We start from the raw sequence: 57,671 nt of genomic DNA on the forward strand, positions 1-57,671 counted from the left end.
GGTGTGATCGTCAATATGGGATCAAAAGTAAAGGGTTTTGATGTTGGAGATACAATTGGTGTTGGTTACGATTGGTGTGGTGAATGCGACTTTTGCAAAGAAGGAAAAACAAGTCAGTGTCCACATCGAGGCATCATGAATATTGCTTCGGACGATGGCTATTATGGGAATTTTGGTTGTGGAGAATATGTAGTTAAAACTTATCGCGCGCTTTGTAAGATGGATCCTTCGGTAGACCCATCAGAAGCTGCTTTTGTCGAACCGGCAGGCACAGTTGTAGAAGGTTTGCGCAAATTAAGAGTAGTAAAAGGTGAAACAATAGTAGTTATTGGTGCAGGCACAATGGGAATTCTAAATGCCTTAATTGCACGCGAAATGGGGTGTCGTGTGATTTTAACCGAAATGATGCCTAAAAAAATTCAAACGGCAAGAGAGTATGGTTTCGATGTTGTTGACGTATCAAAAACGGACCCAGTTAAAGCTGTAAAGACGTTAACTAAGGAAAAAGGAGCAGATGCTGTAGTCGTTGCGGTTGGTGCTACGTCAGCCAATAATCAAGCCTTAGAGATGATTAAACAGATTGATGGACGAATTCTTTTATTTGCTGCTGGGTATCCTGCACCAGAAATGAATATTGATTCAAATACAATTCATTACAGAAAGATGGAGCTACTAGGAACATTCAGTGCAGATATAGATGATTTCCAATATGCAGCTGATCTGATTAGTGAGAAGAAGATTGATGTTTCCAAGTTGGTTGAAAAGAAATTCTCTCTGAAAGATGTTCAATCCGCATTTGAGGCAGCAACAGTCCCAGGTGCTTATCGAGTTAGTATCGTTTTTTAGTAAAGTAAAGGAGGAGAAACCATGTTACAAGCAGTTCTCGCAGGGTTAGTATTAGGTATTTGTAAAATGGATATGTTCTTTGGGTACTGTTATCTTTCACGACCACTAGTTGCTTCGACATTAATGGGATTAGCGTTGGGAGATGTGACCCAAGGGATCATTATCGGGGGTGTTCTTGAAGTTATTTTTATTGGTTCATTTCCAGTAGGTGCAGCAGTCAGTCCCGATGGCGCTGCAGCTGGGGTAATTGGAACAGCATTTGCGATTATGACCAATTCGGGTGCTGAACTTGCAACCGCTTTGGCAGTTCCTATTGGACTTTTAGGCGGCTTTCTATTTATTGTAGTAAAACTATTTAATTCTGTTTTTTCTACAGCTATGGGTAAACAATTGGAAAAGAGGAAAATGAAGGCGGCTTCACGGATTTATGTTATTGGATGTTGGATTTCTACATTTGGTATTTATTTTGTATTTGGTTTATTAGCTGTTTATTCAGGAAGCGGAGCCGTTCAAACCTTTGTTAAATCAATTCCAGTTGATGTGATTAACGGTTTATCTGCTGCAGCAAATTTGTTACCAGCTATTGGATTTGCCATGCTATTAAAAATGATAATTAGTAAGAAAATGTCTCCCTTTTTCTTTATTGGTTTTATGCTCGCTGCATATTTAAAGTTACCAACGATTGCAATTACTCTTTTGGCTGTAATGTTTGTAATTATCATGCTAACACCTCACAATTTGAATACTTCACCCGCTGTAGGACAGGAGGATATTGACGATGACTTCTAAATTATCAAAAAGAGATTTGAATCGAGTTTTTGTAAGATATATTGCACTGAACTGTATGAACGATTATCCAGGACAGATGCACAGTGGTTTCACGTTTTCAATGCTTCCGTCATTAGAAAAAATTTACGCAGAACATCCTGAAAAATTAAATGAGTCCGTGATGAGACACCATGCTGAGTACTTCAATATTACACCATCATTGGCGGGCTTTCCATTGGGAATAACGTTAGCGATGGAAGAAGAAAATGCTAAATCGGAAGATTTTGATGTTACTACAATAAGTGGTATGAAAACTGCATTAATGGGACCACTATCAGCTATCGGGGATACGATTTTCCCTGCAACACTTAGAATTATTGCCACAGCAATGGTAACTGAAATGGCGGCGAAAGGTAGTATTTTGGCTCCTATCATTTTCTTACTGGTGTATAACATCCCAAACTTTTTAGCAAGATTTTATTCTTTAAAATTAGGCTATAACTTGGGTAGTGACTTCATTATCCAATCAGAAAAGTCTAATATCATGCAAAAAGTTTCGTATGCTTGCTCTGTTGTGGGCTTAATGGCTATTGGTGCTATGTGTGCTTTTAATATCAAAATTTCTACACCGATTGTAATTGGTGGGTCAGTGAAAGATGGGGCAATGAAATTACAAGAAACCTTAGATAGTATTTTACCAGGAATGCTCTCGTTGATTCTCGTGGGTATTATTTACTGGCTTTTAGATAGAGGAGTGAAAGTGGTCCCTTTACTATTAGGTACAATGGTTGTTGGTGTCGCTCTGTTCATGTTGGGAATTATAGCTTAAGGAGAAATGGATATGAAGAAAGCATTAATCATTGGAGCGGGCAACATAGGGCGCGGCGTCGTAGGCTATTTATTAAATCGTGATGGTTATAAACTTTCATTTTATGATGTTCATCCAGAGCATTTGATAGAAATGAAGAATTTGGGCGGTTACTCAGTGTTTGTTGACGATAATAATAGACAGACAGAGTTTCATGTATCTGATTTTTTGATCATAGATTCAGATAAATTATCCAAAGCGTTGGAAGAACATGATTTTATCTTCTGCTGTGTTTATGAAGGAGCTTTTAAAAGTATTGCAGAAAATCTAGCAAGGGCTATACAAGATTGTGAGAAAAACAATTTTAAAAATGTCATGCTATGCGTTAATTCACTGGGAGCTCCTCAAAAATTTGTTCAATATATCAGCGAGTATTTGAAAAATGACCCTTTATCATTGGATTACTTTAATGAAAAAGTTGGAATAAATCAAGTTATGGTCCTTTCAGCAGCATTACCGCTTCCAAAAGAGTTAAGTGAAAATTATCCATATGCAGTTATGATTACTGCTAATCCTCATCTAGAAATTGATGGAATAACATTCACAGGAAAAAAACCAGAAATTCTAGATGTTGAATTTGTCGATAATACTGAAGGAAGAATTTACAGGAAGGTATATGTAGGCAATATGCGTCATACTATGGCCGCTTTTATTGGAGTAATAGAAGGCTTAACATATATTTATGAATCACAACAAGATCCACGAATTAGACCTTGGCTGGAAAAGGCGTTTGATGAGGCACATCAAGCAATTAAGGCTACGTATGATTTTGATATGTCAGAAGACAAATATTGGGTTGATTATATGCAAGAAAAATTAAATCAAGACATTAAAGATCCTATTGAAAGAGTCATCGCAAATCCAGAATTGAAACTTGGCCCATCTGAACGGTTTATCGGTCCTGCTAAATTGTGTTTAAAGAAAAATATTTTGCCAATGTATATCGCAAAAGGAACAGCTTACGGACTAAAATATCTACAGAAAAAGGACCAACGTTCGATTGATGAGCTATTAGCAGAAGTTTGTGGTTTAAACAAGGAGAACGATTTTGTACTTTACCAATTAATAAAAAAACAAACTGAGTTGATTTAGTAGAAGGAGAGCAAAAATGAGATATAAAAAATTTGGTAGTAGCAATTTAGAGATTTCTTCTGTTGCAGTTGGAACTTGGGCAATGGGGGGAGAAAATTCTGCAGGAGGTAGCTTTGGAGAAGTAGATAGAAATGAATCCATCGCAGCAATTAAGACTATGCTGGATGGGGGAGTAAATATCATTGATACTGCACCAATATACGGAGAAGGAACTGCTGAAGAAATTGTAGGAGAAGCAATTAAAGGGTATGATCGCAGCAAAATTTTTATTGCTACAAAATTCGGTTCTTACATTAGTCATTTTGATGGGAAGCCAGTCCGTAACAATAAATATGACGCAATTTTGAAAGAAGTAGAAGAATCTCTTGAAAGATTAGGCACCGATTACATTGATTTCTATTTGATGCATTGGCCAGATGTGAATACACCTATTGAAGAAACAATGGCTGCATTAAATTATTTGAAAAAAAATGGAAAAATTCGTTATATTGGTTTGTGTAATTCATCAAAGGAACTTATCGAAGAAGCGTTAAAATTTGGAGAAGTAAATGTTATTCAACCCCCTTTTTCTATGGTTAATCATTCACAAAAAGAACTGATGGAATGGGCAGAAGCTAATGGAATAGCAACTATGACTTCAGGTTCGTTGGGAGCAGGAATTTTGACTGGAACGATTCGTGAGTTACCAAAGTTTGATGAAAAAGACTTCCGATTAACCTTTTATCCATTCTTTAAGGAACCCGAATTTTCAAAGATTATGGAGTTATTATTGACGTTAGATAAAGTTGCAAAAAAATACGATAAACCAGTTGCACAAGTAGCAATTAATTGGTCAACTCAAAAGAGTTTTGTAAATACAGCTCTTTTAGGGGTTAGAAATCCAGATGAAGCTAAAATCAATTGTGAGACATTTGAATGGCAATTGGCTGAAGATGATATTAAGTGGATTGATGATGAAATACTTCGCTTGGAAATTGGTAATTAAATGATTACACTTTTTCAATTCTCTCGTATGCTTGATGCAACTCTTTCTCATGCCGGGGCTACGATGGATGAAACATTAGAACTAATTGAGTTAGCGAAGCACTATCATTTTTACTCTATTATTGGACCTCGTTGTTATGTTCCGTTGATGGAAGAAAGTTTAAAAGGTACTGATACTATCGTCGGTGCTGGCTGTAGTTTTCCAGCCGGACATGATCCAACGGTGATAAAAGCTGCTTATGCTAAATTATTAGTTGAGCAAGGAGCAAAAGAAATCGATATGGTGTTAAATATTGGTTTTCTCAAGTCCAAAATGTATCAAGAAGCTGAAGCTGATATACTTGCCGTTAAAGGAGCTATTGGAGAATCGATTCCCCTAAAATGTATCATTGAGACACCAGTTCTTATCGATCATGAAATTAGGGAAGCCAGCCATATAGTATTAGATTCGGGTATAGAATATATAAAAACGGCTACTGGATTTCAAGGGAAAACGACGATACAGCATGTCAAGATTCTATCTGAAGAGATACGTGGAAAAATCAAGATAAAAGCTTCTGGTGGAATTAAAAATAGTGAAGCAATATCTCAAATGTTGGATTTGGGAGTCTCAAGATTTGGTATTAGCCTGACGAATGTGATGAAGATAATTGAGGAATTGCAAAATGAATAATATCTTGAAACCTTGATACAGGGCTCAATAAAAGTTGTACTCATAAAAAATTAATCTTCGAAAGGGGATTAGAATCATAGTGACGAGGATATCAGAAATCTAAAGTGATTTCTGATATCCTCGTTTCATTTTCTTGTTTAAGAAGTGAACTTATAGCGCAGATTTGTCTTGATATTATTCTGTTCCATTATTGTTTTCTACTTGAAAAGTAAATCTATTTCCAATGAAAACCAAGTCGAGAAACATGAACAAGAAAAATGTATTATTTTTCATAGCGCCGATTGTAAAATTAAGCTAGACAACTAAAAAAGCCATTTGTGCTACACTCAAAATAGTTCTGACCAAAGAATTATAAGGAGTGAGTACAAATGACCTATACCCATCTTACAACGGATGAACTTGTAATGATAGAGTCTTATTTCAAAATAAATCAATCTGTTGCGAAAACTGCGCATTGCTTGAATCGTTCAAGACAAACGATCCATAAAGTATACCTATTCTTCAAGCAAGGAAAATCAGCCTTAGAATACTATCAACAGTATAAGAAAAACAAATCAAACTGTGGTAGACGCCCGCTTGTTTTACCCGAGGAACAATCAGAATATATTCAAAGAAAGGTTGTTCAAGGATGGACACCCGATGTGATTGTTGGTCGTGCAGCGTTTCCTATTCGTTGTTCTGCTCGTACCATTTATCGTATGTTCAAAAAGGGGCTATTTAATCCTTCTGACTTACCGATGAAAGGCAAGCGTAAACCGAATGGACATCAAGAAAGGCGTGGAAAACAAGCTTTCCGCCGCTCTATTCATGAACGTGAAAAAGATTATAGCCAATTCTCAAATGAGTTTGGTCACCTTGAAGGTGACACTATCGTAGGTCTGAAACATAAAAGTGCTGTAATTACCTTAGTTGAACGATTATCAAAAGTTATCATCACATTGAAACCGTGTGGTAGACAAGCGATTGATATTGAAAAAAAATTAAATCATTGGTTTGAATCTGTACCGAAAAATCTATTCAAATCCATCACTTTTGATTGTGGAAAGGAATTTTCAAATTGGAAACAAATCAGTAATGCCAATGATATTGCCATTTATTTCGCTGATCCAGGAACGCCGTCTCAAAGAGGCCTAAACGAGAATTCTAACGGATTGTTACGTAGAGATGGTTTATTGAAATCTATGGATTTCAATTCAGTAGATGAATCTTTTATTCAATCTGTCACATCTAAACGAAATAATATTCCTAGAAAATCACTGGATTATCGAACACCTTTGGAAGTATTTTTGAGTTACGTAAGTATTGATGATTTGTCTAACTTAATTTGACAATTAAGAATATAAAAAATTTGTATATGCGTTGTGAAAATAATTACTCTATTCCGAATCCTTTGACTTCCAGCATTCAAAATAGTTATCCACTAATATTTGATTGTGCAATCAGTATTGCTCATAGATTTCAAAAAAACACAAATTTCTTAGTTTCAGAAGATGAGATTTCGTATCTTGCATTACATATAGGTAATATGATTGAAGTTCAAAAAAATAAGAAAAATACAATATCGTGTGTTATTGTATCGCCAGACTATTACGAAATGAATACTAAATTGACTGACGTATTATTATCAGTTTTCAAAGAAGAGCTCATCTTGAATACTATTGTAACCTCCGAAGATGATTTACATGAAATTGAGACAGACTTAATTATATCCACAGTTCCTTTAAATGAGTTTTATTCTATCCCTTACATTAAAATAAGCCCCTTTTTCTCGGATAATGACAAAAATAATGTCATGACGATGGTTGATTCAGTAAAAAGAGAAAAAAAGCACATGAAATTTAAAGCAAACTTGCAATTGATTTCAAAACCAGCTTTTTTTATCCATAATAGTAATATCTCAAATAGGGATGAAGCAATACATTACATGTGCGATGTTTTGAGACAAAATAACTATGTAAAAGATGAATTTGAAAAAGAAGTATTCGAAAGAGAAAATATGGCAAGTACGGCTTATGGAAATATCGCATTCCCACATTCGATGAAAATGAATGCAAATAAGACAATCATGTATGTTTTATTATCAAAGAAAGGAATTGAATGGGAAAACCAGAAAGTAAATATTGTTTTATTAATAACCTCAAATTACGAAGAAAGACAACTCTTTTTAGAAGTATTTGATATTTTGTCAGCTATTATTCAAAGTGAAGAAAACAAGATAAAACTCATGAGATGTGAAACTTATGAGGATTTTATTGAGGCCGTTGCTAGTTGTTGTTGAAAAGCAAGTCAATTTGCAGGGGACGTTCATACAAACCATATAACGCGATTTGCCTAACTTAGCAAATCGCGTTTTTGAGAGCCGCTAAAAGCGACAGAAAGAGGAGTCAGAAGAATCTATCAAATAGTTTTGGAATATTTGAGATAGATGAATACTATGAAAAACCTAACTTGAGTATTATTCTCATCAATTTTCTTACAAATATGTGTTCTTACTTGGGAATATGCGGAATTTCAAAGAACATCTTATAATCGTACAAAAATAGAGGTAAAGATTTAAGAAGAAAATTTCTGGTATATCTTTAAACAGCTATTGACAGATAAAAAAAAATGCTATTATATATATAAATACTTATCTGAAAAGGGAATGAGAAAGTCAAGGTTCTTGGAATGTCGAATAGTCGAGTAGGTAGTTTTTCTATCTACAGCCTTGTTGTTTAAAAATGAAAAAAATTGGTATTAGAGAAGTTGCGAAAGAGGCAAATGTTTCTCCTACGACTGTGTCGAGAGTTTTGAATGATCGTGGATATTTGAGTGAGGAAACGAAAAAAAGAGTTTTTGATGCCATGAAAAAATTGGAATACTATCCTAATGAACTGGCAAGAGCACTTTTCAAAAACGAAACATATACAGTTGGTTTGATTTTCCCTACGATTACTAATCCATTTCATGCTGAGCTAATTCAAGATATCGAGTTTGAGCTTTCCAGCAGGGGGTATAAAGTGTTGTTATGCAATAGCTTAAACAATCCAACGAAAGAAAAAGAGTACTTGACGATGTTGAGAAAGAATCAGGTTGATGGAATTATAGTTGGAACACACAATAAAAACATTGCAGATTATGATATTCCGGGGTTACCTATTGTAGCGATTGATAGAAGTCTTGGAGAAAATACAGTTACAGTGTCTTGTGACAATTATAAAGGTGGAGAAATAGCTACTCAACAACTTGTAAATCATGGTTGCCAGAATATATTGTGTATTCGAGGTGATAGTAAAATAAAATTACCTGCAAATAGTAGAACTTTAGCATATAGAAGTGTTCTAAAGAAATTTAAGCTGGAACCTTTAGTCCTAGAAGTGCCGTTTGTAAAAGAAATCAATGAAAAAAATGAAATAATTAAGGAATTTTTAGAAACTCATCCAAATATTGACGGGATTTTTGCAGGAGATGATTTATTGGCTTCTTTAGCGATTAACAACTTAACAAATTTAGGGAAAAGGGTTCCTAAAGAAGTTAAAGTGATTGGTTTTGATGGAGCTCAACAAACATTGATTTATAATCCAGAATTATCAACTATTCAACAACCCATTGATCAGATCTCTAAACTGTCAGTAAAAAAATTATTGAATATGATTAAGGGCGAAAAGGAAACGGATGAACTTTTTCTTCCAGTAAAGCTTATAAAAAAAAATACAGCATAAGTTAAATCGGCGAAAATTCTTTCGTCGATTTAAAATTATTTTGTATGAAACGGGTTGACATATGAAACGGGTTGACATATATTAGTTGTGAAAATAAAAACCTTTTCAATGGAGGAAGAAAATGGAGAAATTATCAATTAAAAGCAATAATCACCAACTTTACTATCAACCCAAGGATGTTTGGGTAGGAGATGTCATGCCTTACGGGAAAGAAGGCAAATTCTTTATTTATCATCAACGTGATACTAGAAATCCTGTTCCTTTTGGTGAACCGTTTGGATGGGCCTTAGCAACTACGAAAGACTTTGTTCATTTTGAAGACTTTGGCGAATCTCTTTTGAGAGGTAACGATAATGAGAGAGATCAGTTTATCTATGCTGGTTCAGTATTTGAGGCAAATGGAAAGGTACACGCGTTTTATACAGGTTATAATCGAGAATTCTTAGCGCAGGGGAAGACATCTCAAGTGTTGCTTCATGCTGAAAGTGACGATTTTGTTCATTGGGAAAAATCGGAAACGGCTTTGGAGTTAGAACCACAAAAAGGGTATGATATTCGAAACTGGAGAGATCCATTTGTCGTTTGGGATGATGAAAAAGAAGAATATTTACTAATTTTAGGGGCGCGCAAGGGTCAGGATAAACATCTACAAACCGGACGTTTAGTGAAGTTTACATCAAAAGATTTAACTAATTGGGAATTCAAAGGTGATTTTTGGGCTCCGGGATTGTATACCATGTTTGAAATGCCAGAACTTTTCAAGATTGGTGGCTGGTGGTATCTTATCTATTCAGAATACTCAGATGGAAATAAAATACTGTATCGAATGAGTCAAAGTTTGGAAGGTCCTTGGATTAAGCCTAAAGATGAAGCTTTTGATGGACGGGCTTATTATGCTGGTAGAACAGCTTATGATGGAAAACGTCGAGTCCTATTTGGATGGGTACCAACAAAAGATCAAGAAAATGATAAAAACAATTATTTATGGGGAGGTACTTTTGTTCCTCATGAAATCTATCAAAAAGAGGATTTTTCACTTGGGGTAAAACCCATAGACGAAGTGTGGAATACATTCATAAATTTACATGATATCGTAGATGTAGTGATAGAAACAGTAGACACAAGAGAAGAAGTAACGCTTGTTAAAAATAGTGGAACTTTGTTTAATTTAGAAACCACAATTTCATTTGATGAAAATCTTAGTGACTTTTCATTGAGATTATTCAAAAACCTTGAGACAGATGAATCTTACGAATATCGATTTAATCTAGATGAGGGACGCCTTACTTTTGATAAAAATCCTTGTTATCCTTGGTTTCAATATATGGATAAAGGACTTATTAGACCCATATCTTTAAAACCTAATCATTCTTATAAAATTAAATTAATTGTTGATGATAATATAATGACACTTTATATTGATGGAATTGCTCTTAATGCTCGAGTGCATGATCATTTTGGTGATGCAATTACTATTACAGCAACTAATGGATCAATGACTGCAATAAATACAAAGTTTTCAAATGAAATAAAGAAATAGTAAACGTCAATCATGTGGCAGGTCTGAAAATCAAACATGACCTGTCACATTTAAAAGGGAGGATAAATGAATGGACTACAAAAAAATTGCCGAAGAAGTATTGGAAAACGTTGGAGGAAAAGAGAATATCTCAAGCGCCACTCACTGCATTACACGCCTACGTTTAATTCTTAAAGACAAAAGCAAAGCGAACATGGAAATACTTGAGGAAATAGAAGGTGCAAAAGGAGCGCTTTTCAATAGCGGACAGTTGCAAGTAATTTTCGGAACAGGCACGGTTGAAAAGGTTTACAAAGAGTTCGTTGAATTGACAGGAGCTAAGGAAGTATCCGTTTCTGAAATGAAAGACGAAGGAGTCAATAATTCAGGAAATAGACTTCAACGAGCTTTTAAAGTTTTCTCGGATATCTTTATTCCGATTATACCTGCTTTTATTGGGGCAGCGATGGTGTTAGGAATTCGTTCGTTGATTACCACTCCTGGAATGTTTGGAATGGATGGCTCATTCGCTGATCACAATGTGTTTCTAAATGATTTATCCAAATTTCTGGGTATTATTGCAACTACATTTGATTATTTACCAGTTTTAGTTATGTATTCTGCAACAAAACGTTTTGGCGGAAACCCAATTTTAGGATTACTTGTAGGATTTGTTATGATTCATCCAGGCCTAGCCAATCGGAATGATTTCGTCATGGGAACTATAAAGCCCGATTATTGGCATTTATTTGGATTAAGCATTCCAGCAGTTGCGTTTCAAGGGGGTGTTTTTCCAGCAATTTTGACTTCTTGGTTTTTAGCAAAAGTTGAAAAAATTACAAATAAATATTCTCCGCAAGTACTTGCTTACATTTTAGTCCCAACTGTGACAATTGTTCTTGCCAACTTTGCACTATTTTTAGTGTTTGGTCCATTGGGGAATTTTATCGGTAATGTTTTAGGTGGAATCATTGATTTCCTATATATGAAGATGGGTGCCTTTGGTGCTTTTGTTTTTGCAGGCGCGTTACAACCATTGGTTGTAACAGGAACACAACATGCTATTCAAGGTATTGAGGCAAACTTAGTCGCAACAACTGGATTCAATTATATCCAACCTATTTGGTCAGTTTCAATTATTGCCCAAGGTGGCGGTTGTATTGGTATGTATTTACTCTTTAAGAAAAAATCTAAAGATAGAGATATTGCGATTTCAAGTTTTATTCCAACACTAGTAGGTATTACTGAACCAGCTATCTTTGCTGTTAATTTGAAGTATTCAATCGTTCCTTTTGTTTGCTCGTTTATTGGTGCTGGTTTTGGTGGAGCATTTATGAAAATTTTTGATGTAAAAGCCATTGGACAAGGATTGACTGTATTGCCAGGTCTGACTATTGCTAATCCAGTTCTTCCTTATATATTTGGTAATCTCATAGCATTTATTTTACCAATCGTTTTTATTCTCGCTTATGATAAATATAAAGTGTTTATCCCTGAAGCTAAACACCGTAAATTTGCAGAAAAAACTGACTCAAAAAAATTGCCAGTTCAAGTAAAGTGAGATGAGAGCATGTTAAATTTTTTTAGAAAAAATGAAATAAGCGTTGTAGCACCTGCAACCGGTGTTTTTGAAAAACTGGAGAAATTAAGTGATCCAGTCTTTTCAAAAGGAATGATGGGACAAGGATTTGCAATTGATGCAAAAAACGAAACGATTGTATCTCCAATCGATGGTTTTGTTTCAAGTATTTTTCCTACAAAACATGCCTTAGGAATAAAAACAAAATCAGGAATTGAGATACTTGTTCATGTAGGAATAGATACAGTTGAGCTAAATGGTGAGGGATTTGATATTAAAGTTCAAGAAGGACAAAAAGTTAAGGCTGGAAATACTTTGATGACTATTGATTTTGTAATTTTTGAAAAAAATCACAAGCCTAAAGATGTCATAATTGTTTTTCCAAATTATCAAGACGAAATTCTTATTCCAAAATTTGAAGAAGTAAAACATGGACAAAAATTGTTTGATCTTGACTAATGACAAGTAATTAATAATAGAATCGAGGAAAATGTATGGTTTATGGAGCTATTGAAGCTGGTGGAACAAAATTTGTTTGTGCCATTGGGGATAAAGATTTGAACGTAATTGAAAAAATCAGTTTTCTCACGACTACACCCAAAGAAACAATGACCTCAGTTATAGATTTTTTCAATCAATATAAAAATGAATTGGAAGGTATCGGAGTGGGATCGTTCGGTCCTATTGATATTCATTGTGAATCTAAAACGTATGGTTTCATTACATCAACGCCAAAACTTGCTTGGCAGGATTTTGATTTTATTGGAAGTTTAAAAAAGCAACTTAATATTCCAACTGCTTGGACGACTGATGTAAATGCCTCTTGCTATGGTGAATATGTTTCTGGAAATGGCAGAGGCCTTTCAAGTGTTGTTTACTATACCGTAGGAACGGGCATAGGAGGTGGCGCTATCCAAAACGGAAACTTCATTGAAGGTTTTAGTCATCCAGAAATGGGACATATGCTTGTAAAACGACACAATAAAGACAACTTTTCTGGGACATGTCCATTCCACGGAGACTGTTTAGAGGGCTTAGCTGCTGGTCCGGCAATCGAAAGAAGATCAGGAAAAAAGGGACAAGAAGTGACTGAAAATGACGTTACTTGGGAAATAGAAGCTTATTACATTGCTCAGTGTGCATATAATACAACATTGATGTTATCACCTGATGTCATTATATTTGGTGGCGGAGTAATGAAACAAAAACACTTAAAAAAGAAAGTACAAGATAAGTTTATTGAGTTGATCAACGGATATGTCGCTATTCCCGATGTTGACAATTATATTATGACACCAAAATTGTTAGATAATTCTGGTATTGTAGGTTGTTTAGCTTTAGCAAGAGACGCTAAAGAAAAATCTTAATTTGGAAAAAAGATCGTCTCGACTATTTGTTTGGTTGATGCGATCTTTTTTTATTCAATTAGTAATTGAAGGGACGCCCAAAAGTGAAAAAAAAAATGAAAGATGAAGTATTAGAGTATATCAAAAATAATTTAAAGTATTACGATTTTTCTGCTCAAGATATTGCAATGAAATTTTGTATTAAAAGAAATGTCGCTTCCCACTATTTGAATCAGTTATTTTCAGATGGAAAATTACTAAAGAATGATTCTGTTAGACCAGTAATGTTCAAGTATAATCAACAAAAGCCAAAAGACTGCTTTTCTAAGTTTATTGGAGCAGACAAATCTTTGAAATCCACTATAGATAAATGCAAAGCTACTGTAATGTATCCCCCTAATGGCCTCCCATTAATAATAAAAGGAAACAGTGGCGTTGGAAAAAGTTTTTTAGCAAGTTTGATCTATCAGTATGCTCTTGATAGAAAAGTAATTCATAATGACGCAAAATTTGTTGTTGTGAATTGTGCAGATTATGCAAATAATCCAGAGCTATTGTCAGCAGTTTTATTTGGATATAAAAAAGGAGCCTTTACTGGGGCTGAAAAAGATACTGCAGGGATGCTATCTTCTGCTAATGGAGGATACCTTTTTTTAGATGAGGTTCACAATCTAAGTGCAGAAAACCAAGAGAAATTGTTTCTTCTTATGGATTCTCAAAAGTATCGTAAACTTGGTGAAAGTGTGCAATGGGAGTATGCAAATGTTCGCCTTATCTTAGCCACAACAGAAGATACAAATACCTCTTTGTTAGCAACTTTTAGAAGACGCATCCCAGCTGAAATCACTCTGCCAGATTACAATAATAGAAGTACATCTGAAAAAATTCAATTATTATTTGAATTTCTTAAAGATGAAGCAATTACGATTGATTCAAAAATATTTTGTTCGATTGAACTTTTTACTGATCTTTTATCGAAAACATTTGAAGGAAATGTTGGAGAATTGAGGAATGAAATCAAGCTTCTTTGTGCAGAAGGTTATTTAGGAAATAAGAGAAAGTCTTCAATTTATTTAGGGGACAAACTAGACAGCGGTTTTTGGATAGATCCAGAAATTAGTATAGATTTAAAAAAAATGTTTCTTAAATCACTTTCTGAAATTGATTTGATTGAACTTTTTCAAAATCACATTTCAATTGAAGAAAGCATGAGTCAATTAAGAGATAGAATACTTAAAGAGTGTGCAGGTTCTTCTGAGTATAATTATTTAGAAAGTGACGAATTTATAGCATTAAGAAACTATGTTGTTAATAAAATATCACCAATTATTGATTCGACAGGTCTATGTTTATTAGATGAATTCTTGGCGGATATCAGTCTATTTATAATGTTTATTGATGTAATTGAAGAAACATCAAGAAATTTTTTGCTGTCTAAGTTCAGAAAATTTCGTATGAAAAATGATAAACAAAAATTATTGGCAAATGAGATTTGGAGTAGTTTAGAAGTCGAAGAAAGTAAACAAGAACTTTTGTTGAAATGGATACTTTTTCTTGTAAAGAAGTTCTATGTGAAAATACCAGAAACCCATTGTCTGATAGTTATGCACGGTAAAATAACAGCTTCTGCGATCGCAAGGGAAACAAATAAGTTGCTGAATACATATGTTTATGAGGCTTTCGATATGCCAATTGAAGGTGAGACTAGTGACTTAATTAACCTAATCAACAATTTTTGTAAAAGTATAGATACGACGAATGGACTCATTCTGCTAGTTGATATGGGATCATTGGAACAAATGTATGAAAAAATTGAATCCAATGTAATAGGTGATTTGGTAATTTTAAACAATGTTTCTACAGCTTTAGCGATTGAATGTGGGATTCAAGTTTGCCAAAAAAAGCCAATTAGTCATTTTTACCAGATGGATTTTGATTCGTTTCAAGTTAAAGTTCAGTATTATAAAGGATTATCACAAAAGAAAAATGTAATAGTATCTTGTCTCTCTGGTGAGGGGATTTCTGAAAAAGTTAAGGATATTTTAAAACGGTATCTCGATAATCAAGTGGAGATTTTGATTTTTGATTTTAACGCATTAAAGAAAATAGCAAAGGAAAAAGATACTATGATTTTTAAGAACACAATTTGTGTTCTTTCAACCACTGAATTTTACATTCAAGGAATCGATTGTTTAAATTTAGAAAATCTAATTAATGGGAATCAAACCTTAGAAAAATTAAATAAGTATATGGACTCGGATAGCTGTGAGTTCTGCTTAAATGAATTAGTTAAACTCTTTACTATTGAAGGCGCTAGTACTAAGCTTCGCTTTTTAGATTCCAAAAAAGTATTCAATGATATAGAAAAAGTACTATATTTGTATGAAAAATATTACGATGTCAAAATCCCAAGTTTTCTGAGAATTAATCTATTTCTACATCTTTCTGGAATGATTGAACGAATTATGATTGGTGATGGAATAACAAATGAACATTTGAAAGAGGGAGCGCAACTATTTGATACTTTTTTAAATGTATCAAAAGATTTTTTTTCAGAAATCAAAGATATTTACTGTATTGAAATACCCAAAGGAGAGTATGAGTTAATCTATACAATTTTTGAGCAGACTATTTTCTAAATAGCATACTAGCGTCTAAAAAAATGAAAGGGTGTCCAAAGTATATTTAGACGCTCATTTAATTAATATTTACTGTATTTTCCCGCTTTATTGGATAATGTTAGTTGGCACAGTAATTGCTTATATAAAAGTATAAGAAGAAAGGAGAGAACAAAATGGCGTTTTGGCAAACATTTTTAGTTGTGTTGTATGGATTTTTCATTAACTGGGATAAGGAAGGGCCCAAAATCGGAACCTCCCAACCTGTCGTTGCAGGTTTCTTGACCGGACTTATTATGGGAGATATTCAAACTGGACTTTATATCGGTGGGACTTTGCAATTAATGACACTAGGTATTACTAGTTTTGGTGGTGCATCAGTACCGGATTATCAAACAGCAGCATTGATCGGTACTTATTTAGCAATCTCAACTAACCAGGATGCTTCTATAGGAATAACTTTAGCAATACCGGTAGCAATGTTAATTGTACAACTAGATGTTCTAAAGTGGTCAACAAACATTTTTTTTCAACAAAAGGCAGAAAAATTCGCACAAAAAGAAGATTATCAAAAATTAGAGTGGATGCAATATTTGGCATCAATTAATACAAGCTTTGTATCTGGAATTCCTGTTTTGTTAACTGTGATATTAGGCCCAACGTTAGTGGGAAGTGCAATCAATTATATTCCTGAATGGGTTACCGGTGGTTTAAAGGTAGCAGGGGGACTATTACCTGCTGTTGGGATAGGAATGCTACTTAAATATTTACCTACAAAAGATTACTTTGCCTATTTGTTAGTTGGTTTCGTTTTGGCAGTTTATTTCCAAATACCAATTTTAGGGATTTCGTTACTTGGCGCTGCAATCGCACTAATCGTATATAAAAATAGATCAAATAATACTCAAGTAGCACCAGCTGCAACAGGAGGTTTTGACGAAGATGAATAAGAAACTGACAAAAATCGACAAACAAGTAATTTTCCGGTGGATTCTCAATGGTGCAACTTCATTAAATTATGAAAAAATGGAAGGGTTGGGTTATGCGTATTCTATGCTTCCTTTTATCAAGGACACATATAAAGATGATCCTGAAGGAATGAAACAATCCGTTTTAGCTCACCTACAATTTTTTAACACTACGCCGTATACAGCGCCTTACATTATTGGTATGAATGTTGGAATTGAAAAAGAAGAAAAAAATAAGTCTTTGGAAGCAGTAAGTGCTCTGAAAACAGGTCTAATGGGTCCTTTAGCGGGAATTGGAGATAGTGTATTTGTAGTTATTCCATGGACTATTTTTGGAGCAATTGCAGCTAATATGGCATTGGAAGGTAGTTTTGTTGGAATTATTTTGTGGATACTGGCATCAATTTTATTAAGGATTACTGCTTATCCTTTATACCTTGCTGGGAAAGAATCGGGTGCGAGCCTACTAACTCAAATTGAAACAAAATTAAAGTCTATTACTGATGCAGTATCAATTTTAGGGTTAATGGTGGTCGGTGCACTCATTGCCACAGTTGTAAAAGTGAATGTTGGCTTTGAATTTAAACAAGGCGACTTAACAATGACCGGAAATGAAATCTTTGATCAAGTTATGCCTGGTTTATTACCTGCATGTGTAGTAGCAATTGTGTATTATTTGTTAGGACGAAAGGTTAAACCAGTTTATGTAATTCTATTAATCTTAGTAGTTTCTATTGCGTTAAGAGCGTTAAATATTTTGAAGTAGGTGTTGAATATGGATGAAAAAATGAAAGGTATTATACATGTTCGTATTGATGATCGAATGATTCATGGACAAGTAGCAACACAATGGACAAATCAATTGAGTGCTAACAGAATTATGGTTATTAATAATGAAGTAGCCAATGATGACGTAAAAAAAGCTGTAGTTCGCCTCGCTGCACCACCTAATGTTAGAACTTCAATAATTACAAGGGAAGTAGCAGTTAAAAATATTCTTTCTGGTAAATATGAAGGACAAAAAGTTCTTATTGTTGCAGTTTCTCCAATCGATGTTAAATTTTTGATTGATAACGGTTTACCAATAACAAGTGTAAACGTAGGAAATTTATCAAGAAGGAATGGAACAGAACGCATCCGTCCGACGATAAATATTACTGAAGAAGAGAGAGAGGCTTTTAAAGAACTAATTAGTGATGGAGTTGAAGTGACAGTGATACAAACTCCTAGAGATTCAAAAGAATTTTTAAAGGATTTTATTTATTAAGAACAGAGGATGAGTGGATGGAGTTTATAATTACATCTCATGGAAATATTGCCATTGGATTTGTAGATACATTAAAAATGTTTTTTGGCGATAATTTAAATTGTCATGTGGTAACACTTGGAGATGCAGGCATTGAAGAATTCCGTGAAAACATTGAAAAAATAGTTTCTCAAGTAAAAAATCAAGAAGTTATGGTATTTGCTGACTTGATTGGTGGAACACCTTTCAACGAATTTGCTAAAAGAAGTGAAGTATTTCAAAATGGGTTTCAACTTCTTGGTGGCATGAATTTAGGAATTTTGATTGAGGCTGTCAATTTGAGATTACAAGGAAAAAAAAGCGATGATATCATCGGAAATCTAAGAAATATGAATACAATTGCGTGTCTTGCAGATATGCAAAGACATACTAACGAAGAGGATGAGTGATAAATGCAAAAAATTTTTTACAAGCCTAAAGATTTTTGGTTTGGGGATTGCATGCCTTTTTATAAAGATGGAACTTTTTATCTATTTCATCAACGAGATACGAGAAATCCTAAACCTTTAACTGATCCTTTTGGGTGGTCACTAGTTACAACCACTGATTTTGTGAAATTTGAAGAATACGGGGAAGTAATTCATCGTGGTGGCAACGATGACATTGATCAATACATTTACGCTGGAAGTATTGTCAAAGGAATCAATGAGTATTTAGCTTTGTATACTGGACATAATCGCAAAGCTAAGTTGGATGGAAAAACTTCAGAAGTGTTAATGATTGCAAGTTCTAAAGATTTAATTCATTGGAAAAAGGATGGCGAAGCAGCAAAACTTGTTCCTCAAGAAGGATATGATAAGAATGATTGGCGCGATCCTTTTGCAATTTTTGATCAAGATCATGGAAAATACGTTTTGATACTAGGAGCTAGAAAACCAGCAAGTAAGAAAAAGCCTACAGGTAGGTTAGTCTATTTTGAATCCGAAGATTTAAAAGATTGGAATTTCAAAGGAGATTACTGGGCTAATAATGAATTTAACATGATTGAAATGCCTGATATATTTGAAATTGATGGAACGTGGTATTTACTTTTTTCAGAGTATTGTGAAGATAAAAAGACTAAATATCGAGTCGGAGCAGGATTATTTTCAGATTGGAAATCACCAGTAGACGAAGCTTTCGACGGAAAAGCCTATTATGCAGCAAGAACAGTCGGAACTAATGAAACTGGCCGTTTTCTTACTGGCTGGGTTGCAACAAAAGAAGGGGAGAACGATCAAAATAACTGGGATTGGGGCGGTGCACTTGTTCCACATCAAATTATTCAAAAGACAGACAAAACTCTTGGTGTTAAACTGCCTGAAAAAATAATTGAGAATTTTAAAGAAATCACTCCATTTTCAAGTTTTAAGTTAGAGAAAGAATTTGGAAAAAAAGAAAGAGTAATTGTTCCTAAAATCGAAGATTATTTTCTATTTGAAACAACTTTGACTATTACATCGTTAACAAAGGAGTTTGCTTTAAAATTATTTGTAGATAGTGATACTCAAGAAGGATACGAATTTCGTATTTCATTGATTAATAATCAGCTTACTTTTGGAAAGACACCGAACTATCCTTGGCCTCAAATGTTTGATAAGGGGCTGCAACGACCACTATTTTTGGAAATAGGCAAAGAATATGAACTAAAGTTAATTGTTGATGATACGATAGCTGTTTTATATATTGATAATGTTGCTTTAAGTACTAGAATGTATGATAAAGTCGGAACAGCATTAAGTATGACTGTTACGGAGGGAGCAATCAAGGTAGATAAACTAGACTATTCAATAAATTATGAATGTGGATTTTAAAACAATTGAAGGGATGATGTAAGTGAAATTAAATGGTTTACAACATATTGGAATTCCAACAGAGGATTTTGGAGCTTCAAAAATCTTTTATGAATCCTTAGGGTTTAGTCTGATTAATGAAGAAATGAATGTGGGAAGTAAAGTCGGCTTTTTCGAGTTGAATGGAACGATAATAGAAATATGGGAAGATAAAACTACTGAGTGTAGAGGAGCCATTGATCATCTAGCATTAGATACGGATGACATAGATGAGGTATTCAATTCGATTCAAGATTTAGGATATGAATTATTGGATAAGAACATTGTGGAATTACCATTCTGGGAGAAAGGAATCAGGTACTTTAATTTCTACGGTCCAAATCATGAGATTATAGAGATAAGTCAAATGAAGAAATAAATAGATAACGAAGTACTTTAAGTTTGGTATGAACGAAAAGTGCTTCTTTTTTTGGTATCAGTATTTCAAAAGTTTAATGAGAATTTACTATTTTAAATTAATTCAAAGTGACAGTATTTTTAATTTATTTGGTTTCAAATTTTGTAATCCTTCCTATTTATTTTGTAGGAGGGATTTTTTTGCCGAATGATAAAGAGAGGTTAGCTATTTATCAGTTCATGAAAGAAATAATCAAAGAAAGGAGCGACCTATCTAAGCAGTATTATGATTTAAAAACAGAACTTTATCAGCTTAATGAAAGAGAAAATAATGGGCCAGTAAAACTGAAAAGCGTTCTTACAATTTTAGATCATGAAAAAAATAAAATGCAACATTACAATTCATTTGATCAAGTTTCAAGAACTATTGTATCAATTTTAAAGCAACTCTCAGTACCGTTAAGTAAAAAACAAATCATAGGTAAGCTAATTAATAAAAATGAGCTTTCTATTACGTTGAAGAATTTGACATGTACTATTTCTATTAAAAATGAATAACGAGTGTTCGTTACCAGATCAGAGAGACTATCGTGGTTATTGGCAGTACAAATTGATTATTAAAGAAGGGAGACAAATCCTATGACTGAAATGGATATAACATATATTTTTATTCGCTATATTTCAGTGACAATACGGAGACAAGCGAATACTTTTTTTAGCAAACATAATAGGACCATTTATTACGAAAATGAAGATTTAATTGAGAACAATATAGTAGAGAAAGTAAGTTCCGAAAACGATTGGAATTCGACAAGATCATTCTATAAGAACATTGAAGAAAAATTGACTTTTCAAGAAATTTTTTCTGAGGGACTAAATACGCTTAATAATATGGAGAAACATATACTATTTGAGAAGTTTTGGAATTGTCGATCAGATATGGACATCGGAAAAGATTATTCAGTTAGTAGTCAAACGATTTCGAAGAGAAAGAGAAAGATCTTGAATAAATTGAAAAATATATTTTACACTTAACTTGTGATTTGCGTAACAAATCTCCGCCAAAGAAGTACCTTAACCAGTATTTCTTTGAACGGAGTGATTTAATGACAAAGAATCTAGTTCCATTGATAAAAAAAGCTAAAACAGGTGATGAAATTGCAATGAATACTCTCTTCGAATCTTTCAAGCCTTTACTTATAAAAAACTCAGTTGATTCATCAAAAAGAATGAATAAAGACTGTTATCAAGAGCTATCGTTGCAATTTATTCTAGCAGTTCAAGCATTTGATTTAGATAAATATTTAGACGATTAGAGAATTTAGGCAAATATTTTGATACCTTTGGTTTCAAAATATTTGCTTTTATCTATTTATTTAGTGAAGGCGAAAATAATGCCTTTTGTTCCTTGAAAACTGAATACTATACTTTTAAATTATATGCTCTGTCATTTGAGCTATTGTGTAGTTTCGCCATGACCTTGAAGAGCGACTAAAAACTAACATAGAACCTGATATTGGTAATTAGGTTGCAACGATGATGATAGAGGATAAATACTTCCGCAAGGCTCCCGTAGACTGAGGAGAGGTGAAAACCTATGCGCTTTACCTAGAGCGGTTTAAAAGTGAAAACTAAATAGAATAATTTAATTTAAAGCAAGTGCCATATAGTTAAGTGTTGTTTTTTACTAATGGTAAGATAATGCTAGGTGGTGACAATTAAAATTAATAACGTAATCACTAAACAGGATCTCAATGATTTAAAAGCCAACATTGTTCAAGAAATATTGGTAGCACTCAATCTCAAATTAGAGAACCGATACTTAGCTAAAAAAGAAGCATGTAAGTATTTAAAAATCTCAAATAATACGCTGGATAAATGGATTCTACAAGGTTTTCCTGTGCTACGAATTAACGGCGTATTAAGATTTGATCGGATTGCGATTGATAAGTGGTTAGATGAACGAGTATAATAGGCTCATATCATCTTTGACTCGCAATCGAAGGAGATAGTAACACATGAGTATTTCAAAAACAAAGAGCGGCTCATATCGGGTACGAAAAAAATACCCTAAAGACATTGTAAGTATTTTGAAATTGAGTAGTGCGTCATACGACAAAATTTTTTCAACAAGGAAAGAAGCAAAGCAAGCAGAGGTTGATTTTGAAATTAAAGTAGCTTCTGTACGCGAAAATAAAGAAAAAATCTTTAACAAATCACTCGGAGATTTGCTTTTTAAAGATTTTTTTGAAAGTGAGTATTGGAGTGATTACAAGGATGGTTTAACTAGTTCTCATCCAACCGCTCCTACGCCAGCTACAATTAGAAATACTGAAGATATTTTTCGTTTACACTTGTTGCCAATGTTTGGAAAATATTCTCTTGACTATTTGAATGAACATAAGCAATTTGTAGTAAAACAAATGAATAAGAAAGCTAAGGAGTATGCGAATTTTAAATCAGTCAGAAGCTATTTTATACAGGTAATGGATTTGGCGGAAGAATATGATTATATCGACTATAATCGATTGACAAAGCCGTTAAGAAAAATTAAGTCCTCTAAAAAGAATCAATTGAAAAAATTAAAAAAAGAGGAAGAAAAGTATCTGTGTGAAAGAGAACTCCTGCTATGGTTCGATGCTGTTGAAAAAGATTATGTAGATGGGCTATTGAATATTCAAGAATATACATTATTTTGGACGACTTTTTTCTTATCGGATCGTAAATCAGAAAGTTATGCGCTTCAATGGAAACATGTTGATTTAAATGAAAATCGTATCTATCTTTCCCAAGCCCTTGATCGTTACGCTAACGTTAAAGCGACAAAGGGAAATAAAAAGAGTGTAATGATGATTCCAGCTCCTTTAAAAAGGATTTTATTGGACTGGAAAAAATATCAGAAAAAAGAGCTTTTTCAGTTTGGGATTAAGCAGAAGGGCGACCAGTTTCTTTTTACTTACACCAATCGTAAGGGAGAAATTAATCAAAGGCTGCATACAGACTATTTAAATCGTCGCATGCAGGTCATTCAAAATCGTCATCCAGAGTTAACCAACTGCACACCTCACAAACTGCGACATACTTCTGCTACATTAGCCAAAATGAAAGGGATGTCCTTAGAAAAGATTTCCGAAGGATTAACTCATTCAGAAATTGCTACTACTAAAATATATGTAAATGACAATAGTGTTATTGAATTAACTCCAGCTTCTTTTGCATATGATGAAATAATGAGTACCGCAGCGAAATAGGTGGGGAAATGGTGGGGAAAATGGTGGGGATTTCAAAAAAAACACCTTCCATCAAAGATGAAAAGTGTCATAAAACCTACTATAATAAGTATGCGCCCTGAGGGAATCGAACCCCCGTCTCAAGAACCGGAATCTTACGTGATATCCACTACACTAAGGGCGCAAGCACGATTATTAGTTTAGCATATTATTTTAAAAAAACAAGGGGAAAGTATATGAAGTTTCAACAAGGTTATTCGCAAAAGCAGCAGCAAACCCAAAAATTAGCGATGACACAGGAGCTGCAGCAGGCGATTCAAATATTACAATTTAATACTGAGGAGTTGCAGGACTATGTTGAAACAGTTTCTTTAGAGAATCCATTGTTTGACGTAGTTGCTCCGAAAATACAAAGTGATTTAATGCAAATGCACAGTGGTGCAGTTAAGGAAGAATCCTTCATTCAAATTGCCGATCACCCTGTTTCGTTATTTGAGCATTTAATCAATCAGATACATTTGAATTATCGTGATACCTTTATTCGTGAGATTATGCTGGTCTTGGTAGAGTATATCGATGTTAATGGATATTTGAAAGTTGATGAAGAAGAAATAAAGGATGAGTTAAACGCGACAGATATTCAATATCTGGATGCTTTAACGCTTTTGCAGCAATTAGATCCGCCGGGTGTTGGTGCAAGAAATTTACAGGAATGCTTGATGCTCCAGACTGAGCAAGATGATTATGCGCCAGAACTAGCTTATCTATTATTAGAAGAATCCTTTGATGCGATTGCAAAGAGGAAATTCGAGCAGATTGCTAAAGAATATCAAATCAGCTTGCCGCAGGTTCAGCAAATTTTAGATTATATTCGGACATTGAATCCATTCCCAGGAGCAAGCTTTGGCGGGCAGGATTCCAATTTTATCATTCCGGATCTCACTTTAGTAAGAAGAGAAGGACGATTAGTTGTATTATCAAATAAGCGAGGGCAGCTAAGGCTGAATTTTCAGGAAAATTATTTTAATCGTTTGAAACAGCAAGCGGACGAAGAAACCAAAATTTACCTGAAAGAAAAACTCCAGCAATTTGAATGGCTGAACAAAACGCTGGGACAGCGAAAAGATACCATTTTAGAGGTTGGAAAAATCATTGTTCAGCATCAAGCCGCGTTCTTTGAAGAAAAGCAGGGGGCATTAAAGCCGTTGATGCTTAAAGATGTGGCGAAACAATTGGAAGTTCATGAATCAACGATCAGTCGTGCGGTCAATGGAAAATATATTGAAACTGACTTTGGTGTTTTCGAACTGCGCAGCTTTTTTGTCAATAAAGTCAATGATGAGGATACCTCTGCGGATGAGGTCAAGCAATTAATTGCATCGTTCGTTGAGCAAGAAGATAAACGTAAACCGTTATCTGATCAAAAAATAGTGGAATTACTCGCAGAAAAAGAGCAAAAAATCTCTCGGAGGACGGTCGCAAAGTATCGAGATGCGTTAAATATTCCCAGCTCTTCGAAAAGAAAACGTTTTGATTGAGCCAAGTAAAAAAACTTGGCTTTTTCCTTGCGTATAAGGCGCAAAACTGTTACACTTTGTCATGTAAGAAATCAGCAAATTTCAAATCAGTAATTTGAGTTTCTTGCATTTTTTTTAAAATTCATGGGTCGCTAAAAGTCTATGAGGGACTACTTAAGTCCAACGGAGGAATTCCTTTGTTAAGTGAATTAAGAGTACTTGAAGCAATCGCCCCTGATGTGCTAGAGGTTGTCAAAAAGAGATATCGCATTATGCAGAATATTTTTTGGATGCAACCAATCGGTCGAAGAAACTTAGCTGATTCATTAGGTCTTACCGAGCGAGTATTACGTGGGGAGACGGATTATCTTAGAGATCAGCGTTTGATTGATGCAACGAAGAGCGGCATGTTATTAACTGAAAAGGGCGAGGGGCTGTTACAGCATTTAGAACTATTGATGGAACAGTTTACCGGAATGGATCAGTTAGAAAAACAACTTGCTTCACTTTTTAAGATCGAACGATGCTTGATCGTTTCTGGTAACAGTGATGAGCAGGAAAAGGTAATTGGTGAATTTGGTGAGTTAGTTGATGAGGCTTTGCAGCGTCAACTGCCAGAAGGCCGAAATATTATCGCAGTGATGGGCGGAACTACGATGGCGGAAGTTGCCAGACATGTCAGTCCATTAGAAACAGTCAAACGACATAATCTTTTTGTTCCAGCTAGAGGAGGTATCGGCGAAGCCGTATCAATTCAAGCAAATTCAGTCAGTGCCTTGATGGCAGCCAATGCTCATGGGGAGCATCGTGCATTATATGTCCCAGAGCAATTAAGCGAAGAGGCGTATCATACTCTGCTGAAAGAACCTTCTATCAGAAGTGTCTTGGCGATGATTAAAGAAGCCAATTGTGTAGTTCACAGTATTGGCCGAGCATTGCACATGGCAGCAAGACGAAAAATGTCTGAAGATGAGATTGTTCGTCTGAAACAAAAAAATGCCGTTGCAGAATCCTTTGGGTACTTTTTTGACGAGAACGGAGAGATCGTTCATAAGGTGCCGCGTATCGGATTATCCTTAGAGGATATTCAAAAGATGCCGACGATTCTTGCAGTCGCTGGTGGCAAGAGTAAAGCCAAAGCCATTACAGCGTATATGAAAAATGCTCCACAACAAACGTGGCTCATCACCGATGAAGCTGCGGCAAACGAGATTTTAAAAGGGACATCCCCTTTAAAATAAATATATTTTTTGATTCCATAAGGAGGAAATCTTAAATGACAGTAAAAGTTGGAATTAACGGATTTGGACGTATCGGACGCTTAGCATTCCGCCGTATCCAAGATGTAGAAGGATTGGAAGTTGTAGCTATCAACGACTTAACAGACGCTAAAATGTTGGCTCACTTGTTAAAATATGATACAACTCAAGGTCGCTTTAACGGAACTGTTGAAGTTCACGAAGGTTCATTCAACGTGAACGGCAAAGAAGTTAAGGTTCTTGCTAACCGCAACCCTGAAGAATTACCTTGGGGAGAACTAGGAGTAGATATCGTATTAGAATGTACTGGATTCTTCACTTCAAAATCTGCTGCTGAAAAACATTTAACAGCTGGTGCTAAACGTGTTGTTATCTCAGCTCCTGGTGGTAACGATGTTCCAACAATCGTTTACAACACTAACCACGAAACTTTAACTGGTGACGAAACAGTTATCTCTGGTGCTTCATGTACTACTAACTGTTTAGCTCCTATGGCTAAAACTTTAAATGACGAATTTGGCGTTGTTGAAGGCTTAATGACAACTATCCACGCTTACACTGGTGACCAAATGACTCTTGATGGACCTCACCCTAAAGGCGACTTCCGTCGTGCGCGTGCTGCTGCAGCAAACATCGTGCCTAACTCAACTGGTGCTGCTAAAGCAATCGGTCTAGTTATTCCTGAATTAAACGGTAAATTAGACGGAGCTGCTCAACGTGTTCCTGTTCCAACAGGTTCATTAACTGAATTAGTAACAGTTCTTGACAAAAAAGTTACCGTTGATGAAGTAAATGCAGCAATGAAAGCAGCTGCTAACGAATCATTCGGTTACAACACTGACGAAATCGTTTCTTCAGATATCGTAGGTATGACTTACGGTTCATTATTTGACGAAACTCAAACTAAAGTTATGACTGTTGGCGACCAACAATTAGTTAAAACAGTTGCTTGGTATGACAATGAAATGTCATACACTGCTCAATTAGTTCGTACTTTAGAATATTTCGCAAACCTATAAGATTTATTTTAAACGAAAAAGAACATTGTCTGAACAAGGCGGGGAAGCGACGCGCTTCTCCGTTTTTTTCGTAAGTTTATCATTGGCTCTTTTGTCAAAAAGAGTTGTATAATAATAAAGATTTAAAAAAATTATTTGGAGGTTTTCTTTCATGGCAAAAATGACAGTTAAAGATCTTGACTTGAAAGACAAGAAAGTTTTAGTTCGTGTGGACTTTAACGTTCCTGTTAAGGATGGCGTGATTACTGATGACACTCGTATCAAAGCGGCGTTACCAACAATCAACTACATTTTAGAACAAGGCGGCAAAGCAATTTTGTTCTCTCACCTAGGTCGTGTGAAAACAGAAGAAGATAAAGCTGGCAAATCATTAAAACCAGTTGCTGAACGTTTAAGCGAATTATTGGGTAAAAATGTAACGTTTGTACCTGAAACTCGTGGCTCTGAATTGGAATCAGCAATCGCAGACATGAAAGACGGCGACGTGGTTGTCTTTGAAAACACTCGTTTTGAAGATATCGACGGTAAAAAAGAAAGCGGAAATGACGCTGAATTGGGTAAATACTGGGCTTCATTAGGCGATGTATTCGTTAATGACGCATTTGGTACGGCTCACCGTGCGCACGCTTCAAACGTAGGTATCGCTTCTACTGGAATTCCAACTGTTGCTGGATTCTTAATGGAAAAAGAAATTAAATTCATCGGCGAAGCTGTGGAAGAACCTAAACGCCCGATGGTTGCGATCTTAGGTGGCGCGAAAGTTTCTGACAAAATCGGCGTAATCAAAAACTTGATTCCTAAAGCTGACAAAATCTTAATCGGCGGCGGAATGACTTATACATTCTACAAAGCTAAAGGCATGGAAATCGGTAACTCATTAGTTGAAGCTGATAAAGTGGATTTGGCGAAAGAATTGATCGAAGCAGCTGGCGACAAATTAGTTTTACCAGTTGACTCAATCACAGCGGCTGAATTCTCAAACGATGTTCCAACTGAAGAACATACTGGTGATGTTCCTGCTGGACAAATGGGTCTTGACATTGGACCAGAATCAATCGCTTTATTCGCTCAAACATTAGAAGGCGCTAAAACAGTTGTTTGGAACGGACCTATGGGTGTGTTCGAAATGAGCAACTTCGCTCGCGGAACAATCGGTGTTTGTGAAGCAATCGCTAACTTGAAAGATGCTACAACAATCATCGGTGGTGGGGACTCTGCAGCTGCAGCTGAACAACTTGGCTTTGCTGACAAATTCACTCACATCTCAACTGGTGGCGGTGCAAGTCTTGAATTACTAGAAGGTAAAGAATTACCAGGTCTTGCAGCAATCAACGACAAATAATCAGAAAAGTATTTCGAGCTCGTTCAGCTCTCAAGCAGTAAGTAGGCACTGTTCTACATTAGCTCCGCTTATTGTTGAAGAGAGCTAGCTCGTAATACTAGACAATAAAAATTCAAAAAGGAGTTTTTTTAAATGCGTAAACCAATTATCGCTGGTAACTGGAAAATGAATTTAACTGCATCAGAAGCAAAAGATTTTGCTGAAGCAGTGAAAAACAACATTCCTGCTAATGATAAAGTAGATTCAGTGATCGGGTCTCCTGCTTTATTCTTACAAGAATTAGTTGAAGCAGCTAAAGGCACTGACTTAAAAATCTCTGCTCAAAACTGCTACTGGGAAAATGCTGGAGCATTCACTGGTGAAACTTCACCTGCCGCTTTAGCTGATCTTGGTGTGGATTATGTCATCATCGGCCATTCAGAACGTCGTGAATACTTCCACGAAACAGACGAAGAAATCAACAAAAAAGCCAAAGCGATCTTTGCTAACGGCATGTTGCCAATTCTTTGCTGCGGTGAGTCTTTAGAAACCTATGAAGCTGGCAAAACAGCTGAATGGATCGAAGGACAAATCAAAGCTGGCTTAGCTGACCTTTCTGCTGAACAAGTTTCAAGCATGGTCATTGCTTATGAACCAATCTGGGCTATCGGTACTGGTAAATCTGCGGACGCACAAATTGCTGATGAAATCTGCGGCGTTGTTCGTTCAACAGTTGAAGGTATCTACGGCAAAGAAGTTTCTGAAGCTGTTCGTATCCAATACGGCGGTTCTGTGAAACCTGAAAACATCGCTGAATACATGGCAAAAGAAAACGTTGACGGTGCTTTAGTCGGCGGAGCAAGCTTGAAAGCTGACTCATTCTTAGCTTTATTAGAAGGCGCAAAATAATTTTTATAGAAAATTGCGGCTTTTGTTTGCAACTGCCGGCGATTTTCACTAATATTGGTTATAAGGGTTTTTAACCCTTTAATAAAAACAAATTTTAAAGGAGAGACAAAACATGTCAATTATCTCAGACGTTTACGCACGCGAAGTCCTAGACTCACGTGGTAACCCAACAATCGAAGTAGAAGTTTATACAGAAGACGGCGCATTCGGCCGCGGTATGGTTCCTTCAGGTGCTTCAACTGGTGAATACGAAGCCGTTGAATTACGTGATGGCGACAAAGCTCGTTACGGCGGTAAAGGTGTTACTAAAGCAGTTGATAATGTAAACAACATCATCGCTGAAGCAATCATCGGCTACGACGTACGTGACCAAGCTGCTATTGATGCTGCTATGATCGAATTAGATGGCACTCCTAACAAAGGTAAATTAGGTGCGAACGCTATTCTTGGTGTTTCTATTGCTGTTGCTCGTGCAGCTGCTGACTTCTTAGAAATCCCATTGTACAACTACCTTGGCGGATTCAATACAAAAGTTTTGCCTACTCCTATGATGAATATCATCAATGGTGGATCACATGCTGATAACTCTATCGACTTCCAAGAATTTATGATCATGCCTGTTGGCGCTCCTACATTCAAAGAAGCTTTACGTTATGGTGCAGAAGTATTCCACGCTTTAGCTTCAATCTTAAAAGCTAAAGGTCTTGCTACTTCAGTTGGTGACGAAGGAGGATTCGCTCCTAACCTTGGTTCTAACGAAGAAGGTTTTGAAGTAATCATCGAAGCAATTGAAAAAGCTGGCTATGTACCTGGTAAAGACATCGTTCTTGCTATGGATGCTGCTTCTTCAGAATTCTACGACAAAGAAAAAGGTGTTTACGTTTTAGCTGATTCAGGCGAAGGCGAAAAAACAACTGAAGAAATGATCGCATTCTACGAATCATTAGTTGCTAAATACCCAATCATCTCAATCGAAGACGGCTTAGACGAAAACGACTGGGAAGGTACTAAGAAATTAACTGAAGCTTTAGGCGATAAAGTTCAATTAGTTGGTGACGACTTGTTTGTTACAAACACTGAAAAATTAGCTAAAGCAATCGATATGGGCGTTGCAAACTCAATCCTTATCAAAGTTAACCAAATCGGTACTTTAACAGAAACATTCAACGCTATCGAAATGGCTAAAGAAGCGGGCTACACTGCAGTTGTCTCTCACCGTTCTGGTGAAACAGAAGATTCAACAATCTCTGATATTGCTGTTGCAACAAATGCTGGTCAAATCAAAACTGGTTCTCTTTCACGTACTGACCGTATTGCTAAATACAATCAATTATTACGTATCGAAGACCAATTGGGTGATGTTGCAGAATACAAAGGAATCAAATCTTTCTACAACTTAAAAAACAACCCATTCATCGCTAAATAGTAGTGAATAAAAAGCTGTGAGGAATTTCCTCACAGCTTTTTTATTTACTCTTGATGCAATGCTTGAAGTGCATGTGCAACAGTTGGGTGTTGAATGGGGCAATTGGTTTGTTTCTCCCATAACTGCTGGAATTGCTTTTCTACTTCAGGCTGCATGGAAGTGAAGACCAGTTTTTGGTTTTTCAATCGTGCTACAGAGAAATAATCAGCAAATGTGTCAAGGGCTGTTACATCGATACTTGGTACTCCGCGAAGGGAAAAGATGATTCCTTCTTTGTCCACCACTTGGTCTAACTCTTGTTTCAATTGACTCGCAGACATGAAGAATAATGGCCCGGTGATGTAGATGACTGCCCAATCAGAGCTTACATCAGAATGAGGCAGTGCCATTCTTTGCCAATCAATTTCTTCAGTGACGATAGAAATTCGAGCACTTTTTGCAATAAAGAAAATGCATCCGCAAATAACACCGATGACAATCGCGATGCTCAAATCAAAGATAATCGTACTAAGCATTGTTACAAAAAACAAAAGGATGGCTGTTCGATTTTTTTGCTGAATCATCGTTTTTATCGTCGTCCATTCATGCATTCGCCAGCTGGTTATCAGTAGAACACTGGCAAGAGCTGCCATAGGAATTTGGGACATGATCGGAGCAAAAATGATCATAGAAAGAAATAGAAAAAGTGCATGGAAAATTCCTGCCAAACGTGTCTGAGCGCCTGATTTTATCGCGACACTGGTTCTTGCAATTGCCGCTGTTGCTGGTATACCACCGAAAAAAGGTAGAATCATATTGCCGATTCCTTGAGCGATCAGTTCTTGATTACTGTCGAGATCTTTGCCTGTCATGCGACCAGCAGAGGCACCGCAAAGCAAGCTTTCGATCATACCCAGCATCGCGATACTGACAGCAGGGAAGAATAATTGTTTGATCAGAGAGAAGTTAAGCGTTGCTATATGGAGCCGTTCTCCTGTTAATAAGGATGTCGGAATTTTCCCGACCTTTGCAACAGGAAGCTGGAAAAGAATAGAAGCAAATGTGGCTAAAATAATTGCAACGAGTGACGCTGGTAAAAATTGGCTCCATTTCTTGGGATAAAAAACTAAGAATAACAAAACGATGATGCCCAATAGAAGAGTCGGTAAATCTGGCGTAAAATTAAAGCGATAGCTCATCAATTTTGCTAAAGCACTATCTCCAACGGAGGTCGTACCGAAAAAGTTATCAATTTGTCCTAGAGCAATAATGATAGCAATTCCTGAAGTAAAACCTGTGATAACAGGTGAAGGAATGAAGGAGGTGAGATTTCCCAGCTTGAATAAGCCTGCAATCAATAAAATGGCACCTGCAATAAAAGTAGCAACTAAGACACCAGCTAAACCCTGGGTAGCAATAATCCCCATGAGAATGGCGGCCATAGCGCCTGTTGGTCCAGAAATTTGGTAAAAGCCCCCGGAAAGACTGCCGATCACAATTCCTGCGATAATGGCTGTGATCATCCCGGCTGCCGCATCGGCTCCGCTAGAAACTCCAAAAGCCAATGCAAGCGGTAGTGCTACAGCAGCGACAGTTAATCCCGCTAATAGGTCCTTTTGAAGCTTCGCCTTGGAATAATGGCGAAACTCCTGTTGTAATAAATTTTTATAACGCTTAATCTTAAAACACTCCTTTTTCAAAATACGATAAAAGCCCGTTAAACAACGGGCTTTAGTAAAGATTTAAACACCTCTTTTACTATAAAATAGTAGCAATAAAAGCACAATGGTTTTTTTATCATTTTTAAAGCAGGTAGCGCTTTTTTGCAGAGATTCAGCATTTTTCATGGTACTTTGATATACTAGATTCAAAAGAGAGATCTATGAGGAAGTGAGAAAGATGGCAAAAGATGAATTACAGCAGCATTTAGACAAAGGTCGTTTTGGCGCGGCACGCGTGAATCCAGACGAACAAAGAAAATATTTGGGGACATTTCGTGAACGTTGTTTTGCAAGTATGACGATAAAAGAGATGAGAAATCAACAGGATCGCGAGCACCTGATTTCGGAAATCCAAAAGTATCCTGAAGGAAAGCTGTTGATAAATGGGGCAGTTGATGGGAATTTACAGAATGAGTTTATTGCTCTAGCTTCTAAAAATTCTGTTGACTTCACGATCGTTAATGATGCTACCGTAGATTCGGAAGAAAGTATTGGGGTATTATTAGTGACCGATCATGCGGTGAATCAAGAAATTATCGACATCGAAGAAAAATATTCGTCTCAAAATGACAATGAAACAGTTGAAACAAAGCCAAAGAAGAGCTTTTTCGGTAGATTGTTTGATTAAATAACTGTAAGCAACGAAAAATTACAGTTGACATTTTCTCGAAGTGTCGCTATTATATTGCTTGGGCACCCTTTTAGTAGGGTCAAGTGTTTAGTGAATTCAAAGCTCCCTATTCGATTGGATAGGGAGCTTTCTTTGTTTTTTCTAGACGTTTCCTGCAAATTAGTATGAAGGAGTTTTTTCATTTATGACAAAGTATATTTTTGTAACTGGCGGCGTAGTTTCATCAATAGGTAAAGGGATCGTAGCAGCATCTTTAGGTCGTTTGCTTAAAAATCGAGGATTGAAAGTGACGATTCAAAAATTCGATCCATATATCAATGTCGATCCGGGTACGATGAGTCCATACCAACACGGAGAAGTTTTTGTAACAGATGATGGTGCTGAAACGGACTTAGACTTAGGTCACTATGAACGTTTTATCGACATCAACTTAAATCAATACTCCAACGTAACGACAGGAAAAATCTATTCAGAGGTTATTCGCAAAGAACGTAAAGGTGAATACTTAGGGGCAACTGTCCAAGTAATCCCCCATATCACCAATGAAATTAAATCAAAAATCATGCGTGCGGCGAAGATGACAGACTCAGACGTGATCATAACGGAAGTCGGCGGAACGGTTGGGGATATCGAATCCTTGCCATTCTTAGAAGCGTTGCGCCAAATGAAAGCAGAAGTTGGCGCGGATAATGTAATGTATATCCATACTACATTGATCCCTTACTTAAAAGCAGCGGGTGAAATGAAAACCAAACCGACACAACACAGCGTAAAAGAGTTACGTGGTTTGGGAATCCAACCAAATATTTTAGTTGTCCGTACAGAATCACCGGTTTCTCAAAGTACCAAGAATAAATTGGCTCAATTCTGTGATGTAGCGCCAGAAGCAGTGATTGAATCTCGCGATGTTGAAACTCTTTATTCTATTCCTTTAGCGTTACAAGCACAAGGAATGGATCAAATCGTTTGTGATCATTTAAAAATCGATGCACCTGTAGCTGATATGACGGAATGGCGTGCATTGGAAGAAAAAGTTCTGAACCTTAAGAAGAAGGTCAAAATTGCTTTAGTTGGGAAATATGTGGAACTGCCAGATGCTTACATCTCCGTAGTTGAAGCATTAAAACATTCTGGTTTTGCTTATGATTCAGATATCGAAGTGGAATGGATTCAATCTCAAGATGTTACACGAGAAAATGTTGCGGAAGTGCTAGGCGATGCGGATGGTATCTTGGTTCCTGGCGGATTTGGCGATCGTGGGATCGAAGGGAAAATCGAAGCGATTCGTTATGCTCGTGAAAATGATGTGCCATTCTTAGGAATTTGTCTAGGGATGCAAATGGCATGTGTAGAATTTGCCCGCAATGTGGCTGGCTTGGAACAAGCGGATTCAGCAGAAACAGTGCCAGACACACCAAACAATATTATCGATTTGATGGCGGATCAAGAAAACGTTGAAAACTTAGGTGGAACGTTACGTCTTGGTTTGTATCCATGTAAATTGAAAAAAGGCAGCAAAACTGCTGCTGCGTATGGAAACGAAGAGGTGATTCAAGAACGTCACCGTCATCGTTATGAGTTCAACAACCAATACCGTCAATTATTTGAAGACAAGGGACTCGTTTTCTCAGGAGTTTCTCCTGACAATCGTTTGGTTGAAATTGTTGAAATTCCAGAAAATAAATTCTTCGTGGGCTGTCAATTCCATCCTGAATTGATCTCTCGTCCAAATCGTCCTCAACCATTGATCAAAGCCTTCGTAGGTGCGTCATTGGAAAGTAAAGAAGCAAAATAGTAATTTTGACTGAAAGGCATAGACGCCTTTCAGTTTTTTTATATTAAAAAAGCAAAAAAGTTGAAATGTAAAGGTTTTATCGGATGGTTAGCAGTAGCAAAGATGGGAAAACTTTGATAGAATTAACACGTTAGTTAAGCATGGCTTAACCAAATAGTAAAAAACCTTAGGAGGAATTTTTTATGCCAGTAGTATCAGGAGCAGAATTCTTAAAAGCTGCACGTAAAGGCGGATATGCAGTTGGTGGATTCAACACAAACAATTTAGAATGGACTCAAGCAATTCTAAAGGCTGCAGAAGCTAAAAAAGCACCCGTTCTTATCCAAACTTCAATGGGCGCAGCAAAATACATGGGCGGATACAAAGTTGCTAAAGACATCATCACTGATTTAGTAGACTCAATGGGTATCACTGTACCAGTTGCAATCCACTTAGACCATGGTGACTATGAAGCTGCTTTAGAATGTATCGAAGTTGGCTACACTTCAATCATGTTTGATGGTTCTCATCTTCCATTTGAAGAAAACTTGAAATTGGCTAAAGACGTTGTTGAAAAAGCTCACGCTAAAGGTATCTCTGTTGAGTGTGAAGTTGGTTCAATCGGTGGTGAAGAAGACGGAATCATCGGTGCTGGTGAATTAGCTGACATCGACGAATGTGTACAAATGGTTGCTACAGGTATCGACTACTTAGCATGCGGTATCGGTAACATTCATGGTGTATACCCTGAAAACTGGAAAGGTCTTGCATTTGACCACTTACAAGCGATCGCTGATGCTGTAGGTAACGATGTTCCTTTAGTATTACACGGTGGATCAGGTATTCCTCAAGAACAAATCCAAAAAGCAATCTCAATGGGTGTTTCTAAAGTCAACGTTAACACTGAATTCCAATTATCATTTGCTAAAGCAACTCGTGAATACATCGAAGCTGGCAAAGATAAAGAAGGAAAAGGCTTTGACCCTCGTAAATTGTTAGCACCAGGTGTTGCTGCAATCGTTAAAGATGCTGAAGAACATATTGACTGGTTTGGTTCAGCTAACAAAGCTTAATTAGATTCTTTTAGTCTCGGAGCAACTGTTCCGAGGCTTTTTTTGTACAATCAATTTATTGAAGGTTTTCACGGAGAAGTTCTCTACTGCTTTTGTAAGTAGTTAAAAAACTAAAAATTTTAAAAATACAAATAATTTCACCGAAGTAAGAATGCTTGGAGATAAAAAATAGCTACCTGATATCCGAATCTAATTGAAGCATGAAAAAGCTGCTTATTTTCTTGTGAGATTTGAGAAAGCTTCCTTTTTATACAGGCAATAATATGCTAGAATGGATAATGGTCTATAAACTTCAAAATAATTAATTAGGTGAAAATAAATGAGAAAAATCGAAATTCATGGTGGAAAGCCATTATCAGGTAATATTACAATCAGCGGCGCGAAAAACAGCGCGGTCGCATTAATTCCAGCAGCAATTATGGCGGATTCGCCAGTAACTTTAGAAGGTGTTCCAGACATTCAAGACGTGCATTCCTTGATCGAGATTTTAGAGATTATGGGAGCAAAAGTGTCTTTTGAAGATAATCGAATGGTGATTGATCCAAGCAATGTTGTTTCAATCCCGATGCCAAGCGGCAAAATCAATTCATTGCGTGCTTCTTATTATTTCATGGGTGCTTTATTGGGCAAATTCGGTGAAGCAGTTGTCGGCTTACCAGGTGGATGTTTCCTAGGACCTCGTCCGATTGACCTGCATATCAAAGGATTTGAGAGTTTAGGTGCGGAAGTTTCGAATGAACATGGCGTGATCTATTTGCGAACAGATGAAGACGGCTTAAGTGGGGATCGTATCTTTATGGATGTGGTTTCCATTGGTGCGACGATCAATGTGATGCTTGCTGCGGTAAAAGCTAAAGGCAAAACGATTATCGAAAATGCTGCCAAAGAACCTGAAATTATTGATGTTGCAACATTATTGAATAATATGGGTGCGAAGATTCGCGGTGCTGGTACGGACGAGATTCGAATCGAAGGAGTCGAGGAATTGCATGGCTGTGTCCATTCAATCATTCCTGACCGGATCGAAGCAGGGACTTATTTGGCCTTGGCTGCTGCGATGGGCGAAGGGGTAACTGTTCATAATGTGATCTATGAGCACATCGAAAGCTTTATCGCAAAACTAGAAGAAATTGGTGTGGAAATGAATATCTCAGAAGACAGTATTGAAGTGCTGCCGTCTAAGAACTTAAAAACGGTCGATGTCACAACATCTCCATACCCAGGCTTTGCAACGGACTTGCAGCAGCCAATCACACCGCTATTATTAAAAGCCCAAGGGACAGCTGAAATCGTTGATACGATTTATTCAAAACGGGTAAATCATATACCAGAATTAGTCCGCATGGGCGCTGATGCTCGCGTGGAAGGCAACTTGATCGTATTAAATGGCTCGAACAAATTACATGGTGCAGAAGTAGTAGCTTCTGATTTACGTGCAGGTGCTTGTTTAGTTATCGCTGGATTAATGGCAGAAGGCAAAACCACGATTTTTAATGTAGAATACATTTTACGAGGCTATGATCATATTATTGAAAAACTGACAGCTCTTGGTGCTACTATCGAAATGATCGACGAGGAAGAGGCGGAATAATGAGCGATTATTTAACAATGGCGGAACTTGAAAACAAGACGCTAAAAGAAATTTATGCTTATGCAAAAGACTTTAAAATTCCTTATTATAGTCAAATGAACAAAAAGGAATTATCGCTGGCTGTGATTCGAGCACAGGCAGAAAAACAAGGCTTCTTTTATATGGAAGGTGTCTTGGATATTGTTGGACAAGACGGTTACGGCTTTTTGCGTCCGATCAATTATGGATCAAGTGCGGAAGATATCTATATTTCTTCCTCACAGATTCGTCGTTTTGGTTTGCGAAACGGAGACAAAGTGGCGGGAAAAGCTCGTCCGCCAAAAGAATCAGAGCGTTATTATGGTTTGATGCATGTGGAAAGTGTTAATGGTAAAGATCCAGAAGAAGCCAAAGAACGTCCGCATTTTCCTGCATTAACAGCTCTTTATCCTGAGAAACAATTAGTTTTAGAAACAACTCCCGGTCGTTTGTCTACACGAATGATCGACATCTTCTCACCGGTAGGATTTGGTCAACGTGGCTTAATCGTTGCACCGCCTAAAGCCGGAAAAACAACAATCCTGAAAGAAATCGCCAATGGTATTACTGATAACTATCCCGATGTGGAACTGATTGTTCTCTTAATTGACGAACGTCCAGAAGAAGTGACGGACTTAGAACGCAGCGTGAAGGGCGATGTGGTTTATTCAACCTTTGATCAACAGCCACAAAATCATACTCGGGTATCCGAATTAGTTTTAGAACGCGCGATGCGTTTAGTCGAAGATAAGCGTGATGTAGTCATTTTGATGGATAGTATCACTCGGTTGGCTCGTGCTTATAACTTAGTCGTTCCCCCAAGCGGTCGGACATTAAGCGGCGGGATCGATCCAGCTGCGTTATATAAGCCAAAGAAATTCTTTGGTGCCGCTCGTAATATTGAAGAAGGCGGAAGTTTAACGATTTTAGCAACTGCGTTAGTTGATACCGGTAGCCGGATGGATGATGTCATCTATGAAGAGTTCAAGGGAACCGGGAACCTAGAATTACAATTATCTCGAGAATTATCCGAACGTCGAATCTTCCCTGCCATTGACATCAAGAAATCAGGTACACGTAAAGAAGAATTATTAATGGCACCATCTCGTTTGGAGGAAATCTTTAAGCTACGTAATAATATGACTGGCGACTCCTTAGAATATACGTCACAATTTGTTAATTTCTTGAAAAAGACAAAGAATAACGACCAAGTTTTCAAAGCTTTCAAAGATGTTTCATTCGGGGGAAAAACCGTGCGAAGAAATCAAAAAAGATAATTGCATTGTCGAATCATTCATGATAGTATATTCATGTTGCAAATTGCAAAAATAACTCTGAACCAGCAAATGATTCAGGGCAAAGGAGCGAAAAAACTATGAAACAAGGAATTCATCCAGAATATCATCCAGTTGTGTTTATGGACTCAACTACAGGTTTCAAATTCTTGTCAGGTTCTACTAAAACTTCACAAGAAACAGTTGAATGGGAAGACGGAAACACTTACCCAGTAATCCGTGTCGAAGTTACTTCAGACTCTCATCCATTCTATACTGGACGTCAAAAATTCACTCAAGCAGATGGACGTGTCGATCGTTTCAACAAGAAATACGGTCTCAAAGACGCCAACGCAGAGGAAAAATAAAAATTCTGTTCAAACAGACTTTAGCGAGCTTTCTATATTGGGAGCTCGTTTTTTGTGTATTCAAAAAAATTGATTTGTTGGAATACCTCAAAGATTATTTTTGTTATACTGGTACTGTGTTTAATGAACGTTTAAAATGATTAGGCGAGGTGCGAAAATGATTATCAATTCATCGAAGAAGGCATTACCTTTATTTAATCAGCTACCTGAAGTGGCGGATAAAAAACGGGCGAGAAGTTTTTCAGATAAGAACCCGCTTTTTTCTTGGCATGCCAATTACTTCAATGTTAAACGAAAGAAAGTTTTATTATTGGTTAATGATTTGACGTATTTTCCGATTGTATTAATCGGAATCGACGCTCAAACTAAGAAGCAGTTAGGGAAAATTATTCCCGCAGCAATCGAAGAAGTATTCCAGACTGCTGGAATTCCTCAGACAAAAATTGCTGAATATCTTGATTTGGCTGGTGATATAGAGGTAAGTGCCGGATATAATCGTGTGATTACTGGAATCATTAATAACATGATCACATCCATGGAATATCATGGAACGTTTAATTTGGATATATTGGTGGATGTTAAGCATAGTCTTTACTTAGCAGATTCTTCTTATAAAAGTGAGTTTCCGCTAGATAATTTACGAGAAGTTTTTAAGAAGCCCTTAGTTCTTCACGATGTTTCGCAAGAAGATGTAGAGAAAAAATATGTGGTAGAAAAAAATTGGAAAAGTCTAGCTGACTTCAAAATAGTTGATTTTTCTGATGAAGAATATGATTCGGCGTTGGCAAACAATCGCTTGATTCTTGCAGCGTTTCAACAATACCTTGAACAGCATGAAAAATTAACAAAGAAGACCGTAAATAAGCATCTAACCAATATTGAAGATTATCTCAGCGGGTATTTAATTTTTTATGGCTATGATTTAGCAGTATCTAATTTTGAGGTGATTAGCGACTTCTTTAGTTGGGGAGCTAGAAAAAATGTCTGGATCAGTGAAAGTGCGGTTAAGAAGGCCGGCTCATCTATGAAGAAGTTCTATCAATTTTTGATTGCAGCTGGGGAAGTGAATGAATCAGCTATGCCGGAGATTCGAGAGCAACTCGAAATTGGCGTGGATGATGGGATCATGACACTAGAAATGATGGATGATTGGTATTAGTCTATAAATTTTATAAGTCTAAGAAGAAAAGCGAGTTCTTCTTAGGCTTATTTTTTTGCTGGTTAATCCTATGTCAGATTAATTGTTGAATAGGAAAAATTTTGATATGTTTGGTTAGTAGAATAATCTATCGATGAAATCAGGTGGAATGAAAATGTATAAGAAGAGTTGCGGGATTATTGTTTTGTTGTGTCTTTTTTCGCTTTTTTCTGTAAAAGTAGAAGCCGCGCATCAGGGACTGACTATCGAGCAGCAGAAGGAAGCGCTTGAGCGCTATCCTCATTTTTATCAGGCGGCATTTTCTGACAAAGAGGAGAATACTGATTTTGGTATGTATAAGATTCCAGGACTATATGAGACGAAATCACTTAATCTGGGAACGAATGGGATTGTTAATAGTCGTACAATGACACCGCAGGGAATAGCCGTGACAGAAAAATATTTATTGATTTCAGCATACAGTCACGATCATCAGGATCATTCCGTAATCTACGTATTAGATCGTCAAACCCATCGTTATATTAAGACAGTCGTCTTGCCGGGACGGCCGCATCTTGGCGGGATAGCCTATGATCCAAAGCATAAACGAGTGTGGGTCACAACTGGTGGACCGCTTGCCGGTCTGGCGTCCATTGATTTGAAGGAGTTAGAAGACTATCAGCTTAAAAAGGACAGTGTCATTTCATACCATCAGCAACTAGCATTAAAAGAAGTGTCTCATGCTTCTGCGCTGACGTATACATCTGGTGTTTTGGTTGTTGGCTATTTTACTTTGAATGAATATGGACGCATGGCGACTTATCGGTTAAACGATCAGGGAGATTTAACGATTGCTTCACATGAAAAGATCTCTAGTTTTGATCAAGGAGAAAGGGTGCATTCAGGCGTAACACCTGTTCCTGCATCGCAATTTGCTCGTTCTTTGGGTTCGTGGAAAACGCTGGATATGATTCAAGGCTTGACTTTTTATCAAGATTATTTATTGATGTCTCAGTCTTGGGGACCTGATCGTCCAGGTAAAATTTACTTCTTTAACCTGGATAAAGTGGATAAATTTTTCTCGTTTAAGGATGCAGAATTTTCCATCGATACACCGCCGTATGTCGAACAAATTACAGCGGTAGATGATCAGCTGTATACACTTTTTGAAGGTGGGGCGTGGCCTTACCGAACGAGAAATCCAGTATTAGTTGATCACGTTATCCAATTAACGATCAAGGAGTTACTTTCTAAATAGCTTGCTGCTGGACAAAGCTTCCTTTTTATTAACGTATCTGAAAGCCAAAGTTATCTGGAGTTTCCTATCTTGGAAACTCTCAGACTGTAGACAAAAGACGTCTCGAACTCGTAATTTGAGTTTGAGACGTCTTTTTATCTGATTTCTTTCGAAATTTTGAACAAAAAAATAAAGGCTCCTTGCCTTTCCATAGCCAGGTGGCTAATTTCTTTAAATTCATTGCAGCAAACACTAGCATCGTATGCGTCGCGACTTTTTCCAAGCCTCGATACTTGGTCCAACGCATCCCATGCTTTTCTTTTGCATCCGCAAATATTCGTTCAATCGTTTGTTTCCGTTTTTTGTAAATTGATTTATTCAGATCCGTTAGGCGAAGATGTTCCACTTCATCCATCAGATCTCCCCAAACATGTCTCGTGATGACTCGTTGATGATTTTTACTTTTGGTACATTGGTTTAGCAGAGGACAGTTCACACATTCTTTTGGATTGGATTTGTATTCTCGGTACCCTTCTCGATTAACCGTTGAAAAAGCGAGCATTTGATCTTGCGGACAAATGTAACAATCATAATACTCGTCATAGAGAAACTCGTTTTTTGATAATACCCCCTTTTTCCCTTTGGGCCTTGAATAAGGCAAACAAGGTCGAAGGTTCAAATGAGTCAAAAAGTGAACAAACTTAGGTGTCTTATACCCAGCATCAGCGACAACACAGTTGATTTCAGGAAAAAGTCTCTTCGATTGTTTGACGAGCTGAAAGGCGACTTGACTGTCATGAATATTTCCAGGAGTGATGATTGTGCTAAGAATAAATCCGTTGTCGTCGCATGAAGTATGGGCAGAATAAGCAAATTGTTTTTCTCGTTCGCCTTTGACGTAGTAGCCGCTTTCCGGATCAGCCTTACTTATTTTTCTTTCTTTCAGCTTCACTTCCTTTTCTAAGTCCAAAGTAAAAGGGCGTTTTCCGGCCTCTATTCGTTGACGATTGATCTCATCTTCTAATTCATCCTGATAGGCTTTCGCTTCATCATGGGTCATTTCTTTCGTAAACTTATGTTTATTGGCGTTAGCTTTGATGTGGGTAGAATCAAGATACAAATTATCCTCTGTTACAAAACCTGCTTTAACTGCTTGTTCTAAAATATAGGCAAAAATATCCTCAAACACCGTCGTTTCTCTAAATCGGCGGACATAATTCTTTCCAAAAGTTGAGAAATGGGGGATTTTCTCCTCGAAGGAATAGCCTAAAAACCAGCGGTAAGCGACATTGGTATCGACTTCCTTAATGGTTTGTCGCATGGAACGGATACCGAATAAATACTGAATAAACACCAATTTGATCAGAATCACTGGATCGATACTTGGGCGACCTAAATCGGAGTAAGTGGCTTCGACGATTGGATAAATAAATTCAAAATCAAGCGCGGCATCAATCTTTCGAACGAGATGATCTTGAGGAACTAGATCATCAATCGTAAGCATCGCAAATTGATTTCTACCATTCGTATTGTTTTTAGACATCATAACTATCACTCCTTGCATTCGTTTTCATAAATCTATTATAAAAGAAAAGACTGTAGACATCATCCATAAAATGGACTTTGTCTACAGTCTGGGAGTTTCCTATCTTGGAAACTCTTTTTTAATACGCCCTAATCATGAAACGTGTTTCAAATCGTGAAACGAGTTGAGTTGTAAGCGGTATCTGTTTATTTTTAGAAAAGTGCCTCGTATACTGAACACATCATAAAACAAAGGAGATAGAATGATGAAAGCGAAAATCATGGATAGCATGCAAAAGTTTTCAAAAGCCATGTTTGTTCCTGTGTTGATCTTACCGATCGCCGGTATTTTAATTGCGATTGGAAACGTTTTTACGAATCCGCGTTTGATCGAGAAATTTGGCTTTTTAGATAATCCGATCACAATGGGATTCGGTAGTATCTTGTCCGCAGCTTTGCTGCCAGTGTTAACAAATCTTGGAGTGATTTTTTGTGTAGGAATTGCTCTAGGATTAGCCAATAAGAAAAAAGCGGAAGCTGCGTTTACTGCATTACTTGGGTATCTAGTTTTCTTATATGCAATGAACAAATTTATGGAATTAAGAGATATGCTAGTCGCACCAGATCAATTACAAGGATCGGGACAGGCATTAGTCTTAGGAGTACAAGTGTTGGATATGGGCGTTTTTCTAGGAATTATTCTAGGTATTGTTGTTGCCTTGATCCACAATCGTTTTATTGATACGACCTTTAATAATGCCTTTCAAGTTTATGGCGGTGCTCGTTTTGTTTTTATCGTATTGATTCCAGTATTGGTATTGGCAGCTATTTTACTTTCATTTATCTGGCCCGTCATTCAGCAGGGAATTGACGGCTTAGGCGGAGTGATTCAAAAGACAGGTAACTTTGGGATATTCCTATACGGTTCGTTGGAACGATTATTGATTCCAACCGGGTTGCATCATTTGATTTATACACCATTTCTGTACACCTCACTTGGCGGTGTGGCAGAAGTCGGCGGTCAGGTCTTTGAAGGCGCACGAAATATTTATTTCGCCGAAATTGCTGATCCAGCTGTGAGAGTGTTATCCCAAAGTGTCATCTGGGATGCTCGTGGGATTTCGAAAATGTTTGGCTTGATCGGGGCTTGTCTAGCGATGTATCAAACGGCTAAGCCAGAGAATAAGATCAAGGTGAAAGCCATTCTGATTCCAGCAGTAGTCACTTCGTTTGTGGCTGGAGTAACTGAACCTATTGAGTTTTCGTTTATGTTTGTGGCACCGGCGTTGTTCGTCATTCACTCAGCATTGAGCGGATTAAGTATGGTGGCATTAAATATCCTTGGCTCGCGGGCGATTGGTCCTAATGGGTTTATCGACTTTTTACTTTATAACATTCCATTAGGTACAGAGAAGACACGTTGGCCGATCTATCTTTTAGTAGGAGTTGCTTTCTTCTTCATTTATTACTTCATTTTCCGATTCTTGATCGTTAAATTCAACTTTAAAACTGTTGGACGTGAAGACGAGGATCAGGAGACCAAGCTGTATTCGAAAAAGGATTATAACGAGAAAAAATCCTCGGTTCCAGCTGATGGTGGATTAGTCGCTCCCACATCAGATGACGAGTTATCAGGGAAGATTGTGGAAGGATTAGGCGGGGCAGAAAATATTAAGACGATTGATAATTGTTACACTCGTCTGAGATTGAAGCTGGAAAAACCAGGGTTAGTGAATGAGGGCTTATTAAAAAATCAGACCCAAGCAAAAGGGGTCATCAGCAATGGCGAAAATGTCCACGTGGTTTACGGGTTAACAGTCCCGCAGATCCGAGAGAAACTTGAAAAATATTTAGGCAGAGACAATGGAGGAGACGAATAGTGATGAAAAAATTTTCAGTAGTGATTGCCGGCGGTGGGAGTACCTTTACTCCAGGAATCGTCATGATGATGTTAGATAATTTGGAACGTTTTCCTTTACGAACATTGAAGCTATATGATAATGACGGAGATCGACAAGGAATTCTTGGTGAAGCTTTAGAGATTCTATTAAAGGAGCAGGCACCGGAGATTGACTTCTTATATACGACTGATCCAGAGGTTGCTTTCACGGATGTCGATTTTTGTATGGCTCACATTCGTGTAGGAAAGTATGCGATGCGTGAGAAGGATGAAAAGGTTCCATTGCGGCATGGCGTTTTCGGTCAAGAGACTTGCGGACCTGGCGGAATCGCTTATGGTATGCGCAGTATTACCGGAATGCTGGAAATTATTGATTACATGGAAAAATATTCGCCGGAATGCTGGATGTTGAATTACTCTAATCCAGCCGCTATTGTGGCAGAGGCGTGTCGTGTGTTAAGACCTGATTCAAAAGTCTTGAATATTTGTGATATGCCGGTAGGAACACTACGTCGGATGTCACAAATTATTGGCAAGAAACCAGAGGAACTAGAAGTTCGCTATTTCGGATTGAATCATTTTGGTTGGTGGACTAGCGTGAAAGATAAAGAAGGACATGAGTATCTTGATCAGATTCGAAAATATGTTTCTGAACATGGCTATTTGACTCAAATCGAAGTAGACACACAACATACAGATCCTAGCTGGCAGGAGACCCACAAAAAGGCTAAAGATATTTTAGCGGTTACGCCAGCATACTTACCGAATACCTATTTGAAATATTATTTGTATCCTGATTATGTCTTTGAGCATATGAAGGATCATCCCGATTTTACTCGTGCCAATGAAGTGATGGAAGGAAGAGAAAAAAATGTCTTCGATCATGCGCGACAAATTATCGCGAGTCAATCCGCGGAAGGAATCGCGTTTGATATTGATGCCCATGCAACATTTATCGTTGATCTAGCCCGCGCGATTGCTTTCAATACTCATGAACGGATGGTGATGATCGTTGAGAATAACGGCGCGATCGCCAATTTCCCAGATGATGCGATGGTAGAGGTGCCTTGTATTGTTGGAACGGATGGGCCAGAAGCATTGGCTCAAGGACAAATTCCAGCTTTTCAACAAGCTTTAATGTTCCAACAGGTTACTGTTGAAAAATTAGTTGTTGAGGCCTATGTAGAAAACAGCTATCAAAAAATGTGGCAGGCACTAACGTTATCTAAGACTGTTCCTAGCGCAAAGGTTGCCAAAGATTTACTCGATGATTTGATTGCCGAAAACGGCGATACTTGGCCAGAATTATATTAATGATAAGGATGTAGCAGTAACGTCTATTGAGTACGTTGCTGTTACAATCCTTTTTTTAAAGAATTTAAGGAGGATTCAAAATGGAAATCAAGATGACTGATTAGGGTAAAATGGGGATTACTGAAGAATTTATTGCAACATCACCATCAGGCACAGTCTATATGACAATGAGCTTGCAGAGATTGCTCAAGTTTTTTATCAGGGGTCAGGCATTCGTTCTTGGCTAATGGAATTAATCGAAAAATCTATCGCGAACCTGTTGATATAGAGAAGATTACAGAAATTATCCCATCTTCTGGCGAAGGAAAGTGGACAGCGGAGGAAGTGCTACGGTTAAAAGTAAACGTACCAATAATTACTCAACCACTTATGATGCGCTTTGCTTCGGAGGATTGTGATAAGATAAGTGAGAAGCTTGTTGCATTATTGCACAGTCATTTTGGCGGAAACGCCTTTGTAAAGGATGAATGATTTTGTCAGTATTTTTAGGAATAGATATTGGAACTACCGCTATTAAGCTAGGTGTGATTCAAGAGAGTAAGTTGCTGTATTCAAGCGATTTGCCGCTTCAAACCTATGGAGATGATCGGATAAAGTATCAAGACGGAAATGAGCTTTTAGCGATTTTGCAGGCAGGAATTTTAGCGATGCCGTTAAACGTACGGCGAGAAATCACCAAGCTTAGTTTTAGCACAGCGATGCATAGTCTCATGCCTGATGATGGTAGAAGACAGATTTTTTTATGGTCAGATTTACAGGCAGCTGAGACAATAGATCGCTTTAAACAAACGAAATTAGCTACGCATTTTTATGAAATTTCAGGCACACCAATCCATGCGATGTCTCCTTTTGCCAAGGTGCTTTATTTTCAAGAAGAAAATTTATATCCGGCAGAAACTCATTGGTATGGTATAAAAGAACTGGTTATGGATTATTTTACAGGAAAACCAGTGATTGATTATGCGACAGCTTCTGCTACGGGAATGTTTGATTTGAGAAAACAGGAATGGAATGGGGAAATTCTCGATTATCTTGGTTTAAAAAAAGAGCAGTTGGCAACGTTGGCAGATACGAGTCAAAAGTTTACAATGCTGAAGGAGATACGTGAGCTATTTGACTTTTCTGAAAATATCCAAGTGATTGTTGGTGCCAGTGATGGTACGTTAGCAGCATATGCCAGCTATTACTCTACTGGGCGCTCCGCCAGTTTAACGATTGGTACAAGTGCCGCGGTTCGTCAAATAACGAACACGATTCATTTGGATCGAAAAAAACAAAATTTCTGCTACTATTTAAAAAAAGAGTTGTTGGTATGCGGAGCACCTTCGAATAATGGTGGGATCGTTTTAGCCTGGGCAGCGAACCATTTAGCAGAGAATCCCGCAACCTTCTATGAAGCACTCCCAGATTTATTGAAAGAAACAGAGATAGGCGCAAATGGATTACGCTTTTATCCGTTTTTAAATGGGGAGCGTGCACCATATTGGAGTAATGAAATCAAAGGGGGATTTCAAGATTTGACGCTGCAGCATACCCGAATGGATATGATACGAAGTGTAATTGAAGGCGTTTTGTTGAATATTCGTCAGTTAGTTGAACTCGTGGCAAAAAAAGAAGCACTATCTGTTAGCGGAGGTTTTTTTCAAACTCCTGTGTTGGGACAATTAGCGGCAAACATCTTTGGGACTACTTGTTATTACGCACAACAAAATGAACCGATTTATGGGTTATACTATTTGTTAGAGCAACCGAATCGAATGCTTGAGGAGGATCAAGAAACGTTCTTTCCTGATCCGCTAAAAAATGCTGCTTATAAACACCTTGCTCAGGATTATTTCATCTAATTATTTTTGAGTAAATTCTTGAACAATATACTCCATCAACAATAGCAGCTTGCCGAAAAAACTATTGTATTTAATATTTTGACTGTCTAAGGGACGTTCATCTGCTACTTCAAAGATAATTGTAGCAGATTCTGTTGCGCGGGATTGACTATTGCCAGTAAACAAAATCGTCGGAATCATTCGTTCTCGTGAAAAATGCATTTTTTCGATCACTTTTTGTGTCTCGCCTGATTTAGAAATGACGATCAGCATGCTGATATTATCGGCATTGTTGTTGATGATCCCTGAAGAATCAGCAGCACTGACAAAAAGAGTTTTGATTCCATTGACGAGTAGCTTTTTGTAAAGATATTCAGCGATGATACTAGAAAAACCTGTAGCATAAATTGTAATAAATTTTCCTTGATTTTCTTGATAGATTTTTTTCATGGCTTGGATTGAAGGTGCAATTTTCTCTGTTGGAATCGAAATATCGACAGTCGCCTCCACGAGTTGATTTTGTGGCTGGTATTGATTTTTTAGAAAATAAAATAATTCCAGATAACCGGAGAATTCTAATTTTTGTGCTAGACGGACAATCGTTGCTGGTGAAGTATAGAGTGTCGCAGCAATTTTTCTCAATGAAACGCCCTCTAGTTCATTTACATGAGACGCTAAATAAGTCAAAATTATCCGATCGTTATCCGATAGTTGTTTACCTTTAGTTACTATTTCTAGATCCATTTCTCCACCTCTTAAAGAAAGTAATAAAGCCCTTACTCTGACATTATACACTAAGAAAAAAGAAAAAAAGAATTGGTCATTTTATCATATTTAATTAAAATAAAGGAAGGATGTTCGACAAATGTTTGGTTTATTCAAAAAGAAAAGTAGTGAAATTTACACCCCTGTGAATGGGGAGGTGGTTGAGCTAAAAAAAGTAAATGACCCGGTTTTTAGCGAAAAGATGATGGGGGAAGGCTTTGCCGTCAAGCCAATTGATGGGAAGATTCATTCACCAATCAAAGGAACAATCAAATCAGTTTTTCCGTCTCTGCATGCATTAACAATCGAAGCCGAGGATGGGCTGGATCTCTTAATTCATATCGGACTGGATACGGTGGAATTGAATGGTAACGGATTTAGTTCTATTATTCAAGAAGGGCAAAAAGTAAAAGCTGGAGATCTTTTGGTGCAAATTGATCGAAATTATTTGGCGGAACACAAAAAGGACGATATCGTAATCGTTGTTTTTCCTGAAATGAAAGACAAAGAGCTAGAGACATCGCTTGGAGAAAAGCAGGTTGGAGAAATCGCTGCGGTGATAAAATAATATTGTTATCCTAACTGCCGATTGCGAATCAATAATCGCAAAAGTTGGATTGGCAGCAAGCATTTTCAATTTTTAAAAAGGATTCTCGAATAATGTTGGTTTTCAATTTTAAATAATTGAACTGTCAAAGAGCTGCTTCTTATTGAAGAGGGAGCTTTTTTGTGGTAGTTAATGCCGAGCAATGAATGTCCTGAGCCAATTTCTGAACATACCAAATAAATCTACGTCAAAATTAAAGGGAACTTATTCGATAATTCTTCGACACAAATCCCTACAATCATTTCTTTTTCCTTTTTTTTCGATTTTTATTTCTTTTTGAACCTACTTTACCTCTATTTCCTTGAGATTTTTTAGCGTCCCTATCTATTTTGTTCTTTTCCCGACCGTTGTGACTTTTTCCTTTAGATTTATCGTATCGTAAGTAGGAGGTGTCTTCTTTCTGGAGATACTCGGCAGCCTTTTTTGCAGAGGAGTTATTGGCGACTGTCGTTTTCTCTCCTTTAGAAGGCGAATTTGATAAAGCCTCTTTGGCTAAATGAGATTTGGATTCTACTTTTGTGATAACTTCATTATCGTAAGGTGGCGTTGAGGCAGCAACAGTTTGTTTTTGTGGCTTTTCATTTTCAAGCAAAGCTTTTGAGGTTGTTAACTCTTCAATAGTTTCTTTAGAAACAAGTTCCTCTTCTTGAATCTCTTTATGCTGTGCATCAATCCGGCCTTCATGGCTATAAAAATTCAAATATTCAGCAAAGCGACGAGCAGTGGGAGACTGAAAAACTGTTAAGCTCGTTAAGATTTTCAAGACGTTAGCGGTTTCATTTTCTAAATGTTTAGGGATTCGTTTGGTATTACGCAGCGTCCAGGTATGTTTTTTGCCATTTGAATCATTGAAGCTTGATATCAAGGTGTACTGGTATTCGGAAGAGTCTGGCTGTTCACGGTTCTTTTTCTCTAGGAATTTTTGATAGAGACAGGTTTCCTTGGTAAATTGGTGGTATTCGTTTTTATTTTTAAACAGACGATTCACGACGTTTTGCCACTCTTCAAGTGAAAAGAACGACTCAAAAAAGACACAGTGCTTCCGCAATGTATCGTTCGGTGTTGTGGTAAGAAAAATCTGATGAATAAGCTCTGTTAATGACTCTAGTGAAAAATCCCCGACGCATAAAGCATCTCGCAAAAGAATCGCAACCAAATACTCAACAACCTGTGAAGCATTCTTAGTTTGTTCAAAGTATTTCGCCACACGTTTCATAAGATTTGTATTCTTCATTCCAAAAATCTGCCTTTGTCCAAGCTTCACAGTATCCATCCTTGATTTCCTCCACTTACGATTGATTTGTTATTTGCTTATTTCCTAATGTATCATGTTTTCGAGATTATAATAACATTGGACGCTGTATATGAAAAGGCTTTCTTTGAGTATTTTTTTCTTTTAAAAATTTTAAACGTTATGAATAATAATGTTTTTAAGGATTTTCATGATATGTTGGATTTTATTGTAATTGCTAAAAATAACTATGATAGAAATATGACTGAGAATTGATAAAAGTGTTCGTCGTTCATTTGCTTTTTTATCACTACTAATTTTTTAGTTATAATAATTATGAAGAATAAATCATTCAATTGTTTTCTGTTTTAGTCAAACTTCCTAAATATTAAGAAATCGCGATCTATGATCACGATCATTTCGCAGGCGACTACATTTAGCCTGTATAATCTCGTTAAATAATCGATAAGGACGAATCTTTTTCTAATCGATCCCCTTATGATAAATAGAGCATAAGACCAAAAAAATCGCTTCCTCGTTGCAATTATCTTTTTAAACCTCTTTTTTATTCATTCGCGTGATTTATTAATCGTCCATTTTAGGCTTGTTAAACCTGCCAAAATTGAACGGTATTAACTTTTCTATTTGCTATACTTTTGTCAGTAAAAAAACTCTTTTTTCCGATTAGATTACCTAACGAGAAAAAAAGAGATTTACATTAATTTCCGAATATATTATTTATATTTAAATTAATTATAGTAATCGTAATTGATGAAGTCAAACGCAAAAAAATTTTTTTATATTAAAAAAATGAATATATGGAGCATTTTTTTGCTGTTTTTATAAGAATGAGTTTACTGCAGAAAAGAAATCGTTGATTTAAAGCACTTTCTATCAAAACAGAATGCGCCGTCAAAATCACCGTCAGAAAGGAAGGTTAATTTGCCACGCAAAGGAGAAAATATTTATAAACGAAAGGACGGACGTTGGGAAGGCCGTTTTATCAAAGCACGCGATGAACATAATCAAATCGTTTACGGATACATCTACGGAAAAAGCTATCGAGAAGTTAAGGAAAGATTGCTAGTGGTAAAGGCCAAACATTTAGAGACATCCTTGATCACAAGTCCAAAAAGCGATGAATCGTTAGAATATTGGATACGAGAATGTATGACTACAAAAATAAAAAAAGAAGTGAAACCTTCTACCTATACAAATTATTTTCGGTTATTGAGGAATCATGTTTTTCCACTACTTGGATCAATAAAAATAGGCAAGCTTACGAAGGATAATATTCAAATGCTGATCGAAATCTTAACGATGAAAGGTCTAGCGGTCGGAACGATTCACCTTATCTATACTGTACTAAATAGTAATTTAAAAATTGCAGTCGAAGAAGGCTGCTTGGTAAGAAACCCTTGTGAGCAGGCTGTATTACCCAAAAAGACAAAGAATCGAGTTCGTGCTTTATCTATAACGGAACAAAAACAGATGGAAAATTTGTTTATTGATACACCCGCTGGAGTGCCAGTTATTATCGCTCTTTATACAGGGATGCGGATCGGGGAAATTTGCGGACTAAAGTGGAGTGATATCGATTTTAATGAGCAAATACTATTTGTTCGACGAACGATTATTAGAGTGTCAGATGAGAATTCGCTGGATCATCGCACGCAAATTATCGAAGAAAAACCTAAAACATTAGAATCCATTCGTGTTATTCCGTTAGCAAAGAAGTTAACTACTTTCTTAACTAAGTTACATGCCAAAAGTAATTCTGAATACGTAGTTAATTTTAATGGAAAACGCATAGAACCGCGTACAGTAAGCTATCGGTACAAACGGATACTATCCGGTAGCGGCTTAGATAATTTTTCTTTTCATTCACTTCGTCACACCTTTGCAACACGTTGTTTGGAAAATGGTGTAGACGTCGCTAGTATTAGTCGATTGTTGGGACATTCATCGGTTAAGATGACGCTAGATACATACACAGATTCAATGATGGAAAAAAGAAGAGAAGCAGTTCAAAAGCTTGATTCTCTTTTCGAAAATACGTCGATTGCAAGCTAAAAAAGCTCTGAATGAGCTTTTTTTTTAAGACTATAAGCCGTCATGAAAAACGTCATGACTACGTATCGACATTAATCTGCCAAGGCTAAACATATCTATTTCTTATTAGGTAATCTAATAAGAAATAAACACTCTACAGATAGCTATTATAGTGAAGTTTTAGAGAATGACAAATAATTAGATTTAGGGGGTAAAAAAATTGAAAGGATAAGACCAATACCCATGTTTTTTTGTCTGATTTACGCATCGCTATTAAAAAAAATATCCTTAAGAAAAGGAAAGGTGTGGTTCAAATGAAACCTCTTTTAATTTTAACTAAAAATATATTATTTGAGCAAACGCTACAAAATAATTTACAAACTTTAAATTATGAAGTTTTCTGCTCGAAAATTTTATTTGAAAAACTTTTACATCGAATTGATACAACTAAGATTGACGATACCTTCGCCGGAATTATTATCAGTGATACCATTAATGATGATGAGGCACGACAATTAATTTCTGAATTTCGAAAAAACAACCTTTTCTTTCGCAAGGTTTCAATGATCCCTAGTGAAACTGAACGTGACAGGATAGAGGAATTAGGGGTTGACGGATGGATCAGCGATAATTCACCTCTTGATCAATTAAGAGAGTATTTAGTGACAATATTAGCTGATGTACGCAAAGGAGAACGAGAAAAGACATTGGTCTTTAGTCAACACGGAGAACTGATACACAAAGAAATACAAACAATTCTTCATGTATTGTCAAATAAAGAGAAAATCTTCTTCCAGAAATTAATTGATTCTAATGGTGAGATTGTTTCAAGGGTTGAGATGTCAGAGGCGATTTGGGGTGAATGTCCTAATAACTCTCATCTTGCACAAATGTCTATTCTGGTTAAACGAATCAGATGGAAATTAAAAGAACTGGGAATTGAAGAAGATATTATTGAGACGACTTGGGGCAAAGGCTATCGCTTGAATCAAAGCAGATTTGAGAGCGAAACAACTGAAAATGAATATTATCTATTAAATAAGTAGCAGATTTCACTTCTGAAGAAAAACAAATAAAGAAACCTGTATGCTATAATTTACTGAAAATAGCAAAGTGCAGGTGATCAAATGGAAAATGTGAAGGGAACTTGTTTGTGTGGAAAGAATCAGGTAACAATCAAGCACTACGGAAATTTTGTCTATAGTTGTCATTGTGATATGTGCCGAAAAATGTCGGCTGGTCCAGTAATGGCGATCGATCCCGAAAAAAGTGAGAATGTTGATTTAAAGTTAGCGGAAGATTCTGCGACATATTATCGATCTAATGAAGAAGTGGAAAGATGTTTTTGCTCTACCTGCGGAACCTACCTATTTTGGCATCACTTAGGCAGAGATCATTTTTGTTTAAATGCGGAATTATTTCCAGAAATTATTAGAAATGCTGATTTTAGCTTACAACTTTTTTATGATCGCAAACCAGATTATTATGATTTTGCGAATAAAACAACATGTTTAGATCATAACTTTCAAGAAGTGAGTGATTAAGTCAGTTAGCCTTTCTATGAATCATATAGAAGGGCTTTTTAGCATAGGAGTATAATTCAACTAAAAATGTTAGTATATGATCGTTTTTGTAAGGAGAAGACAATGAAATCTGTTTTATTAATTGGACAATCAAACATGGCAGGTCGTGGTTATCTGACGGATGTTCCTGCAATTTATAATGAAAATACTGAAATGTTGCGCAATGGTCGGTGGCAGATGATGACTGAACCGCTTCATTTTGATCGAGAAGTCTCAGGGATTGGACCAGCTGCATCGTTTGCGGCCGCATGGTCACAAGATCATCCTGATGAAAAGCTAGGCTTAATTCCTTGTGCGGAGGGAGGAAGCGCTATCGATGAGTGGGCAGAAAACCAGCCGTTAACTCGTCATGCCCTCGTTGAAGCGAAATTTGCGATGGAATCAAGTGAACTGATCGCTATTTTATGGCATCAGGGTGAAAATGATAGCTTAAATGGATACTATAAGGATTACGCTGAAAAATTAAAAGCCGTATTTAATCATTTCCGAAAAGAACTTGGATTAGCAAACTTGCCGATTATTGTTGGGGAACTTCCTGATTTTTTGGGAAAAACTGGATTTGGTTTAAGTGCGATTGAGTTTAAGGAAATCAATCAGGAAATGTCCAAAGTCGTAGCGGAAGAGCAAAATTGTTATTTGGTTAGCGCTGAGAATTTTCAGGCAAATCCTGATGGCATTCATATTAATGCAGAATCACAAAGACAATTTGGTATTCGTTATTATGAAGCTTTTTCGAAAAAAGCGAATGTCTCTCAGGCTATCGGAGATGAAGACGAAAGATTAATTATCAGCGATTTATTAAAAAAAATGCTGAAATTTCTATATAATGATTTTAAGTGAAAAAGCACTTGTTTTTCATGCTTAACGTTGAAAGCAGGAAGAGGAAGACTGGAGCTGTGATAAAAGTTGTGTTACTGCTTCTTTTTCCGAACAAACGATGTTCCAAAAGGAATTTCTATCACAACCCCTTTGAATATATCGTTTAAACCAATGAATTCTAACGGAAACAGCACAATTTCTTATAATATATTAGCTGTGCAAATATTAAGGGTGGTCGTGCTTTATTTTTTTAGTATGGTTAATTTAACCATTGATAATTATCTCGTGAAATCTAATTATACGCATTTCCCATTGAAGTATTGTATATGAAACTAGACTTAAATAATGAGGTGGCTAATGGATAAGGAACAAGCAAAGACGAGAATCAGACAGGCGTATCCGGAATTAACGATTGAAACAATGGAAATTTTAGGTAAGGGATTTGATAGTGAGGCATTTCTGATCAATAAATCCTACGTGTTTAAATTTCCAAGACATGCTAGAGCAGCTAGAAATCTATATAAAGAGGTAGTTGTTTTAAAAGAAATAAACGACAAATTACCCCTCAAGGTTCCAGAAATATGTTTTATTGGAAAGGCAGAAAAGCCGAATCAACTAGATTTTGTCGGACAAGAAAAAATCAAAGGGGTTCCACTCGACGCCAAAATTTTGACAACATTGACTGAAGAACAGAAGAACGAAATCGCGAAGGAGTTAGCTGCTTTTTTCAAAACCCTTCATGAAATTGAGCTTTCAGTATCCTTAGAAGGACTTGAGGTAGATAAAAAGACCAAAGCGGCATATGAATATGAAGTGATTCAGCAGGCAGCATATCCTCTTTTGAAAAAATCGGTACAACAAGAGATTGACGAGGTTTATAAAAGAATCTTGCAACAGAATTTCAACGAAAAAAATGTCTCATTCACAATGATTTTGGTGCTAGTAATGTTTATTATGATCAAAAGACAAACACCATTTGCGGCTTGATTGATTTTGGCGATATAGCGATTTATGATCGTGATATGGAGTTTATTTGTCTTTTGTTTGACTATGAAGAAGGCTTTTCTCAAGCGTTTGTCCACAAAATGCTAGGTTATTATGGCATTGAAATAAGTAATTTACAAAATAAATTGGACTTCATTGAATTTTATAATCAGCTTGAAAATGTGTATTTAGGCAAGGAGTTTGAGATAGAAGAATTATTTGTGGAAAGCATTGCTGAGATACAAAATGGTTTGAATGGCTATGAAGAGAATATTTTAGTTGATGATAAAACAATTTATTATATGTAATGAGAAGAAGCTGCGTTGTCATAACGTAGCTTCTTCTTAGCTTAATTTGATTTTTTTTGAAGTACTCCTAAAATGAGCTCAGCTACGCAGTTTAAAATAATTAAAGGTTGAAAATAGTTAGCCTAGTTCTTTAAAATCAAATTTTAAAAAGCATTTGTCTATAGCAATAGAAATATTTTTATCAGATTGAAAAAAATCTAGGGTTGATTTTGCTGGATGAACTTGTTACTATTCAATTGTAGAAAGCGTTTGCAAAAAAAGAAAATTGCGGGAGAGTGCAGCTAATCTGCCACCGAAGGTATAAGCTGTGAAACAAGCTGAATTCACAGTGAACATCTCAGGTAAACGGACCGTAATTGGATAAAACTCTGGAGAGCAGAAATGCGCCGAAGAAGCAACCTCAGGGTAGAGGGAATCTTTCAGGCTAGTGACAGAGGACAACGGCACAGTGTGTTGTTGTCCTCTTTTTTGGGTCTAAGCATATTCTTCAAGGGCTAATAAGCGTCCATCATGTGAAAAAAAACACAATCAGAAACTGGGTGAGTAAATGATTATCATAACAAATAATCCAATGGTGAAGGAAAAAATGAGTGAACTTGCTGTCTTTTGCTATCTAGAGGGCGATTATGGAGACGTTTTGGCAAAGGTAAAGCAACAGATCATCGAAAAGCATGTCCGCTTGCTGTCGCACCCGTTAAGTGGAAGCATCAAACCAAACGAAACCTATTATAAAACGATTTTTGCTTCAGAGACCACTTCTCAATACATCGATATTGAGAGTTTAGAATTTATTGAATCAGCGATAGCCGTCTACGAAAAATTTATAAAAAACAAACAGCG

At 36.6% G+C, this 57,671-nt stretch carries 54 protein-coding genes, 1 tRNA gene, 1 pseudogene and 2 riboswitches (1 of these 58 running past the window's edge); of the genes and pseudogenes, 51 read left to right on the forward strand and 5 right to left on the reverse strand.

The window, feature by feature from the left end; translation table 11 throughout:
• The 25 genes and pseudogenes from OMU_RS10120 to OMU_RS10240 all read left to right on the forward strand — a co-directional run.
• A partial coding sequence (locus tag OMU_RS10120) for a zinc-dependent alcohol dehydrogenase (RefSeq protein ID WP_016177907.1) occupies window positions 1–846 on the forward strand: 846 nt, incomplete at its 5' end.
• A gap of 21 nt (window positions 847–867) precedes the next feature.
• The gene (locus tag OMU_RS10125) at window positions 868–1,635 is read left to right on the forward strand and encodes a PTS sugar transporter subunit IIC (protein WP_016177908.1); all 768 of its coding nucleotides are present in this window, start codon (window positions 868–870) and stop codon (window positions 1,633–1,635) included.
• Window positions 1,625–2,443 carry a PTS system mannose/fructose/sorbose family transporter subunit IID gene (locus tag OMU_RS10130; RefSeq protein ID WP_016177909.1) on the forward strand — a complete coding sequence of 273 codons (819 nt, stop codon included), beginning with the start codon at window positions 1,625–1,627 and terminating at the stop codon, window positions 2,441–2,443. Before OMU_RS10125 ends, OMU_RS10130 begins: the two co-directional genes overlap by 11 nt.
• 12 nt (window positions 2,444–2,455) lie before the next feature.
• Window positions 2,456–3,574, forward strand: coding sequence for a mannitol dehydrogenase family protein (locus OMU_RS10135; RefSeq protein ID WP_016179827.1), 1,119 nt, complete (start codon window positions 2,456–2,458; stop codon window positions 3,572–3,574).
• 16 nt (window positions 3,575–3,590) lie between these two features.
• Complete coding sequence (locus OMU_RS10140) at window positions 3,591–4,559, forward strand: aldo/keto reductase (protein WP_016179828.1); 969 nt, start codon at window positions 3,591–3,593, stop codon at window positions 4,557–4,559.
• A gap of 27 nt (window positions 4,560–4,586) precedes the next feature.
• Window positions 4,587–5,231, forward strand: a complete 645-nt coding sequence (gene deoC, locus OMU_RS10145) for a deoxyribose-phosphate aldolase (RefSeq protein WP_256596817.1) — start codon at window positions 4,587–4,589, stop codon at window positions 5,229–5,231.
• Window positions 5,232–5,599: 368 nt separating this feature from the next.
• Window positions 5,600–6,559, forward strand: a complete 960-nt coding sequence (locus tag OMU_RS10150) for an IS30 family transposase (RefSeq protein WP_002330482.1) — start codon at window positions 5,600–5,602, stop codon at window positions 6,557–6,559.
• A gap of 20 nt (window positions 6,560–6,579) precedes the next feature.
• Window positions 6,580–6,744 (forward strand): annotated as a pseudogene (locus OMU_RS23725) (PRD domain-containing protein); the annotation flags it as partial.
• A gap of 135 nt (window positions 6,745–6,879) precedes the next feature.
• Window positions 6,880–7,509 (forward strand): PTS sugar transporter subunit IIA, encoded by a 630-nt coding sequence (locus OMU_RS10155; protein ID WP_244299472.1) that lies wholly within the window; start codon window positions 6,880–6,882, stop codon window positions 7,507–7,509.
• Between the two features lie 442 nt (window positions 7,510–7,951).
• Window positions 7,952–8,932, forward strand: a complete 981-nt coding sequence (locus OMU_RS10160) for a LacI family DNA-binding transcriptional regulator (RefSeq protein ID WP_016179831.1) — start codon at window positions 7,952–7,954, stop codon at window positions 8,930–8,932.
• A 121-nt stretch (window positions 8,933–9,053) separates the two neighbouring features.
• Window positions 9,054–10,472 carry a family 43 glycosylhydrolase gene (locus tag OMU_RS10165; RefSeq protein ID WP_016179832.1) on the forward strand — a complete coding sequence of 473 codons (1,419 nt, stop codon included), beginning with the start codon at window positions 9,054–9,056 and terminating at the stop codon, window positions 10,470–10,472.
• A gap of 70 nt (window positions 10,473–10,542) precedes the next feature.
• Window positions 10,543–12,012, forward strand: a complete 1,470-nt coding sequence (locus tag OMU_RS10170; protein WP_016179833.1) for a PTS transporter subunit EIIC — start codon at window positions 10,543–10,545, stop codon at window positions 12,010–12,012.
• 9 nt (window positions 12,013–12,021) lie between these two features.
• Complete coding sequence (locus OMU_RS10175; RefSeq protein WP_016179834.1) at window positions 12,022–12,489, forward strand: PTS sugar transporter subunit IIA; 468 nt, start codon at window positions 12,022–12,024, stop codon at window positions 12,487–12,489.
• A 35-nt stretch (window positions 12,490–12,524) separates the two neighbouring features.
• Window positions 12,525–13,397, forward strand: coding sequence for a fructokinase ScrK (scrK, locus tag OMU_RS10180; RefSeq protein WP_016179835.1), 873 nt, complete (start codon window positions 12,525–12,527; stop codon window positions 13,395–13,397).
• Between the two features lie 83 nt (window positions 13,398–13,480).
• Window positions 13,481–16,015 carry a sigma 54-interacting transcriptional regulator gene (locus OMU_RS10185; protein ID WP_016179836.1) on the forward strand — a complete coding sequence of 845 codons (2,535 nt, stop codon included), beginning with the start codon at window positions 13,481–13,483 and terminating at the stop codon, window positions 16,013–16,015.
• Between the two features lie 155 nt (window positions 16,016–16,170).
• Entirely contained in the window at window positions 16,171–16,944 is a 774-nt protein-coding gene (locus OMU_RS10190) for a PTS mannose/fructose/sorbose/N-acetylgalactosamine transporter subunit IIC (RefSeq protein ID WP_002289217.1), read from the forward strand.
• Window positions 16,937–17,728 carry a PTS system mannose/fructose/sorbose family transporter subunit IID gene (locus tag OMU_RS10195; RefSeq protein WP_002289216.1) on the forward strand — a complete coding sequence of 264 codons (792 nt, stop codon included), beginning with the start codon at window positions 16,937–16,939 and terminating at the stop codon, window positions 17,726–17,728. Before OMU_RS10190 ends, OMU_RS10195 begins: the two co-directional genes overlap by 8 nt.
• A 9-nt stretch (window positions 17,729–17,737) precedes the next feature.
• Window positions 17,738–18,229 (forward strand): PTS sugar transporter subunit IIB, encoded by a 492-nt coding sequence (locus OMU_RS10200; RefSeq protein WP_002289215.1) that lies wholly within the window; start codon window positions 17,738–17,740, stop codon window positions 18,227–18,229.
• Between the two features lie 17 nt (window positions 18,230–18,246).
• Window positions 18,247–18,657 carry a PTS sugar transporter subunit IIA gene (locus OMU_RS10205; protein WP_016179837.1) on the forward strand — a complete coding sequence of 137 codons (411 nt, stop codon included), beginning with the start codon at window positions 18,247–18,249 and terminating at the stop codon, window positions 18,655–18,657.
• 3 nt (window positions 18,658–18,660) lie between these two features.
• Window positions 18,661–20,061: a glycoside hydrolase family protein gene (locus OMU_RS10210; RefSeq protein ID WP_016179838.1), complete on the forward strand. Its 1,401-nt coding sequence runs from the start codon at window positions 18,661–18,663 to the stop codon at window positions 20,059–20,061.
• Window positions 20,062–20,083: 22 nt separating this feature from the next.
• Window positions 20,084–20,458 (forward strand): VOC family protein, encoded by a 375-nt coding sequence (locus OMU_RS10215; RefSeq protein ID WP_016179839.1) that lies wholly within the window; start codon window positions 20,084–20,086, stop codon window positions 20,456–20,458.
• Between the two features lie 179 nt (window positions 20,459–20,637).
• Window positions 20,638–20,994, forward strand: coding sequence for a hypothetical protein (locus OMU_RS10220; protein ID WP_016179840.1), 357 nt, complete (start codon window positions 20,638–20,640; stop codon window positions 20,992–20,994).
• Between the two features lie 548 nt (window positions 20,995–21,542).
• On the forward strand, window positions 21,543–21,752 hold the full coding sequence (locus OMU_RS10230; RefSeq protein ID WP_016179842.1) for a helix-turn-helix domain-containing protein: 210 nt from the start codon (window positions 21,543–21,545) through the stop codon (window positions 21,750–21,752).
• A gap of 392 nt (window positions 21,753–22,144) precedes the next feature.
• Window positions 22,145–22,408 carry a helix-turn-helix transcriptional regulator gene (locus tag OMU_RS10235; RefSeq protein ID WP_016179843.1) on the forward strand — a complete coding sequence of 88 codons (264 nt, stop codon included), beginning with the start codon at window positions 22,145–22,147 and terminating at the stop codon, window positions 22,406–22,408.
• 46 nt (window positions 22,409–22,454) lie between these two features.
• Window positions 22,455–23,687: a tyrosine-type recombinase/integrase gene (locus tag OMU_RS10240; RefSeq protein WP_016179844.1), complete on the forward strand. Its 1,233-nt coding sequence runs from the start codon at window positions 22,455–22,457 to the stop codon at window positions 23,685–23,687.
• A 91-nt stretch (window positions 23,688–23,778) separates the two neighbouring features.
• Here OMU_RS10240 and OMU_RS10245 read toward each other — a convergent pair.
• A tRNA-Arg gene (locus tag OMU_RS10245) sits at window positions 23,779–23,850 on the reverse strand.
• 52 nt (window positions 23,851–23,902) lie between these two features.
• On the opposite strand from OMU_RS10245, the gene rpoN reads away from it, so the two are divergent.
• The 6 genes from rpoN (at window position 23,903) to eno (ending at window position 31,117) form a co-directional block, all read left to right on the forward strand.
• A complete protein-coding gene (gene rpoN, locus OMU_RS10250) occupies window positions 23,903–25,204 on the forward strand; it encodes an RNA polymerase factor sigma-54 (protein WP_016179845.1) in 1,302 nt (433 codons plus the stop codon).
• Window positions 25,205–25,380: 176 nt separating this feature from the next.
• The gene (locus OMU_RS10255) at window positions 25,381–26,424 is read left to right on the forward strand and encodes a sugar-binding transcriptional regulator (protein ID WP_016179846.1); all 1,044 of its coding nucleotides are present in this window, start codon (window positions 25,381–25,383) and stop codon (window positions 26,422–26,424) included.
• Window positions 26,425–26,459: 35 nt separating this feature from the next.
• The gene (gap, locus tag OMU_RS10260) at window positions 26,460–27,461 is read left to right on the forward strand and encodes a type I glyceraldehyde-3-phosphate dehydrogenase (RefSeq protein ID WP_016179847.1); all 1,002 of its coding nucleotides are present in this window, start codon (window positions 26,460–26,462) and stop codon (window positions 27,459–27,461) included.
• 151 nt (window positions 27,462–27,612) lie between these two features.
• Window positions 27,613–28,803 carry a phosphoglycerate kinase gene (locus OMU_RS10265; protein ID WP_016179848.1) on the forward strand — a complete coding sequence of 397 codons (1,191 nt, stop codon included), beginning with the start codon at window positions 27,613–27,615 and terminating at the stop codon, window positions 28,801–28,803.
• 132 nt (window positions 28,804–28,935) lie between these two features.
• Window positions 28,936–29,691 (forward strand): triose-phosphate isomerase, encoded by a 756-nt coding sequence (tpiA, locus tag OMU_RS10270; RefSeq protein WP_010744522.1) that lies wholly within the window; start codon window positions 28,936–28,938, stop codon window positions 29,689–29,691.
• A 112-nt stretch (window positions 29,692–29,803) separates the two neighbouring features.
• Window positions 29,804–31,117: a phosphopyruvate hydratase gene (gene eno / locus OMU_RS10275; protein ID WP_010739546.1), complete on the forward strand. Its 1,314-nt coding sequence runs from the start codon at window positions 29,804–29,806 to the stop codon at window positions 31,115–31,117.
• Between the two features lie 44 nt (window positions 31,118–31,161).
• Here eno and OMU_RS10280 read toward each other — a convergent pair whose 3' ends face one another.
• Window positions 31,162–32,796 (reverse strand): SulP family inorganic anion transporter, encoded by a 1,635-nt coding sequence (locus OMU_RS10280; protein WP_016179849.1) that lies wholly within the window; start codon window positions 32,794–32,796, stop codon window positions 31,162–31,164.
• A 199-nt stretch (window positions 32,797–32,995) separates the two neighbouring features.
• Here OMU_RS10280 and OMU_RS10285 point away from each other — a divergent pair, with 199 nt between their 5' ends.
• The 8 genes from OMU_RS10285 (at window position 32,996) to OMU_RS10320 (ending at window position 41,942) form a co-directional block, all read left to right on the forward strand.
• Window positions 32,996–33,445 (forward strand): YueI family protein, encoded by a 450-nt coding sequence (locus tag OMU_RS10285; RefSeq protein WP_016179850.1) that lies wholly within the window; start codon window positions 32,996–32,998, stop codon window positions 33,443–33,445.
• Between the two features lie 187 nt (window positions 33,446–33,632).
• Complete coding sequence (gene pyrG, locus OMU_RS10290; RefSeq protein ID WP_016179851.1) at window positions 33,633–35,243, forward strand: CTP synthase; 1,611 nt, start codon at window positions 33,633–33,635, stop codon at window positions 35,241–35,243.
• 182 nt (window positions 35,244–35,425) lie between these two features.
• Window positions 35,426–36,295 (forward strand): class II fructose-bisphosphate aldolase, encoded by an 870-nt coding sequence (locus OMU_RS10295; RefSeq protein ID WP_010744528.1) that lies wholly within the window; start codon window positions 35,426–35,428, stop codon window positions 36,293–36,295.
• A 319-nt stretch (window positions 36,296–36,614) separates the two neighbouring features.
• Window positions 36,615–37,886 (forward strand): UDP-N-acetylglucosamine 1-carboxyvinyltransferase, encoded by a 1,272-nt coding sequence (murA, locus tag OMU_RS10300; protein WP_016179852.1) that lies wholly within the window; start codon window positions 36,615–36,617, stop codon window positions 37,884–37,886.
• A complete protein-coding gene (gene rho / locus OMU_RS10305) occupies window positions 37,886–39,181 on the forward strand; it encodes a transcription termination factor Rho (RefSeq protein WP_016179853.1) in 1,296 nt (431 codons plus the stop codon). The genes murA and rho overlap by 1 nt, the downstream gene beginning before the upstream one ends.
• 98 nt (window positions 39,182–39,279) lie before the next feature.
• Window positions 39,280–39,546, forward strand: a complete 267-nt coding sequence (locus OMU_RS10310) for a type B 50S ribosomal protein L31 (RefSeq protein WP_010744532.1) — start codon at window positions 39,280–39,282, stop codon at window positions 39,544–39,546.
• A 157-nt stretch (window positions 39,547–39,703) separates the two neighbouring features.
• Window positions 39,704–40,705 carry a DUF6933 domain-containing protein gene (locus OMU_RS10315; RefSeq protein WP_016179854.1) on the forward strand — a complete coding sequence of 334 codons (1,002 nt, stop codon included), beginning with the start codon at window positions 39,704–39,706 and terminating at the stop codon, window positions 40,703–40,705.
• 154 nt (window positions 40,706–40,859) lie between these two features.
• Entirely contained in the window at window positions 40,860–41,942 is a 1,083-nt protein-coding gene (locus OMU_RS10320; RefSeq protein ID WP_016179855.1) for a YncE family protein, read from the forward strand.
• Between the two features lie 79 nt (window positions 41,943–42,021).
• On the opposite strand, the gene OMU_RS10325 is transcribed toward OMU_RS10320, so the two are convergent.
• A complete protein-coding gene (locus OMU_RS10325) occupies window positions 42,022–43,467 on the reverse strand; it encodes an IS1182 family transposase (protein ID WP_016179621.1) in 1,446 nt (481 codons plus the stop codon).
• A gap of 244 nt (window positions 43,468–43,711) precedes the next feature.
• Between OMU_RS10325 and OMU_RS10330 the strand changes: the two genes are divergently transcribed.
• The 4 genes from OMU_RS10330 to OMU_RS10345 all read left to right on the forward strand — a co-directional run bounded on the left by OMU_RS10330 (window position 43,712) and on the right by OMU_RS10345 (window position 48,503).
• Window positions 43,712–45,325 carry a PTS transporter subunit EIIC gene (locus OMU_RS10330; protein WP_034877111.1) on the forward strand — a complete coding sequence of 538 codons (1,614 nt, stop codon included), beginning with the start codon at window positions 43,712–43,714 and terminating at the stop codon, window positions 45,323–45,325.
• Between the two features lie 2 nt (window positions 45,326–45,327).
• On the forward strand, window positions 45,328–46,659 hold the full coding sequence (locus OMU_RS10335; RefSeq protein ID WP_016179857.1) for a 6-phospho-alpha-glucosidase: 1,332 nt from the start codon (window positions 45,328–45,330) through the stop codon (window positions 46,657–46,659).
• Window positions 46,660–46,878: 219 nt separating this feature from the next.
• A complete protein-coding gene (locus OMU_RS10340; protein ID WP_016179858.1) occupies window positions 46,879–47,130 on the forward strand; it encodes a hypothetical protein in 252 nt (83 codons plus the stop codon).
• Window positions 47,127–48,503: a gluconokinase gene (locus OMU_RS10345; RefSeq protein WP_016179859.1), complete on the forward strand. Its 1,377-nt coding sequence runs from the start codon at window positions 47,127–47,129 to the stop codon at window positions 48,501–48,503. The genes OMU_RS10340 and OMU_RS10345 overlap by 4 nt, the downstream gene beginning before the upstream one ends.
• Here the strand turns inward: OMU_RS10345 and OMU_RS10350 are convergent, their stop codons facing one another.
• Entirely contained in the window at window positions 48,504–49,226 is a 723-nt protein-coding gene (locus OMU_RS10350) for a MurR/RpiR family transcriptional regulator (RefSeq protein WP_016179860.1), read from the reverse strand.
• A gap of 121 nt (window positions 49,227–49,347) precedes the next feature.
• Here OMU_RS10350 and OMU_RS10355 point away from each other — a divergent pair, with 121 nt between their 5' ends.
• Complete coding sequence (locus OMU_RS10355) at window positions 49,348–49,815, forward strand: PTS sugar transporter subunit IIA (protein ID WP_016179861.1); 468 nt, start codon at window positions 49,348–49,350, stop codon at window positions 49,813–49,815.
• Between the two features lie 277 nt (window positions 49,816–50,092).
• Here OMU_RS10355 and OMU_RS10360 read toward each other — a convergent pair whose 3' ends face one another.
• Window positions 50,093–51,127 carry a hypothetical protein gene (locus OMU_RS10360; protein WP_016179862.1) on the reverse strand — a complete coding sequence of 345 codons (1,035 nt, stop codon included), beginning with the start codon at window positions 51,125–51,127 and terminating at the stop codon, window positions 50,093–50,095.
• Between the two features lie 900 nt (window positions 51,128–52,027).
• Between OMU_RS10360 and OMU_RS10365 the strand changes: the two genes are divergently transcribed.
• The 7 genes from OMU_RS10365 to OMU_RS10395 all read left to right on the forward strand — a co-directional run.
• Window positions 52,028–53,158 (forward strand): tyrosine-type recombinase/integrase, encoded by a 1,131-nt coding sequence (locus OMU_RS10365; RefSeq protein WP_016179863.1) that lies wholly within the window; start codon window positions 52,028–52,030, stop codon window positions 53,156–53,158.
• A gap of 293 nt (window positions 53,159–53,451) precedes the next feature.
• Window positions 53,452–54,183 carry a helix-turn-helix domain-containing protein gene (locus OMU_RS10370; protein ID WP_016179864.1) on the forward strand — a complete coding sequence of 244 codons (732 nt, stop codon included), beginning with the start codon at window positions 53,452–53,454 and terminating at the stop codon, window positions 54,181–54,183.
• A gap of 81 nt (window positions 54,184–54,264) precedes the next feature.
• Window positions 54,265–54,681: a GFA family protein gene (locus tag OMU_RS10375; RefSeq protein WP_016179865.1), complete on the forward strand. Its 417-nt coding sequence runs from the start codon at window positions 54,265–54,267 to the stop codon at window positions 54,679–54,681.
• A gap of 102 nt (window positions 54,682–54,783) precedes the next feature.
• A complete protein-coding gene (locus OMU_RS10380; protein WP_016179866.1) occupies window positions 54,784–55,560 on the forward strand; it encodes a sialate O-acetylesterase in 777 nt (258 codons plus the stop codon).
• A 336-nt stretch (window positions 55,561–55,896) separates the two neighbouring features.
• Window positions 55,897–56,526, forward strand: a complete 630-nt coding sequence (locus OMU_RS10385; protein ID WP_016179867.1) for a phosphotransferase family protein — start codon at window positions 55,897–55,899, stop codon at window positions 56,524–56,526.
• A complete protein-coding gene (locus OMU_RS10390) occupies window positions 56,460–56,831 on the forward strand; it encodes a phosphotransferase (protein ID WP_233421645.1) in 372 nt (123 codons plus the stop codon). The genes OMU_RS10385 and OMU_RS10390 overlap by 67 nt, the downstream gene beginning before the upstream one ends.
• Before the next feature lie 258 nt (window positions 56,832–57,089).
• A riboswitch (glycine riboswitch) is annotated at window positions 57,090–57,194 on the forward strand.
• A 3-nt stretch (window positions 57,195–57,197) separates the two neighbouring features.
• A riboswitch (glycine riboswitch) is annotated at window positions 57,198–57,267 on the forward strand.
• A 111-nt stretch (window positions 57,268–57,378) separates the two neighbouring features.
• Window positions 57,379–57,671 carry the 5' portion of a GrdX family protein gene (locus OMU_RS10395; RefSeq protein ID WP_034877103.1) on the forward strand. It continues 94 nt past the right edge of the window, so only the first 293 of its 387 coding nucleotides appear in the window; the start codon lies at window positions 57,379–57,381; the stop codon falls past the right edge of the window.

Source organism: Enterococcus avium ATCC 14025 (assembly GCF_000406965.1).
Taxonomy (GTDB): Bacteria; Bacillota; Bacilli; order Lactobacillales; family Enterococcaceae; genus Enterococcus_A; species Enterococcus_A avium.

Bases quoted from the DNA above. Each gene is read 5' to 3' on its own strand.
- OMU_RS10170 (WP_016179833.1), top strand. From the start codon at position 10,543: ATGGACTACAAAAAAATTGCCGAAGAAGTATTGGAAAACGTTGGAGGA.
- OMU_RS10360 (WP_016179862.1), bottom strand. From the start codon at position 51,127: ATGGATACTGTGAAGCTTGGACAAAGGCAGATTTTTGGAATGAAGAAT.
- murA (WP_016179852.1), top strand. From the start codon at position 36,615: ATGAGAAAAATCGAAATTCATGGTGGAAAGCCATTATCAGGTAATATT.
- OMU_RS10350 (WP_016179860.1), bottom strand. From the start codon at position 49,226: ATGGATCTAGAAATAGTAACTAAAGGTAAACAACTATCGGATAACGAT.
- OMU_RS10285 (WP_016179850.1), top strand. From the start codon at position 32,996: ATGGCAAAAGATGAATTACAGCAGCATTTAGACAAAGGTCGTTTTGGC.
- eno (WP_010739546.1), top strand. From the start codon at position 29,804: ATGTCAATTATCTCAGACGTTTACGCACGCGAAGTCCTAGACTCACGT.
- OMU_RS10230 (WP_016179842.1), top strand. From the start codon at position 21,543: ATGACAAAGAATCTAGTTCCATTGATAAAAAAAGCTAAAACAGGTGAT.
- OMU_RS10325 (WP_016179621.1), bottom strand. From the start codon at position 43,467: ATGATGTCTAAAAACAATACGAATGGTAGAAATCAATTTGCGATGCTT.
- OMU_RS10210 (WP_016179838.1), top strand. From the start codon at position 18,661: ATGCAAAAAATTTTTTACAAGCCTAAAGATTTTTGGTTTGGGGATTGC.
- OMU_RS10150 (WP_002330482.1), top strand. From the start codon at position 5,600: ATGACCTATACCCATCTTACAACGGATGAACTTGTAATGATAGAGTCT.
- OMU_RS10200 (WP_002289215.1), top strand. From the start codon at position 17,738: ATGGATGAAAAAATGAAAGGTATTATACATGTTCGTATTGATGATCGA.
- pyrG (WP_016179851.1), top strand. From the start codon at position 33,633: ATGACAAAGTATATTTTTGTAACTGGCGGCGTAGTTTCATCAATAGGT.
- OMU_RS10375 (WP_016179865.1), top strand. From the start codon at position 54,265: ATGGAAAATGTGAAGGGAACTTGTTTGTGTGGAAAGAATCAGGTAACA.
- OMU_RS10195 (WP_002289216.1), top strand. From the start codon at position 16,937: ATGAATAAGAAACTGACAAAAATCGACAAACAAGTAATTTTCCGGTGG.
- OMU_RS10385 (WP_016179867.1), top strand. From the start codon at position 55,897: ATGGATAAGGAACAAGCAAAGACGAGAATCAGACAGGCGTATCCGGAA.
- OMU_RS10160 (WP_016179831.1), top strand. From the start codon at position 7,952: ATGAAAAAAATTGGTATTAGAGAAGTTGCGAAAGAGGCAAATGTTTCT.
- OMU_RS10315 (WP_016179854.1), top strand. From the start codon at position 39,704: ATGATTATCAATTCATCGAAGAAGGCATTACCTTTATTTAATCAGCTA.
- OMU_RS10320 (WP_016179855.1), top strand. From the start codon at position 40,860: ATGTATAAGAAGAGTTGCGGGATTATTGTTTTGTTGTGTCTTTTTTCG.
- OMU_RS10265 (WP_016179848.1), top strand. From the start codon at position 27,613: ATGGCAAAAATGACAGTTAAAGATCTTGACTTGAAAGACAAGAAAGTT.
- gap (WP_016179847.1), top strand. From the start codon at position 26,460: ATGACAGTAAAAGTTGGAATTAACGGATTTGGACGTATCGGACGCTTA.
- OMU_RS10140 (WP_016179828.1), top strand. From the start codon at position 3,591: ATGAGATATAAAAAATTTGGTAGTAGCAATTTAGAGATTTCTTCTGTT.
- OMU_RS10370 (WP_016179864.1), top strand. From the start codon at position 53,452: ATGAAACCTCTTTTAATTTTAACTAAAAATATATTATTTGAGCAAACG.
- rpoN (WP_016179845.1), top strand. From the start codon at position 23,903: ATGAAGTTTCAACAAGGTTATTCGCAAAAGCAGCAGCAAACCCAAAAA.
- OMU_RS10205 (WP_016179837.1), top strand. From the start codon at position 18,247: ATGGAGTTTATAATTACATCTCATGGAAATATTGCCATTGGATTTGTA.
- OMU_RS10190 (WP_002289217.1), top strand. From the start codon at position 16,171: ATGGCGTTTTGGCAAACATTTTTAGTTGTGTTGTATGGATTTTTCATT.
- deoC (WP_256596817.1), top strand. From the start codon at position 4,587: ATGCTTGATGCAACTCTTTCTCATGCCGGGGCTACGATGGATGAAACA.
- OMU_RS10130 (WP_016177909.1), top strand. From the start codon at position 1,625: ATGACTTCTAAATTATCAAAAAGAGATTTGAATCGAGTTTTTGTAAGA.
- OMU_RS10345 (WP_016179859.1), top strand. From the start codon at position 47,127: ATGATTTTGTCAGTATTTTTAGGAATAGATATTGGAACTACCGCTATT.
- OMU_RS10125 (WP_016177908.1), top strand. From the start codon at position 868: ATGTTACAAGCAGTTCTCGCAGGGTTAGTATTAGGTATTTGTAAAATG.
- OMU_RS10240 (WP_016179844.1), top strand. From the start codon at position 22,455: ATGAGTATTTCAAAAACAAAGAGCGGCTCATATCGGGTACGAAAAAAA.
- tpiA (WP_010744522.1), top strand. From the start codon at position 28,936: ATGCGTAAACCAATTATCGCTGGTAACTGGAAAATGAATTTAACTGCA.
- OMU_RS10175 (WP_016179834.1), top strand. From the start codon at position 12,022: ATGTTAAATTTTTTTAGAAAAAATGAAATAAGCGTTGTAGCACCTGCA.
- OMU_RS10165 (WP_016179832.1), top strand. From the start codon at position 9,054: ATGGAGAAATTATCAATTAAAAGCAATAATCACCAACTTTACTATCAA.
- OMU_RS10135 (WP_016179827.1), top strand. From the start codon at position 2,456: ATGAAGAAAGCATTAATCATTGGAGCGGGCAACATAGGGCGCGGCGTC.
- OMU_RS10380 (WP_016179866.1), top strand. From the start codon at position 54,784: ATGAAATCTGTTTTATTAATTGGACAATCAAACATGGCAGGTCGTGGT.
- rho (WP_016179853.1), top strand. From the start codon at position 37,886: ATGAGCGATTATTTAACAATGGCGGAACTTGAAAACAAGACGCTAAAA.
- OMU_RS10355 (WP_016179861.1), top strand. From the start codon at position 49,348: ATGTTTGGTTTATTCAAAAAGAAAAGTAGTGAAATTTACACCCCTGTG.
- OMU_RS10310 (WP_010744532.1), top strand. From the start codon at position 39,280: ATGAAACAAGGAATTCATCCAGAATATCATCCAGTTGTGTTTATGGAC.
- OMU_RS10335 (WP_016179857.1), top strand. From the start codon at position 45,328: ATGAAAAAATTTTCAGTAGTGATTGCCGGCGGTGGGAGTACCTTTACT.
- scrK (WP_016179835.1), top strand. From the start codon at position 12,525: ATGGTTTATGGAGCTATTGAAGCTGGTGGAACAAAATTTGTTTGTGCC.
- OMU_RS10330 (WP_034877111.1), top strand. From the start codon at position 43,712: ATGAAAGCGAAAATCATGGATAGCATGCAAAAGTTTTCAAAAGCCATG.
- OMU_RS10295 (WP_010744528.1), top strand. From the start codon at position 35,426: ATGCCAGTAGTATCAGGAGCAGAATTCTTAAAAGCTGCACGTAAAGGC.